Source organism: Chitinophaga flava (assembly GCF_003308995.1).
GTDB classification, from domain to species: domain Bacteria; phylum Bacteroidota; class Bacteroidia; order Chitinophagales; family Chitinophagaceae; genus Chitinophaga; species Chitinophaga flava.
On the sequence record NZ_QFFJ01000002.1, the window covers coordinates 3,920,508 to 3,962,705 of the forward strand.

General features: G+C 46.9%; 35 protein-coding genes and 3 tRNA genes (1 of these 38 cut by a window edge). 14 read left to right on the forward strand and 24 right to left on the reverse strand.

The window, feature by feature from the left end:
- Positions 1-40, reverse strand: the start of a protein-coding gene (locus DF182_RS32745; protein ID WP_245957620.1) for a DUF6496 domain-containing protein. Its footprint begins 458 nt before the window's first position; the window shows 40 of its 498 coding nt (coding positions 1-40); its start codon is at positions 38-40; its stop codon lies off the left edge, out of view.
- 267 nt (positions 41-307) lie between these two features.
- Here DF182_RS32745 and DF182_RS30775 point away from each other — a divergent pair, with 267 nt between their 5' ends.
- The 3 genes from DF182_RS30775 (at position 308) to DF182_RS30785 (ending at position 1,525) form a co-directional block, all read left to right on the forward strand.
- Positions 308-631, forward strand: a complete 324-nt coding sequence (locus DF182_RS30775) for a KGG domain-containing protein (RefSeq protein WP_113619581.1) — start codon at positions 308-310, stop codon at positions 629-631.
- Between the two features lie 112 nt (positions 632-743).
- Complete coding sequence (locus tag DF182_RS30780; protein WP_113619582.1) at positions 744-1,106, forward strand: DUF1304 domain-containing protein; 363 nt, start codon at positions 744-746, stop codon at positions 1,104-1,106.
- Between the two features lie 11 nt (positions 1,107-1,117).
- Entirely contained in the window at positions 1,118-1,525 is a 408-nt protein-coding gene (locus tag DF182_RS30785; protein ID WP_113619583.1) for a hypothetical protein, read from the forward strand.
- Here the strand turns inward: DF182_RS30785 and DF182_RS30790 are convergent.
- A complete protein-coding gene (locus DF182_RS30790) occupies positions 1,515-2,417 on the reverse strand; it encodes a diacylglycerol/lipid kinase family protein (protein ID WP_113619584.1) in 903 nt (300 codons plus the stop codon). The genes DF182_RS30785 and DF182_RS30790 overlap by 11 nt on opposite strands.
- Before the next feature lie 25 nt (positions 2,418-2,442).
- Here DF182_RS30790 and DF182_RS30795 point away from each other — a divergent pair, with 25 nt between their 5' ends.
- On the forward strand, positions 2,443-3,507 hold the full coding sequence (locus DF182_RS30795) for an App1 family protein (RefSeq protein WP_113619585.1): 1,065 nt from the start codon (positions 2,443-2,445) through the stop codon (positions 3,505-3,507).
- Here DF182_RS30795 and DF182_RS30800 read toward each other — a convergent pair.
- From DF182_RS30800 to DF182_RS30865, 14 genes are all read right to left on the reverse strand, one after another.
- Positions 3,479-4,408 carry a class I SAM-dependent methyltransferase gene (locus tag DF182_RS30800; protein ID WP_113619586.1) on the reverse strand — a complete coding sequence of 310 codons (930 nt, stop codon included), beginning with the start codon at positions 4,406-4,408 and terminating at the stop codon, positions 3,479-3,481. The two genes, DF182_RS30795 and DF182_RS30800, sit on opposite strands and share 29 nt — an antisense overlap.
- 151 nt (positions 4,409-4,559) lie before the next feature.
- Positions 4,560-6,311 carry an ABC transporter ATP-binding protein gene (locus tag DF182_RS30805; protein WP_113619587.1) on the reverse strand — a complete coding sequence of 584 codons (1,752 nt, stop codon included), beginning with the start codon at positions 6,309-6,311 and terminating at the stop codon, positions 4,560-4,562.
- On the reverse strand, positions 6,295-8,037 hold the full coding sequence (locus tag DF182_RS30810; RefSeq protein WP_113619588.1) for an ABC transporter ATP-binding protein: 1,743 nt from the start codon (positions 8,035-8,037) through the stop codon (positions 6,295-6,297). Before DF182_RS30810 ends, DF182_RS30805 begins: the two co-directional genes overlap by 17 nt.
- A gap of 121 nt (positions 8,038-8,158) precedes the next feature.
- Positions 8,159-10,852 (reverse strand): malto-oligosyltrehalose synthase, encoded by a 2,694-nt coding sequence (treY, locus tag DF182_RS30815; protein WP_161964327.1) that lies wholly within the window; start codon positions 10,850-10,852, stop codon positions 8,159-8,161.
- Entirely contained in the window at positions 10,842-12,689 is a 1,848-nt protein-coding gene (gene treZ, locus DF182_RS30820) for a malto-oligosyltrehalose trehalohydrolase (protein WP_113619590.1), read from the reverse strand. The genes treY and treZ overlap by 11 nt, the downstream gene beginning before the upstream one ends.
- A 68-nt stretch (positions 12,690-12,757) precedes the next feature.
- Positions 12,758-13,207, reverse strand: a complete 450-nt coding sequence (locus DF182_RS30825) for a response regulator (protein WP_113619591.1) — start codon at positions 13,205-13,207, stop codon at positions 12,758-12,760.
- 257 nt (positions 13,208-13,464) lie between these two features.
- Entirely contained in the window at positions 13,465-13,668 is a 204-nt protein-coding gene (locus DF182_RS30830; RefSeq protein WP_113619592.1) for a hypothetical protein, read from the reverse strand.
- 147 nt (positions 13,669-13,815) lie between these two features.
- Complete coding sequence (locus tag DF182_RS30835; protein WP_113619593.1) at positions 13,816-14,346, reverse strand: GNAT family N-acetyltransferase; 531 nt, start codon at positions 14,344-14,346, stop codon at positions 13,816-13,818.
- 101 nt (positions 14,347-14,447) lie between these two features.
- Positions 14,448-14,521: transfer RNA gene (locus DF182_RS30840), tRNA-Arg, on the reverse strand.
- A 143-nt stretch (positions 14,522-14,664) separates the two neighbouring features.
- Positions 14,665-14,738 (reverse strand) — tRNA-Arg (locus DF182_RS30845).
- Between the two features lie 253 nt (positions 14,739-14,991).
- Complete coding sequence (locus DF182_RS30850; protein WP_113619594.1) at positions 14,992-15,609, reverse strand: alpha-ketoglutarate-dependent dioxygenase AlkB family protein; 618 nt, start codon at positions 15,607-15,609, stop codon at positions 14,992-14,994.
- Between the two features lie 5 nt (positions 15,610-15,614).
- Positions 15,615-18,839 carry an error-prone DNA polymerase gene (locus DF182_RS30855; protein ID WP_113619789.1) on the reverse strand — a complete coding sequence of 1,075 codons (3,225 nt, stop codon included), beginning with the start codon at positions 18,837-18,839 and terminating at the stop codon, positions 15,615-15,617.
- Between the two features lie 11 nt (positions 18,840-18,850).
- Positions 18,851-20,344, reverse strand: coding sequence for a Y-family DNA polymerase (locus tag DF182_RS30860; RefSeq protein ID WP_113619790.1), 1,494 nt, complete (start codon positions 20,342-20,344; stop codon positions 18,851-18,853).
- Between the two features lie 4 nt (positions 20,345-20,348).
- Positions 20,349-21,083, reverse strand: coding sequence for an ImuA family protein (locus DF182_RS30865; protein WP_113619595.1), 735 nt, complete (start codon positions 21,081-21,083; stop codon positions 20,349-20,351).
- Between the two features lie 71 nt (positions 21,084-21,154).
- Here DF182_RS30865 and DF182_RS30870 point away from each other — a divergent pair, with 71 nt between their 5' ends.
- Together DF182_RS30870 and DF182_RS30875 are read left to right on the forward strand one after the other, a co-directional pair.
- Positions 21,155-21,979, forward strand: coding sequence for an XRE family transcriptional regulator (locus DF182_RS30870; RefSeq protein ID WP_113619596.1), 825 nt, complete (start codon positions 21,155-21,157; stop codon positions 21,977-21,979).
- Positions 21,980-22,259: 280 nt separating this feature from the next.
- Positions 22,260-23,477: a porin gene (locus tag DF182_RS30875; RefSeq protein WP_161964328.1), complete on the forward strand. Its 1,218-nt coding sequence runs from the start codon at positions 22,260-22,262 to the stop codon at positions 23,475-23,477.
- 17 nt (positions 23,478-23,494) lie between these two features.
- On the opposite strand, the gene DF182_RS30880 is transcribed toward DF182_RS30875, so the two are convergent.
- Positions 23,495-24,478, reverse strand: coding sequence for an NAD-dependent epimerase/dehydratase family protein (locus DF182_RS30880; protein WP_113619598.1), 984 nt, complete (start codon positions 24,476-24,478; stop codon positions 23,495-23,497).
- 90 nt (positions 24,479-24,568) lie between these two features.
- Between DF182_RS30880 and DF182_RS30885 the strand changes: the two genes are divergently transcribed.
- On the forward strand, positions 24,569-25,525 hold the full coding sequence (locus tag DF182_RS30885) for a helix-turn-helix transcriptional regulator (protein ID WP_113619599.1): 957 nt from the start codon (positions 24,569-24,571) through the stop codon (positions 25,523-25,525).
- Here the strand turns inward: DF182_RS30885 and galB are convergent, their stop codons facing one another.
- The 3 genes from galB to DF182_RS30900 all read right to left on the reverse strand — a co-directional run bounded on the left by galB (position 25,526) and on the right by DF182_RS30900 (position 30,998).
- Positions 25,526-28,057, reverse strand: a complete 2,532-nt coding sequence (gene galB / locus DF182_RS30890; protein WP_113619600.1) for a beta-galactosidase GalB — start codon at positions 28,055-28,057, stop codon at positions 25,526-25,528. It lies immediately after the preceding gene.
- A 24-nt stretch (positions 28,058-28,081) separates the two neighbouring features.
- Complete coding sequence (locus DF182_RS30895) at positions 28,082-30,574, reverse strand: glycoside hydrolase family 2 protein (protein WP_113619601.1); 2,493 nt, start codon at positions 30,572-30,574, stop codon at positions 28,082-28,084.
- A 350-nt stretch (positions 30,575-30,924) separates the two neighbouring features.
- Positions 30,925-30,998: transfer RNA gene (locus tag DF182_RS30900), tRNA-Arg, on the reverse strand.
- A 123-nt stretch (positions 30,999-31,121) separates the two neighbouring features.
- Between DF182_RS30900 and DF182_RS30905 the strand changes: the two genes are divergently transcribed.
- Together DF182_RS30905 and DF182_RS30910 are read left to right on the forward strand one after the other, a co-directional pair.
- Positions 31,122-31,595: a 23S rRNA (pseudouridine(1915)-N(3))-methyltransferase RlmH gene (locus DF182_RS30905; protein WP_113619602.1), complete on the forward strand. Its 474-nt coding sequence runs from the start codon at positions 31,122-31,124 to the stop codon at positions 31,593-31,595.
- Between the two features lie 29 nt (positions 31,596-31,624).
- Positions 31,625-32,230: a rhomboid family intramembrane serine protease gene (locus tag DF182_RS30910; protein ID WP_113619603.1), complete on the forward strand. Its 606-nt coding sequence runs from the start codon at positions 31,625-31,627 to the stop codon at positions 32,228-32,230.
- Positions 32,231-32,286: 56 nt separating this feature from the next.
- On the opposite strand, the gene tilS is transcribed toward DF182_RS30910, so the two are convergent.
- Positions 32,287-33,621 carry a tRNA lysidine(34) synthetase TilS gene (gene tilS / locus DF182_RS30915; protein ID WP_113619604.1) on the reverse strand — a complete coding sequence of 445 codons (1,335 nt, stop codon included), beginning with the start codon at positions 33,619-33,621 and terminating at the stop codon, positions 32,287-32,289.
- An 18-nt stretch (positions 33,622-33,639) separates the two neighbouring features.
- Positions 33,640-33,951, reverse strand: coding sequence for a tetratricopeptide repeat protein (locus DF182_RS30920; protein WP_113619605.1), 312 nt, complete (start codon positions 33,949-33,951; stop codon positions 33,640-33,642).
- A 155-nt stretch (positions 33,952-34,106) separates the two neighbouring features.
- On the opposite strand from DF182_RS30920, the gene DF182_RS30925 reads away from it, so the two are divergent.
- From DF182_RS30925 to ispE, 4 genes are all read left to right on the forward strand, one after another.
- Positions 34,107-34,847 carry an electron transfer flavoprotein subunit beta/FixA family protein gene (locus DF182_RS30925; protein ID WP_113619606.1) on the forward strand — a complete coding sequence of 247 codons (741 nt, stop codon included), beginning with the start codon at positions 34,107-34,109 and terminating at the stop codon, positions 34,845-34,847.
- Positions 34,848-34,892: 45 nt separating this feature from the next.
- A complete protein-coding gene (locus DF182_RS30930; RefSeq protein ID WP_113619607.1) occupies positions 34,893-35,867 on the forward strand; it encodes an electron transfer flavoprotein subunit alpha/FixB family protein in 975 nt (324 codons plus the stop codon).
- Positions 35,868-36,082: 215 nt separating this feature from the next.
- On the forward strand, positions 36,083-36,682 hold the full coding sequence (locus DF182_RS30935) for a bifunctional nuclease family protein (RefSeq protein ID WP_113619608.1): 600 nt from the start codon (positions 36,083-36,085) through the stop codon (positions 36,680-36,682).
- A 72-nt stretch (positions 36,683-36,754) separates the two neighbouring features.
- Complete coding sequence (ispE, locus tag DF182_RS30940) at positions 36,755-37,564, forward strand: 4-(cytidine 5'-diphospho)-2-C-methyl-D-erythritol kinase (RefSeq protein ID WP_113619609.1); 810 nt, start codon at positions 36,755-36,757, stop codon at positions 37,562-37,564.
- A gap of 3 nt (positions 37,565-37,567) precedes the next feature.
- On the opposite strand, the gene rplT is transcribed toward ispE, so the two are convergent.
- Both rplT and rpmI read right to left on the reverse strand, forming a co-directional pair.
- Positions 37,568-37,912: a 50S ribosomal protein L20 gene (gene rplT, locus DF182_RS30945; protein ID WP_078673350.1), complete on the reverse strand. Its 345-nt coding sequence runs from the start codon at positions 37,910-37,912 to the stop codon at positions 37,568-37,570.
- A 49-nt stretch (positions 37,913-37,961) separates the two neighbouring features.
- Complete coding sequence (gene rpmI / locus DF182_RS30950) at positions 37,962-38,159, reverse strand: 50S ribosomal protein L35 (RefSeq protein ID WP_113619610.1); 198 nt, start codon at positions 38,157-38,159, stop codon at positions 37,962-37,964.
- Between the two features lie 431 nt (positions 38,160-38,590).
- On the opposite strand from rpmI, the gene DF182_RS30955 reads away from it, so the two are divergent.
- A partial coding sequence (locus DF182_RS30955) for a hypothetical protein (protein ID WP_147243603.1) occupies positions 38,591-42,198 on the forward strand: 3,608 nt, incomplete at its 3' end.

Consider the following 42,198-nt stretch of genomic DNA (forward strand, 5'->3'; position numbering starts at 1 on the left):
TTTCCACTTTCTCCTGAGACTTACTGGAATACTTTGCCATGATCTGAAGATTTAAATGGGTTAAAAAAAGAAGTAACAGGTGTAAACGAAACAAATTACAAGCCAGCTGCCAACTGGCAAAAGAGGGTCCATATCTGGGGAAACGAGGCTGAAACTGTGTTAAAAATTCTATGTATTGTGGAATGAATTGCCCCATCAGACGAATACAATGAAACTCAATACCCTTTATACAAAGCGATTCGACCGGTGGCATGTATATTGATCATTTTTCTGGCAACATTGTTCACTACACTATAAAACCAGGATTATGGAACACATAAGGTATCAACAATTCGCGCCAGGCGCCGAAAACCAGGAGAAGACCCAAGGGGACAAACCTAAACATAGTAAAAGAGGTTTTGCATCCATGGACCCTGAACAACAACGGGCCATTTCAAGAGAAGGCGGAAGAGCCGCGCATCAACAAGGCGTAGCACACAAGTTCACATCTGAAGAAGCCCGCGCTGCAGGCAAAAAAGGCGGTGAAGCTGTAAGCCGCAACCGCGAACACATGGCGGCCATCGGAAGAAAGGGTGGTACTAACCGTGGTAAAAAGAAGAATAATGCTACCCCTGAAGAAAATAACCTGTAGAATTTGATGGATGACGAAAGGTGAATTGATATCTCAGCTAAAATTCGCAGTTCGTCATCCGCAATTCGTCATAATTCTTCTTATATTTAGCATAACGATCAAATTCAAGGTTATGCTAGTACTGGCCAAGTTCCTGATAGCTTTTGTAATGCTGGAACATCTCTACATAATGTGGTTCGAAATGTTTGCCTGGACCACAAAAGGGCCTAAAGTATTCAAAAAATTTCCCAAAGCATTATTCCCGGCCACAAAACCACTTGCTGCCAACCAGGGGCTTTATAATGGCTTTCTGGCTGCCGGCCTATGTTGGTCCTTGCTCATCACCGACCCGGAATGGGCCCGGCATACTGCTGTCTTTTTCCTGGGCTGCATCATTGTAGCCGGGATCTATGGAACCCTGACAGCAGACAAAAAAATCTTCTTTGTACAGGCTCTGCCTGCCCTGATAACCCTGATATTACTTCACCTTTCATAAAATCACCTCCCATGATCGATGAAGCAGATATCAGGATAGGCAACTATGTGTCTTACTTCGACTATAATATGGAGGAATCCGTATTTGTGGTGGAAGGGATACTCAACGGGTATATCTATAACTCCGGCCTCCCCCGCAGCAAGATCGCCTGCGAAAAGGCCAACCCCGTCATGCTGGACCTGTACCAGCTCATTAAATTCGACTTTATCCGTGGCGCACCCGAAGAAGGAGAAGATGAAAACATCTACTCCCTTAAATACAACCGGCTTCACAGCCTGCATATACGTCACGAAAACGGCTGCTTCCAGCCGGTAACAGAAGCTCCTGGCGGATTCGTTCCCTACGGGCGTCCCCTCGTGCATGTACATCAGCTGCAAAACCTGTTTCATGCCCTCAGCAGAGATGAACTTACCCTTTAGTTTCCGGCACAAAAACAGCCAGAGAACGGGGAATAATTTCTGCCGTCACTTCATGCACCTTGCCAATATACTCTCCATCAATCTGGAGCTCCGCCCGCTTGCGGGTATAGATGTACACCTTCCTCGCCCGGATAATCTCTGTCTTATGCGGGTTAAAAGGACGACGAATAAATAACATCTTCAGTCCTTCCAGCAATGACAACCGCTTTATCAGCACCACTTCAAAAATACCATCCCCCAGATCACTATATGGATTGATACAAGCCCCTGTACCATATTTTCCGGCATTGGCCAGCACGATCATAAAAGCGTCCCTCGCCACACGGTCTTTCCCGTTATCTATCTGTACCGCAAACCGCTGCCGGTACCACAATGCCTTAAACGCCACCCGTGCATATCCCAGTTTACCCCGCACACCAGACTTCTCGAAATACTTCACCAGCAAGGCATTTAAACCAATATCACTCAGATGGATGGAAATTTCCGCACCATTGATATTCACCACATCGATCAACTGCACCTTTGCGTTCAACACCAGTTCCAGCGCAGCTACCCACGATTCGGGAATACAAAGGTCTTTCGCCATTCCATTAGCCGATCCTGCCGGCAGAATACCCAATGGAATACCGGTATGCAACAGGCAGGAAGCCACCATCTTCACCGTACCATCTCCGCCTACAGCTACAACCCCTGTCCAACCACCTGCTCCCACCAGTTCTCTCAACCTTTTACCATCAGCCATCGGACGCCCTGTCAACAACAGCATCTCCGCCTCTGCTTCAGGCCTGCGCTCAAAAAAACGTTGGACTACTTCTTGCGGAGCTACCTTTTTGGCTACTCCTGAAGCAGGATTGATCACAAATAATAATCTTAACTTCTTTTGTATTTCCATACAGGCCCATTAAGTTGTAGCTGATATGTACTCATCCGGGAAACACAAATATAACGCCGCAAAAAAAAGCCTTTCTCAAAGGCTGTGGAACAGTATCGGCATCAGCACGACTACGGTAGTAAAGGTTTACAGGGGTTACGGATACGATGGACAATTACAGCTCTTCGGGCATGTACTGACCCGCAGTCCTGCACCGGAAGCCCGTTCCCGTGGCAATGTATGGCTGCATATCTGGTCGTTGCTGCGGTTGTTTATGGTACACCCCCAACCTAATGCTGCTGTACAACTGGAATGGCAGGGCAAAACCATCTCTGCCCGTACCGCAGATGATGGCTTCTTTCATTTTCAGTGGCAGCCCGAATATCCTACCACTGCCGGCTGGCATCCGGTAACGGTCACCCACATCCAACAAAATGCTGTTATCGCAACCGGGTACGGGGAACTGTATATTCCACATCGTACACAGTACGGCTGCATATCCGACATAGACGATACCTTTCTTATCTCCCATTCCAGTCATCTCTATAAAAAACTCTATGTACTACTCACCCATAATGCCAGCAGCAGAAAACCTTTTGAAGGAGTAGTACACCATTATCAGCTCCTGAGCCACGGACACACTACCCCGGCCTTCCCCAATCCCTTCTTTTATGTGAGCAGCAGTGAATGGAACCTGTATGGTTATATCCGCGAATTTGCTGATGCATGGCAATTACCACAAGGTGTGTATCTGCTCAACCAGCTGAAACGTTTCACCCAACTGGTCAATACCGGACGGGGAAAACACAATACCAAATTCACCCGTATTGCGCGTATACTGGAGAGTTACCCCCACATACCCTTTGTGCTGCTGGGCGATGATACCCAGCAGGATCCCTATATCTACGAAGCAATAGCCCGCCATTTTCCGCAGCGGATACTCTGTGTATATCTCCGGCATGTCAGCCATAAAAACAAAGCAGCTGTACAAGTGGTAGTCAGTAACCTGCAAACACTAGGTATCGCCTGCTGTTACTTTCAGCACAGCGCAGAAGCCATCGCACATTCCCGACAGGCAGGTCTTATTCCTCCGCTGTTGCCTTCTTCGTAACAACGGTTGCTGAAAAATGCGCTGTCACCGGAATGTTACGGATAGTGTATTGCGAGGCTGGTAAATACTCCTCCACCATCGGCAAAGAAGGTGCATAATGATAACTTCCGCCCGGACGCAAGGCCTGAAGGATTTCCATGTATTTATGGGCATAACGCGCGCAATCAGGACTGTTGCGGTGATGATGATGCAGGAAATGATTTGAGAAAGATAAATTGGAAACAATGGTATCCCAGTAACCGGGCGACAGAGAAAAATCCAGCCAGTCGCCTACTTGCAGGAATGCTGCCGGAGTAGCAATAAAACGATCTACTCCGTAAGCCTCAATACCCTGGCTACGCAGGTATTTTACCAGATATGCCTGTGGACCACAACCGATGTCCAGCAAAGGCCCTTTAATACCACTGGTGTTTAGTTGCAATACCTCCAGTTGCAGCACAGCTTCATATTCCGCACATACTACAGGCTCCAGCTGTCTTCCTGCAACAGCAAAGGTCTTTTCAGTAAAAGGATTCGAAGTTCTCAGCCATTCGCGCAACCGTGCACTATGTCTGGCTGACAGTATAGTTTCATCTACCCTGCGGTCTTTTACAGCGCCAATGATATCCTCCACCAGCCTGGCATACACCTGTTGTAATGAATCGGTATGTGTTGTTGAAATATCTAGATATTGGTTAGTATGACAGAAGGCCTTCCTCGCCTGCATGGTGAGGTAGCTGACTATCTCCCGGCTTTTGTGCGTATCCTCCAGGGCCAGTATTTCCTCCGGGCAGTCTGTCAGCAGCTCGCGGGTAAAGCGAGTCCAGGGCAATACAGCAGCAGATCCCTGGTAATAAAGATTACGATGGGCATGTTGATGATACTGGGAGTCGATGCTTTGCAATATTCGTGGAGAGATCATCTTACAAAGATAAGCGGAAAAACAGGCATTTCGACTGGCTTTAAATGTTATAGCGGGATGACAGCCAACAGGCCGCGCATCCCGCTATAATGATGTAAGAGTAAGTATACATTTGCTGGGTTTATATAACCCTCATGCATACACGATTTTATCAATGTCTGCTGTGCAACAATTTGTCTACTACCTGATGGAAAGAGCCGGCATTAGTCACTTCTCCGTCGTTCACAAAAAAGATCTCGTCTGCATTTTCGATCGTATTAAGGCGATGCGCGATGATCACACGGGTAGTGCTGACAGGCAGTTTTTCCAGGATCTCTCCCAGTAGCTTTTCTGTCACCGTATCGATGTTGGCAGTGGCTTCATCGAGTATCAGCAGGTCTGGCTTACGCAGCACAGCCCTCATAAAAGCAATCAGCTGTTTTTGTCCCAGACTCACACCTTCTCCTGTTGATTGCACGGGAGTTTCCAGACCCTGCTCAAATATCGCGAGCAACTTCTCCAGATTGGCTGCCCTGATCACTTCTTCCAGCTGAGCGTTGGAATAATTTTCATATTCCTGGTTGCCATACAGGATATTGTCCCGTACGGTACCGGTGAACAGGAACGGGTCCTGTAAAATAAACCCGATTCTGCGCGTACGTTCTTCGGGGCTATAGGCCCTGATATCCTTCCCATCCAGCAGCACCTTGCCTTTTACAGGATCATACAAACGCGCGATCAATGATGCTGTGGTTGTTTTACCACCGCCAGTGGGGCCTACCAGCGCATATGTTTTACCTTTCTCCAGGCTGAAGTTGATATTATGCAGTATTTCACGGCCTTCCGGATAACCGAAGTGTACCTGTTTCAGTTCCAGTAAAGGCGCACCTGACTGCCGGGTATGGTCTTCAATGGTGATCATATTGTTTTCCAGGTCCAGTATTTCCGAGATACGCTCCCATCCTGCCATAGCCGTCTGGAAGTTGGCCCACAGGGCCGCCAGTTGGCGCAATGGGCTATAGAAATAGTTGGCATACGCCAGATAACTCACCAGTAGCCCGATGGTGAATTGGCCGGCAGCGATCAGATAAATGCCATATGCCAGCACCATAAGCTGCGCTATACTCGACAACAAGGTGTAGAAGGGCAGGAAAATATTGTTGGCAATACCTACCGCAGCAGCTGTTTTGAAATTCTTTTTGTTGGCCTCGTTAAAGCGGTCCATAAAATAATCCCGGCGCCCGAAAGCCACGATTACTTTAAAGTTACTCAGGCTTTCCTGTATCTCAGCGCTCAGTCCGCCCACTGTTTTCAGGTTCTGCGCATTTTTCTTTTTCACCCAGGGAGATAGTAAGCGTGTAAAGACGAGGATGATCAGCGCTGGTAACAAGGACACCAGTCCCAGTTTTATATTCAATATCAACAGGAATATACCGGCTCCGGTCATGGTGATGATACTTCCTACAAACTGCATCAGAGACTGGGAAAAGAACTGATTGAGTTTATCGGTATCGTTGTTGACGCGTGAGATCAGATCACCTGCTTTGTTCTGGTTAAAGAAAGCTACAGGCAGATGCTGCAATTTATGAAAGATGGTATTACGCAGGGAATACAGGGTGCGCTGCCCTACAGTGCCCATCAGTTTTGTTTGCAGGAAACTGATACCAAAAGCAGCGAGGTATATAGCTAAGAGGATACCAGAATATACCAGTACACCATGATATTGTTTGTGCATTACATAAGTATCAATGGCGTAGGCTGTCAGCAATGGGCCCAGCAAGCTAAGGCCGGAGTTGCCGATAGTAGCCAGCAATGCCAGCGCCAGTCTCTTTTTTTCATGAGAGATCAGCTTCAGCAGGCTTTTAAAGGCGGCATAGTTAGACAGTCCTTTTCCCTGAACGGGTTTGCTAAGATTGTAATTCATAGTTGCTGGTGCTTTGCTGAGAGTTAAAAATTTGTACGTAATCAGGACTGCTTTCCATCAGTTCTTCGTGGGTGCCGGCAGCGATCATTTCGCCCTGCATCAGCAGAATAATTTTATCGTAATGGGTTACTGCACCTATCTTCTGGGTTACAGACACCAGTGTCAGGTCAGGATAATTACGGTGTACGTTGGCCAGTATTTTCCGTTCGGTATGTGTGTCTACCCTTGCGGTGAAGTCATCCAGCAATAGTATTTTAGGATTGAGAGCCAGTGCACGGGCCAGCATGAGACGTTGTTTCTGTCCGCCGGAAAGACTGACACCTCTTTCAGATACAATAGTACTGAGTTTTTCAGGCAGCATATCCGTAAACTCCTTTACTTCAGCTGTGGTGATAGCCTTCTCCAGGGAGGCGTCTGTTACCACATCACTGAAAGCTATGTTTTCCCGCACGCTCATATTGAAGATCACACTATCCTGAAATACAAAGCCGACCTGCTGGTGAAATGATTCACTTTCGTAGGCGGCAATGTCTTCTCCGTCTATCAGTATTTTGCCTTCTCCCGGCTTCGTCAGCCGCATCAGCAGGTAAAGCAGCTGCGTTTTACCGGCGGCAGTAGGCCCTATGATAGCGATTTTGGAACCGGCTTTTACTTCAAAGGAGATATCTTTCAGCACCGGCTTTTCTCCATAAGACAAAGAGACATGCTCACAAACAATATTACCTTCGAGCTTTTTCTCCATTGTACCTGTTTCCAGCATATCCGGAGAAGCCAGCACCCCTCCTATGCGCTGGTAGGAAGCGGAGGCCTGGGCAATTACATTACTCATAAAGCCGATCACCAGGATGGGAAATATCAGGATAGTCAGGTAGCTGCCAAATGCGGCAAAGTCTCCCATGCTCATACTTCCGTTGATTACAAAATGTCCTCCCAGTGCCAGGATGGCGAGACTGGTAAGATTGGCCGTCAGGTTGATCACCGGTACGAGCCCGGCAAACAGCCGAAGGATGGAGAGTCCAAATCCCAGTGCTTTACCGTTGGCGTCGAGGAATTTTTCGTACTCCCGCTGCTGTGAGTTGACCACCTGCACCAACGCTGCGCCCAGGATACTTTCGTTGAGCACTTTGTTCAGCCGGTCCATGACTTCGCGGCTTTGGAGAAACAGGGTGCGTACCTTTTTCAGTACGGCATAAAATGTAAAGCCCATAACCGGGATGGCAGCAATTACTACCAGTGCCAGTTTCCAGTTGATCGTAAGCAGGAGGATGCTGGCACCGATGATAATAAATACAGACGATACCAGTGACACGATTGCCTGAGACACAAACAGTTTAATGGAGTCTACATCGGCGGTAAGGTTTGTCAGTAACCGGGATGGATTGGCTTGTTCCATCCAGGCATAACTCTGACGGGAGATCTTTTCGGCTATCTGGGTACGCAGATTTTTAGCGACCAGTTCGGAAGCATAAGTCTGGATAATATTCTGCAGATAGGTAAAGATAAAGATGAACAAAGCAGCCAGGCTGAATTTCAGTATCAGCGGCTGATATTCAAAGGAGCCATGGGAAAAGTCATCGATGGCATGCCCGATGATTTTGGGCAGCCATAAATTAAGGCTGTTGCCGATGAGGGCAAATAAAATCAGCAAGGCTATCATTCCTTTGTAAGGGCGCAACAAACCAAAAATACCTGATGGTTTCTTTCCACTTCCGGAGGGTTGTTTCATTTTGCAGTGGTTAATGTACGATAAGCAAGATCATACAAACTTAAAAATTTAAAATTAAAGCTGTAAACACCAGGTAGACGATTTCCACTTTAAAATATTGTAACGGTATAAAATAAATTTTTCACCGGTGGAATTTATGATCCGGCACAGGGCTAAAAAGCGCTACCGGAAACGCTTCTGTACCTGACAGTACCAGCCGGCCGTTTTGCTGGGTGAGTATTTCGCCGGTAAATACATTTTTCCATTTCAGCGGGGAATTGGCTGGCATGGGCAAAGGGGCCAGGTCATGTTTGCTACCGGCATGTGCGGCGGGCAACAGCGGGGCCACCACTATGCACCAATCCTGCCGGTATTTGCGTGCATAGGCGATCTGGCTGTTTCTGTCCCCGCTGCTAAGGGGTATATATTCCCCATGGATAAACATAGCGGGATGTGCATTTCTGAACTGTAAAGCTTTCCAGATCAGGTATAATTTCTCTCTTCCTACAGCGGCTTTGGTACCGGTATGTTCCCGGGGCCAGTTATGGCCATGTGTATCTCCCTCCTGCCAGGCGGCCAGCAGCTTACGGCGCAGGGTATAGTTCACACTATGACGGCCGTCGCCGTTCCCTGCACTGAAGTCCCACAGTTCACACCCCTGATAAATATCTGGCACACCAGGCGCTGTAATTTTAATCAGTGTCTGGGCCAGTGAAAACACATGTGCATGTATTTCCAGTTTTTCGGTGAGTGTGCGCATACTGTCCATGAAAGCGCTGTTTGGGTCCAGTATCTGTTCGATAAACTGCAGGCCGGCCAGTTCATAGGCCGTGTCCGGCATTAGCCAGCTGCTGTGGACTTTAGCCTCCCTCACCGCTTTCAGGAAAGCAGCAGCGATATGTGCAGTAAATCCGTGACCTGTTTCACCCGAAACAGGCAAACCAGCGAGGACAGCCTGATAGATAAAATACTCATCGTTGAGATCGGGTGCAGGTTTTTCATCTATCAGGGTTACCAGATCATGATTCATGGTATGCCATGACTGCACCTGCTGAATCCACAGGTCCGGGAAAATGGTGAGGGCATTGAGCCGGATGCGGGCATCTTCTCCCCAGCGGGTGTCGTGGGTGGCGGTGGTATTCAGGGAGAAAGGAGCAAGATATTGTCTAACGGCCATCCTTTCATGAAAGCCATCGAGGGTGCATTTGTTCTGTACCGGAGAGTCACCAGCCTCGTTGTGGGACAGCAGTGCATTGTATACGTAGTAGGCTGTTTCCTGCAGTCCTTCACGGCTAAGCTGGCCGGCAAACTGTGTGATTTTCTTCAGCAATGTTAATGCGGCTGTGGCCTGTTGCTGTTTTTTATCGGAATCCCACCAGGCGCGGATCAGCTCCAGTGCGGTGCCGGTGGCGGGGTTGCGCAGGATCGCATCTTCCACGGCGAGGTCGAGCACCAGTGCGTCGGCGGGAGCCAGGGGCCAGCCTTCCGGGTAAACACGGTTTGCCGGGAGACATACCATAAAATCGCCTAAAGCGGTTTTCAGTTTTGCCTTGTCTGTTTCAGGTAGCACCAGTTTCAGGCGGAACGCTTCCCTAACCAGGTTGTCCCACTCACCGTTCAATTGTTTTTCCAGTACCAGTTGTTTTTTACTGCGGGCCAGTTTGGGATATTGCGATAACTCCGGAAAATGCGCACGGTAGAAGCGTCCCAGCTTTTCCATTCCTTCTTCATCGGTAAGCAGCTGGCTGACACCTGCCAGGAAATCATAGCCGGTGCTGCCCTGTAATGCCCAACGTTCGGGCAGTGTTTCATGTCCTGCCAGTATTTTTTCTGCGATGATATAACAGTTATTGCCAAACAATTCCCTTAGACGATAGATATACTCGGCAGGATCCTGTAATCCGTCAATATGATCGATACGCAGCCCCTGGATAATACCCTCCTGATAGAGCCGGTGCAGGAAACCATGGTACTCCTCAAATACAGTTTTGTCTTCCATCCGCAGGGCAATGTGTTTATTAACACCCAGAAAACGGCGGTAGTTGATACGAAAATCCGCTTCACTACTGGCTGTAAAAGTATAGTGTTGCTGGTCGAGCAGCTCATACAGCAGATTTTCATCATTGTTTACCAGGTTTAACAATGGCATAAAAGCCTGTTTACGGGGAGGTTTGATCAGGTTCTTCATGGCCTCCCATTCCTGTAGTGGCCTTCGTTGCAACAAATTACTTTTCATTTCTGTCAGCCATTCTCTGACCGGATCAAGCCCTGGCGGTAGTATGTTGAGCAACCAGCGGTAGGTACGGGCAGACAAAGGATACAGCTGTCCGCCGGTGGTAATGCCCAGTCCCTGCCGTTCATAACTAAGCCGGATACCGCCATCGGTGATGGTTTCACGTAGTGTCTTTCTGAGAAAGGGCACCATCAGTTTTCCCTTGAGGTCAGCATCCGGATGATGCCAGTCGATATCGAAATAGTTGTAGTAAGGTGAAATAGTACCCCGTTCCAGGGCATCCATCAACCGGGTGTTGTTGCAATGGAAAGCCATATAATTGGGTATAATATCCTGAATCCAGCTCATGCCGAGGGAGCGGAGTTTTACATGCAGCTGGCGCATATGAGCCAGGGAACCGATATGATTATTGATTTCGCGGGGGTTGGTGATATCATAGCCGTACAGGCTTCCCGGTGTTGTTTCGAATACGGGAGAGGCATAAATAGTAGTGATACCCAGCTGGTGAAGATAGTCCAGTTGTTTTTCCAGATCAGTAAAGGTAAAATCCTTGCTAAACTGTATGCGGTAGGTAGCTACCGGGGTAAAGAACTCATTCCTCATGATGCGCCATTTCATATACAACAGCAGACAGGGGCTGCAGTAAAATCGTGTCATTTACAGAAACTTCATCTGCGGCCTTTATACCGGGGCCGTTCCACTCTTCATGGGCAGAGTCAAATATTTTTTTTAATGTCGCCTGGGCCGTATGATAATAAGTTTGCGTTGCCGTGTTAAAGTTCAGTAGTATCAACACCTTATCCTGCCCGCTGGTTCGTTCTATAGCCAGTAATGTCTGATCCTTGCCGGCAGGACGTACGCTAACCGATTCCTTGCTGACTGTGCGCATAGCGGGCCGGTGTTTCCGGAATGCTATCAGAAAGCGGTAACAAGCCAGTAGTGCCGCATTGCTGCGGGTACTTGTGTCCCATCCCAGTCTGCTTCGGGTAAAAGACTCTTCCAGTTGCGGATCAGGGATGGATTTATTGGTATTAAAAAAAGCGGAAAACCAGCGGCTACGGGCTTTTTTAACCTCTTCCACCAGTGCCGGATCGCTATAAGCCGTAAAAAACAAAAAAGGATTTTTCTCCCCATATTCTTCTCCCATAAACAACAGCGGGACAAAAGGAGAAAGCAGTACGGCAGAAGCAACCAGTTTAAGCGCTTCAAAAGAAACCAGGCTACCCAACCGTTCGCCCAGCATTCGGTTACCCACCTGCTCATGGTTCTGGGAAAAAACAATCATCCGCTGACAATCACCATCATCCGAAAGGAGCCCGAATTTGCGTTTGCGAAAAGATGAATACTGTCCGGTATATACAAACGCGTCCCTGAAAGCTTTTTCAAGGTGCTGGAACTGGCCGAAGTCTTCATAGTACCCTTGTTGTTCTCCCGTCAGCCAGGCATGCAGGGCATGATGAAAATCATCCGCCCACTGGGAGGTTAATCCATACCCTCCTATCTTCACCGGATTGGTATAACGGGGATCGTTCAGGTCGGTGGAGGCAATCAGCAGCTTTCGGCGGCCTGACTGCTGCTCCAGTTCGGCCGCTGCTTCAGACAACTCCCACGCAAAATGGACGGCGCTGCTATCCTGGCATTCATGCAGTGAATCGAGCCGGAGGCCGTCAATATGAAACTCATCGAGCCACATCAGTGCATTCTGTATATAATAATCACGCACAGCATCACACCAGTTGTCATCCAGATTGACAGCGGGTCCCCAGAGGGTTTTGTACTTATCTGTAAAATAAGGTCCATAATCGGGCTGGTAATTGCCTTCACCGCCGGCGTGGTTGTAAACGACGTCGAGGATGACCGCCATACCCAGATGGTGGGCGGTATTGATCAGCGCTTTAAATTCAGCGGTAGTACCGTATTTGTTGTGTAACGCGAAGGGATATACGCAATCATATCCCCAGTTGCGGTCGCCTGGGAACTGGCATACCGGCATCAGTGCTATGGCAGTGATGCCCAGTGCTTCCAGCGCAGGTAGTTTTTCCCGGGCAGCCTGAAAAGTGCCTTCCTTCGTAAAAGTACCAATATGTAGTTCGTAAATGATCAGGTCACGGGGTTCAAGGCCTTTCCAGTTGTCATCGGTAAAGGTAAACGCAGCGGGGTCTACAACGCAGGAGCCCCGGTGTACGGTACTCTCCTGATGCCGGGATGCGGGGTCCGGGCGCTGCAGATGTTCATCGAGCAGATAATAATAGTGCATACCATCGGCCACCTCCTGTACTGTAGTGCTCCAGTACCCTCCTTCTTCGGAGGTCATCGGATAAGAAACCTCTTTACTGCCCAACAGTAAAAGCGTTACACTCTTGCGGAACGGCGCCCATACCCGAAAAAAACAGTCTCCGTTTTCTTTGAGAAAAGCGCCTTGCTGTTGATAACGTGTCATCTTCTCCCGGGGTTGGTTTACGAATACTGATTCCAGCTATCCGGTCGGCAAACGTAGCCGGTACCGGACTACACCAATACAGCAGAATCTTCCGCTGTCACCAGTTTACCATGTGCAGGCTGTTTCATCTTCACCGTTTCAAATATCAGCTTTAACCCATCGCGCAGGGCGTGCAGATTGGATAGTTTAATCAGCCAATCCGCTGCACCGAGGTACTTCATTCTGGTCATATCATCCGGACAAAACTCCTTTGCATAAAATATAACCGGAACATCGGCGAGCAAGGGCAACCGCTGTAGCTGGCCGAGGTTGGTTTTTCCATCCAGAGCAGGCCGGTTGGTATGCAGGAAAATATAGTCAGGTTTCCATTGATGCATTGCTGCATAGGATAAAGCCTCCTCAGGATTATCAAAACAAATGCAGGCTTTACTTATCTGTAACAAATCGAGCGCAAGGAAAAACTGGTTACGGCTATCTTTCTGTTCATCTATCAACAAGCAAGTGATCTTTTTTCTCATTTTATCGGATAGTTTATTATTCACATGGTAAACAAAAAACGGTCTACTCCAGCAGGTCTTCAAAAGAGATGCCGGTGCAAAACTACTACTATATTCCAACGCCCCACACAGTTATTTTTTTCTGCTGTAGATAAAGTTCCCGTTTCGTAGAATAGTCACAACAGCGGCAGAGCCGGAGATCGCAGGAAAAATGGAAAAATAAAAAACCGGCCGTCATTTTTTGGTGACGCCGGTCATTGGTGGCATTAATTTTTTTGTCAGCCCATTGCACTGCTATAGATATCTTCCTGTTGGAGCGGATGATGATTATGGCCGAATATTTTCTGTTTGGTATGAACATCGTCTTCCATAACACCGGCAGATTTATCTATTAACCGTGCCCTGCTTTTTTTAACCAGATAAATGATGATCCCTGCAGCAGCTGTACCTACAATGGTGGATGCAATCAATATTTTTTTCATGGTGATGGAGTTTTAACCCTTGTAACGCGCCAAGACTTATGCCATGAAAAAGGAGGAGGCTGATTTTTATCCCAGGACTGAAGTCCTGGGCTATGATTGGGGCTTGATGTGCTGGGCTATGATTGGAACTGATGTGCTGGGTTATGATCAGAATGATATTCGATATAACACATGCGGATACAAAGGATGATCTACGGGTACCAGTGGATGACCGAATTCCTTTACTCTTTCCATGCCTATTTTTTTCATGACGTTTTCAGAACGTATATTCGTCAGCGTTGTAAATGAAAATACCTCTTTGAGATGCATTTGCTCATTGGCATAATCCAGGCAGGCCTTCGCACCTTCAGTAGCATATCCTTGCCCCCAGGCTTCTGCAATGAGCCTCCACCCTATTTCCACGCCGGGTCCAAAGTCAACTTCATAGGTAAGATGATGTAAACCGATAAAGCCGATGAAGTCACCCTCTTCTTTACGTTCCACTGCAAAAAGGCCGAAGTTGTATTTCTCCAGCTCTTCGCAGATTTCCTGGTAGAAAGCTGTTGTGTTTTCTGGTGTACGTCTGGTCATAAAAAATTCCATGACACGTTCATCCTGGTTCATCGCAATAAAAATCGGGAGGTCTGTTTCTTTCCAGCTTCGCAGCAACAGGCGCAGTGTTTCAATATAAACTTTCATACAGGAGATTTTGGGGTATATAAAGCTAATGATTACTCCTGAGTGAAGTAAATAAAAAAAGAGGTTGTTTCAGCGATGCCAAAACAACCTCTTTTGTGATGTGACCCTGTCAGGATTCAAACCTGAAACCTTCTGATCCGTAGTCAGATGCTCTATTCAATTGAGCTACAAGGCCGTTCCCGTTTGGGATTGCAAAGATAATGATTTTTATTATCCTAACAAATTATTTTTCAGCTTTTTACATCTGCTACTTTTTAACAGTATGTTTCTATTGAGTTAAAAAAAACTGCATTTTAAGATGCAGTGATTTTTAAGTAGTGACCCTGTCAGGATTCAAACCTGAAACCTTCTGATCCGTAGTCAGATGCTCTATTCAATTGAGCTACAAGGCCATTCCCGTTTTGGGATTGCAAATGTAGGATTAGTTTTTATTTAAACAAATTTTTTTTGAAATTTTTTTTTGAGACACTACCGTCAACCCCTACACGAAACTGTGATGAACATGACTATTGCTGATTTACCTGATGCATTTATCCTGATGGCATAGGCCGTCCAATTCAGCGCCAGAAGGGCTATCACATAGAAAGCTAGTATCCCTCCTCCGCTATAAAAGCGCCATCGATGGCAAACTGTCCATTACCCTGTTCAGGTGTAAGAAACTATTTTATCTGCGCCCACTTTCCTGAAAGTAAGGTTAATCCGGGCTTTCATGGGCAGAGTGGATTTAGCGATACGATGCTCCCAATACTGCTGCAGATCTCCTTTCATCAGCAGGAGCGAGCCATGCTCCAGCCGGATGGCATAACGATGGCGGTGGTTATCTTTACGACGAAAATCAAAATTCCGCTCCTCTCCTATACTGATGGATGCGATCTCTGTTTTTAAACCAGGTACTGTGTCCTTGTCTGAATGCCAGGCTACGGAATCGTTGTTATCCCTGTAATAATTGAGTAATACACCATCGAACGACATGCCGGTGTGCACCTCCACTTTTGTTTTCAGTGTCTGTAATACTTCCGGCCAAGGCAAAACAGGGCGCTGGTCTCCGCTGCGTATCGGCTCACTACCAAACCAGGCGGACAAACGCGGCGTCAGCACTTCTTTTTCGTACATCATGATTTTACTTTGCTGCCAGGGAACCGTATTTAACAGCTGTTGTAATAACTGATCACTTTCTGTCCGGTTCAGAAAAGATGGATAGTATTCCATTAAATCCTGCGGGAGCATCAGTTGTCTGTCATCATCAAATAATTTCAATTGCATGATTTCTATTTAAAATTTCTGCCTGCCGGGAAAAGCTCTGCCTGTATCATTTTCGGAGCAGGCTTCTTACCAGCAGGTGGTACTGTTTTATGGGTATTTTCTTCATTGTAAGGTGCATTCATCAGGTGTTCTTCATCTGAAGGCAGGGAAAGCTGGTTTAACAGCGCATTGCAGTTATAGCACTTTTTAATGATGACATGGGTCACATTTCCTTCCCGCTGTAACTTTCCTTCTACCATCAGTAAACGGGATGTCACAATCTCCTTACGGAAACGCTCAAAAATTTTCGCAAAAGCTACCAGATTGGCACTACCAGTTTCGTCTTCAATTGTGATAAAACAGACACCACTGGCCGTGCCGGGTCGTTGGCGTACCAGTACCAGGCCCGCTACCCGCAGTGGCGTGCCATCAGGCCACTGATCCAGCTCCCGGATGGACAGCACATTGTGTTCAAAGAGCTGCCGTCTTGCAAAACTTACCGGATGGGCTTTGAGCGACAAGGCCATGGTGGCATAGTCCTGTACCACATGTTCCGAAGGAGTCATAAGTGGTAGCTCTACCGTCGTTTCGCTGACACTCTCTGATGGCTGTCCTTCAAAAAGGGCCTGTGGCCGGTCGGCTAATGCCGATACCTCCCATAAAGCGTTGCGGCGGTCCATCGCCATAGACCGGAAAGCATCCGCATCGGCCAGTCGCTCCAACGTATTTAAAGCTACGCCTGCATCCATGATTCCATGGATATTCACGTAAGCGGTGGTACGACCAGCTATCAATCGTTCCATTTCATCCTGCGCCAGTCCTTTTACCTGCCGGAATCCCAACCTCAGCGCCCGGTACTTGCCGGCGTGTTCTTCCAGCGTATTGTCCCAATACGAATGATTCACATCTACGGGTCGTACAATGACACCATGCCGGTGTGCATCGCTCACGATCTGCGAAGGCGCATAAAACCCCATCGGCTGACTGTTTAGCAGTGCACAGGCAAAAACATCCGGGTAATAACATTTGATATAGGAAGAAACATATACCAGCAAAGCAAAGCTGGCCGCATGGCTTTCCGGGAAACCGTAAGAACCGAATCCTTCCAGCTGTTTGAAGATACGTTCCGCAAATTCCGGCTGATAACCTTTATTCACCATTCCTGTGATTAGTTTCTCACGCCATTTCGTAACCTGTCCCGGTGCCTTGAAAGTGGCCATGCTGCGACGAAGGCCGTCTGCTTCAGCAGCTGTGAATCCTGCTGCCACCATGGCGATTTCCATGGCTTGTTCCTGGAACAATGGGACACCCTTTGTACGCTCAAGAATAGCTTTTAACTCCTCAGAGGGATATTCTTCCGGCTCTTCACCGTTACGTCGACGCAAGTAGGGATGCACCATGTCTCCCTGAATGGGCCCGGGCCTTACGATGGCAACTTCAATCACCAGATCATAAAAATCACGCGGCTTTAATCTCGGCAGCATCGACATCTGCGCCCTGCTTTCAATCTGAAACACGCCAATTGTATCGGCTTCACAAATCATATCATAAACGGCAACATCATCTTCCGGAATATTCGCTAAAGTATAATGGCGGTCATAATACTGCCGGAGCAGGTCAAATGCTTTACGGACACAGGTAAGCATACCCAGCGCCAGCACATCCACCTTCAGGAATCCCAGCGCTTCTATATCATCCTTATTCCATTCAATATTGGTACGGCCTTCCATCCTGGCATTAAGAATCGGGCAAAGATCGGACAGCTGATGTTGTGTGATAACAAATCCGCCGGTATGCTGGCCCAGCTGCCGCGGAAAACCGATGAACTGTTCCGTCAGCTCCAGGGTTTTCATCAATACCGGATCTTTGGCATTAAAACCTTCACTGGACACTGTTTTCCCCTCTTCCCATTCCTGAGTAAATTCATACCCTGATTTAGCCAAATGGTCTACTGCATCCATAGACAAGCCCATGGCCTTTCCAACGTCGCGTACGGCGCCTTTCCAGTGTAGCTGGGTAACTGTAGCCACAATGCCGGCCCGGTCACGTCCATACTTTGTATAGATATACTGTATCACTTCTTCCCTGCGCTCATGTTCAAAATCGACATCTATATCGGGTGCTTCATCCCGTGCATCAGACATAAAACGGGCGAACAACAGGTTTACCTTTTCAGGATTGATGGAAGTAATACCCAGGCAGTAACATACTACGGAATTCGCCGCAGAACCACGTCCCTGGCACAAAATATCCTGACTCCTGGCAAAGCGCACCAGATCGTATACCGTTAGAAAATAAGCCGCATAATTTTTTCGGGCAATAAAGGTGAGCTCTTCCTGAATGGTTTGTTCTATTTTATCCGGAATCCCTTCCGGGAAACGTCCCCCGGCCCCTTGCCAGGTAAGGACTTCCAGTTCCTCCTGGGGTGTGCGGCCAGCGGTAGTGATTTCTTCCGGATATACATATTCCAGGCTGTCCAACGAAAACTGGCAGGCATCGGCTATTTCCTGTGCCCGTTCCAATGCCTCCGGATAACGCCTGAACAAACGCTGTATCTCCACAATCGGCTTCAGATACCGTTCCGCATTCTGATACAAGCGATAGCCGGCATTATGTATCGTACACTTCTCCCGCACGCAGGTCACTATATCCTGAAGCTCCCGTCGCTCCGGGCTATGGTAGTATACATCATTGGTAGCTACCATGCCGATACGCAATTCTTCACACAGCTGCGCAATGCGGTACAGTTTCTTTCCATCGTTTCCCCGGTATGACCAGGAAGCCGCCATATATAAGTCCGACCTGAAATAGTGCCGGTATTCCTGCGCCGCCTTCTTAAATTCTGCATCCAGTTCAAATGCTCCATCCAGTCCTGCCGGTGGTATCATTACAAATCTGATCCCTGTTGCGTACTTATATACATCTCTTTTATACAGTTCACATTTGCCTTTTTCCGTACGGAGATTACCGTTAGAAAGCAATGCTGACAAACGGCCATAAGCTGCTCTGTCTGTCGGATAAGCGAGTAATGGCGGCCCATCCTGCAAGTCGAGGCGACAGGCCGGAATGATCCGGATGCCTTTCTCTTTAGCCGCTACGTGTGCCCGTACAATACCGGCCAGTGTATTATGGTCTGTTATCGCGATTGCGCTATATCCCAGACTGGCGGCTTGCTCCACCAGTTCTTCCGGATGTGATGCTCCCCGGAGGAAACTAAAATTCGTTGTGACTTGTAATTCCGTGTAGCCCATACCGTTAGTATTTAAGCGAAGTATCCATGTATATACCATTCCGGTTTATGTTCCCCATAATGCCCGGAACGGAATAACCAGTACCTGCCCCCTTCTTCATCTTCCACCTGGTAATAATCCCGTTGCAGTCCTTTTTCAATCCACCATTCCCGTTCAATTCTTTCCGGTCCGTCAGCCTTTACTACCTTATGGATTTTGCTTTTATGAATAAACAGCATAGGAGGATAATCCGGGATAGGTACCGATACTTCAATACGAACCGGTGCCCCCAGTAAGCTGACAGGCCGCATCTGATGCTCCGGCCAGGCTACGGTAGTGGTTTCATGTACATCGGTAGCACTACGGATAGATCGTTCCGGCCAGTGGTGTTCTTCCGGCAGATATCTATGGATAGCTGATGAGCCGATACGGCTCTCCAGACGGTCCAGTAGTTTCATCACCGCATCTTTTTTGTCACCGGTATCCAGGTCCCAAAGGCGTTCCTGTTGTGTAGTAAGACCTTCTACTACCGGTGCTTCCAGCACAAACAGTTCGATGCCCAGGTCCGGTTCAATGCTTTCGATCTTCAGTTCAAAGAGCCTGAACAGGTGGGTGAGATTACGCACCGGAGTGTTGGTACCGATCTCCACACATTGTTGTTGTCCATCTGTCCGGTAGCAGGTAAGACGTGCTTTCCGGAGTCCTTTCTCTTCCTGTTGTAACCGCAGACAAATTATCTCCAGCAGCTTTTGAATAGCCACTTCAATACCATGTGCCGTTTTTATCGGCTCCATGCAGGGAAGTCGCTCCAGATAAGGCTCCGGAGGTGCTACTGGCACCAGTGTTTCTGGTATTCGCCCCAGCGCTTTACCAAGGCGGTCCAGCAGCGATTGACCGAAACGACGCCGCAACACCGATGGTGGCATGTCCATAAACAGTCCCACCTGCGTGAGACCTAATTTCCGCAAACGGTCCACCACAGGCAGTTCCAGCCGGAGTGCCTCCGGTGGTAAGGGACGTAATACTTCTGCCTGGCTACCGGATGAAAGAACGGGGTGCGTGGTTCCGTATCGGGCCACGGCCCAGGCTGCCGCCATGGTATCAGCAATAGCAGCACGCACATGGTAGCCACCGGCCTGCAGTCTGCTGACAATCTGTTCGAAATAGGCTTCTTCCCCTCCCCATAGGTGTGCACAACCGCTGATATCCAGTATCAGACCATCTGCACCGTCAATGCCTGTTATCGGCGTAAAACGATAACACCATATAGCGAGGGATCTTAATAATTTATCCTGTGAAGTGTCATCATCATAAAACAACAAGTCCGGATATACTGCTCTGGCATCTGCCAGTACTGTTCCCGGAAGCATCCCCAGTTGTCCGGCTGCTTTGCTTACAGAGCGGATGATCATTCGTCCGCGTTCCGGCGCCACCAGTACAAAAACCTGTTGCCCTAGCCCCGGATAACGCAGCGCCAGCCGGTCTGCCGCCAGATGGCGAAACCAAACAGACATGTAACGTTTCATATGATCAACCTGCTTTGATATGAACATGCTGCTCCTCCATCCTTTCTGTACTGCTATGCTGAAACTGTTGTCCATCCCAGGATAGCTGCCAGTTGCCCGGTCTGCCGTTGCGCACTTTCAGCAACGCCACCTGCCACTGCGGATACCCTACGCCAGGCAAACCATCATCCGTAATACTGGCTACCGGCGTGATCATCCAGCGGGTAGTACAGACCGTATTCTCCACGTTTCGCGGGCGATGCCGGTGAAGCAGGCAGGGCACTCCGCTTTTTTCCACTGCCAGTTGCAGGCGTCGGAATGCAATCGGGTGTACATCCGGGATTTCTCCTACCACCGCAGCCAGTGCATTACATTTCAGACACTCCTCCACTACCCAGAGCATGTCTTTCTCTGATACCAGATCTACAAAAATGATCCTGTCCGGTACCAGACAAAATGCTTTTAGTCCAGGCGGGAAAAGCGTCCTGTGCACCCCCACCCATATGGCCATTTCAGGACCTTTCATCAAACGGCTCAGCATCGCCGCCATAAACCCCAAGGTGGCAGCTGCCGTTTCACTATTATGACTGATAAATTCATGTGTACCCCGGAAAGGAAAATAATCCTCCGGAAAGGCCCTGTTCAATGGCCCCAGATCAGGATATTCGTGGGAATGGGATGAAAACACCGGCCCCCTGGTAGAAAGAATCTCTCCTCTCAGCCTGGCTATCACCTCATTTCTTTCAGCTGGCTGTTTCATATTTCAAAAAAGTTGACTTATATTTGGCACTAATAATGCCAATTTACCGGCAGTAATAATGCCAAAAAAATATGAAAGAACAAAATAATTTTTGGGCCCATAACCTGAAATTTCTTCGTAACCGGAAAAAAATGACGCAGGACGATCTGGCAACAGCCCTGCAATGCACCCGTACTAAACTGAAAGCACTGGAAACCGGCGCTACCAGAAATCCGCCACTGGAAGACCAGATTCTGATCTCCGATTTTTTTAAGATTGACATCGATACATTTGTTCGACTTGACCTGTCCCAACTGGGGGAACTACGGCTACGGGAACTGGAAGCCGGTGATATGAGCTACATAACGGGAAAAAAAATGCGCGTACTGGCTACCACCATCACACCAGACAATAAGGAGCAGGTGGAGATGGTGTCTCATAAGGCACAGGCCGGATATACCGCCGGTTATACCGATCCTGACTATATCTCCAGCCTGCCGGTATTCCATATGCCACAACTTCCTGCCGACCGGAAGTTTCGGATGTTTCCTGTTAAAGGGGAATCGATGCTGCCTGTGCCGGAAGGGGCATTTGTCATCGTGGAGTATATCCAGGACTGGTCTCATCTCAAAGATGGCACCCCCTGCGTGGTGATCACCAAAAATGAAGGCATTGTATTCAAGATGGTTTACAACCGCATTCAGCAAAGCGGCCAGTTACACCTCGTTTCACTGAATCCTTTGTTCAAACCCTATGATCTTCCTGTCAGCGAAGTATTGGAAATGTGGAAATACAACAGCTACTGGACGAATACAGACTTAACCCCGCAACCGGATATGGATGCGATTTTGCAGGCATTGGGGAAACTGGATGCGAAAGTAGAAAGATTAGTATCTAATACGAATGCAACAAATTAAGGGTTCAATAAGCACTCTATGTAACCAGTCAGGAATTGTACACCATTGTTCCCCCTACAGCTGAGGGAAGAGCTTCTTGCGAATCCCTTCCCTCAGCTCTCCTTAGCCTACCTACTCAGTAAGATACCCAGGAATATACGTAGTAATAATTGACAACAGTAACCTCCTGTGACCCCTTGAGGAATTGCCCTTGTGCAACACAACCTGTTGTCTTAAACAATGCGTGGATGATCATTGTTGAAGAAACGTTGGCTAATCAGTCAATCGGAAACATATGAATATGAAACTACTACTAACCATCACTCTTATCTGTTCATCTGGTTATTTGTTTGCCCAGCCATCTCCGCTATCGGCTCCTGCCAATGATACCAGTACTAGTCGTGTGAAAGATGAATCATCTTTTTTAATAAAAAGGAAACCGGATATACTGGAAAATATCCACATGAATTTCCTGCTGCGAAGCTCACTGGAAATCCCGGATGGAGGAAGACAATCGTCTATCCGCCTGAATGAAGCCCGGTTTGAAGTATTAGGCACCATTGTGCCGGACCTTGACTTCAGAGTCCGGTACCACCTTAACAGCTCGCAGATGCCCAAAGATCTGGACAATGCCCCGGGATCACTGGATTATGCCGCCGTAAATTACAGGTTCGGGAGGAAGAAAAAATGGTCTGTAAACGTCGGAAAACAAGCTGCGTTTGTGGGAAGCTGGGAGTTTGAAAATGATCCCACTTACGAGTATCAATACTCTGAGTTTGTCAACTTCCAGACCAATTTATTCATGATGGCCATACGCTTTGGATACCAGGTGAACCAAAATCATAGCTTCTTCCTCCAGCTACACAATACAGACAACTCATCCTTCAACACCACACAAGCCAATGCAGGATACCCCGCTGATGGCCTGAAGGGCGCCAAAAACCCGATGGGTGTCTACGCCACCTGGCAGGGCAAAATGTTCAATCAAAAATTCCTTACTTTCTGGAGTTATGATATTTCACAATATGCGTCGGGTAAAACCAATCACTCTGTGGCATTGGGTAATAAAGTCATACTGAACAAATTCCAAGCTTATCTCGACCTGCAGTGGGCTGCACTGGCAGTAGATTACATAAATCTTGCTACTCCATCGATCAATAAGTACCAGCAAATGGTCAATCCTGCTTTTACCCCGGTGTTTGCAAGGGATATCCATTATAAAGGCGCCGTGTTAAGAATGGACTATGAATTTATTCCAGGATGGTTCATTACTGCCAAGGGGATTTTAGAATCAGACAGTCAGACAAAGAATAACAGTACTATCGGAAAAAATTTCCGGGAAAACATTGGCATCGTTGCAGGCCTGGAATACCAGCCTATCCCCAGCCAGCATATGAAGTTGTTCGGGTATTACTATTACAACCAGGTAAAATTCAGGCATGTGGTAGCCGATGCGAATGACAACCAGCATTTAAACCTGTTTGCCGTTGGAGTGCTGTATTCTGTCAATGCATTTTAGGTTGACCCCTTTTTTATTTAGCTAACCGGATAAGGGCCTTCTTCAAACACCCGGTCGTGGTAGCCTTTTAAACCAACCTGCTGAGCCAGCGGACTGCGAAAATCCATTCCGCTTTTCAACAACATCAGGATATGGCCAAAATCATAGACCGGTTTCCAACCCAGCTCCATACGGGCTTTGGCATTGTCATATACCCGCTCAATAGAAGGCTGCATCTTCCAGTTTAAACGTGTATACAACTGCTGATAATCCGGGAAATATTTCTGTACTACAGCCGGTGCATCTATCTGCAATGCATGTGCATCTTCCGGAGAGAAAGGTGTGGTAGCACTAATTACATACTTTGCAAAACCTCTCTCCTCCGCTCTTTCCGCTGCGGCCAGATGCGCGCTTACCACATCTTCAATATCTATTCTCCTGAAAAGATATTCATTGACTTTGAGATTGGCATCTTCATAGAGCTCTCTCTTCGATTTACTATCATCAGCTTCCGGAAAAAAACGGGATGTGCGTAACACCATACAGGGCAGTTTATTTTTTTTGTAAAAGAGCCTGCACAGGTCTTCCGCAGCTATTTTGGTGATACCGTAGATATTTTTGGGAACAGGCATCACTTCCGGTGTGATCCAGATAGCAGGTTGGTCCTGTGGTGGCACCAGTATCTCACCAAAAACACTCGTTGTGCTGGTAAACACAAAACGCTTTACACCTGCTGCAACAGAGGCCTGTAGCAAATTCAACGTACCGGAAACATTGGCATCAATAAACTGCTGAATGGAATGTGTTTCTACATGAGGTTTGTGCAATGTTGCTGCGTGAAAAACAGTCTCCACGTCCTTCATACACCGCTGTACAAACCCGGGTTCGGTCAAACATCCAACATCAGTCGTAAACGGACCAGCTATCCTGTCTATTCCCCTCACATTATAATGCATTGCTGTCAAGCTGCGTACCAGGGCCTCACCCAGATGCCCTGAACTGCCGGTAACTAAAATTCGCATATTCTATCATTCATTGTGATGACACAAAGGTAGACATCTCCTATTGTAACGAATAGTGATTTGAGGCACAAAAATGGTGATCTTTGAAGTATGCCATACACTATCAGCGGAGACGCGTATAAAGAAATTGCAGCCAGGAGGTTTTCAGCCGGCCGTTCATTTGGCCGCTTCGAAAACGGTGCCTTTGACATTCCGTTTGTCCGGCACCAGGTACAGCATCAGTTTAACCAGGACTTTGATATCATACAGTTCAGGGCGGATTTTCTCCGGGACATCACCGTACATCATGTACAGGATGTCCCGCATATAAGTCTTCACTTCCAGCTGAAAGGCAGCTCCTGCGCAGATTTCCAGGGATTATCCGGGAGCCAGCCACTCACAGCCGGACAGTATAATCTGTATGGTTCCACAGACTTTCATTCCAATCTGCATTTCAAAGCTCAACAGGATTTTGAATACCTGGCCATTACTTTCCGCTCCTCCTTTCTTCAGGCCATACTGGAGGAACTTCAGCATCCGCCCAGGGATATTGCAGCACATCTGACAAGCGGAGCTACATTTACGGTATCTGAAAAAGCATTACCGCTGACTCCGGAAATCCAGCAGGCACTGCGTTCGCTGTTACATAGTCCGATGGCCGACAACCTGCTGCCTGCCTATCGGCGCAACAAAGTAGCTGAAATCATACTGCTGACCTTTGCATCCCTTGATACAAACCGATCGGTCAAAATGGCCTACCAGCAAGAGATGAAAGCGGTATATCATTTCATTCTGGAGCATTTTATGGATATCCAAAGTCTGGCCGATGTAGCCCGTCATTCCACCCTGACTGAACATCAGATCAAACAGCAACTTCGGTTGCAATATGGCACCAGTCTGTATGAGCTGATACAGGAACGGAAGATGAGCCATGCCCTGCACCTCCTACAGGAAACAGATATGCATGTAAACGAGATAGCATGGCTAATGGGATATGCCAACGCCAGCAATTTTATTCATGCTTTCAAACGACAGTACCAGCAAACACCCGGACAGATAAAGCGGTAATTATTTTATGTTGATAATAGTTTCTGCTTTTTTTAACCCTGTATCCGTTTGTGCCAGCACTTTAATTTTACCGCCTGCACCTTTTTTAGCTTTTATAATAACCTGGGCCATTCCGTTGTAGGCAGGGCGAACCAGGCTACTGAATGATATAAGACAAGTAGCATCCCCATTGTCTGTTGCCACAATTTCACCAGGTCCTTCTATCGAAAAATTCAGATTATCTGATGCATCAGGTACCATCCTATTGTTTTCATCACAAACAAGTAATTTGATATAACACAGATCCACTCCATCGGCTTTTACCGTATTGGTTTCAGGCAACAGCAACAGTTTTTGCCTGGGGCCAACTGTACGCATGGTGTCCGTAGCCCACACTTTCCCGTTTTTATAGGCTACCACCCTTAATTCACCTGGTTGATAGACAACACTATCCCAAACCAGCCGGAAATCTTCACCGGGTCGCTTATACTTCTTTCCTTTACTTTCCCCGTTCAGAAAAAGTTCTGCCATATCACCAGAGGTATAAACATGCACAGGTGTGATACTATCCTTTCTTCCAGGCCATGTCCAGTGAGGCATGATGTGTGCCATCGGGTAATCCGGCCTCCAGTGCGCCTGATAGCTATAAAATCTGTCTTTAGGGAAGCCACATAAATCAACAATTCCAAAATAGCTGCTCCTGGAAGGAGGATTCTTTTTTCTGATTTCCTCCAATGCTTTTTCCAGTTCCTTTCGTTTGGTGGAGTCAGTACGGAAATTCAACAAATTGGTTTCATCAGAATTGAAAGGCGTTGGTTCTCCCAGGTAATCAAACCCCGTCCAAACGAATTCGCCCAATAAATGCGGGTATCTGGCATTTATCCTGAACTGCTCATCCGGAGAGCATCCCCAACCCGGCCAGGCAACGTCATAAGAGGTGACCTGATAGTTTTCATAGTTGGTCCCAAAAAAATACGTTCCTCTGGAGCTTACACATGATGATGTTTCACTTCCCATCGTTGGTTTATTCTTAAAGCGCTCATCATTATCCCACTGTGGCTGTTTTGAAAAGAAATAATTGACACCCATTAAATCCAGGCAGGCAGCAGCTCCGCTGGCTCTTCCGCCATCCGGGTCATTATATGCATTTGAAACCGGGCGTGTGGGATCTTCTCTATGTACGATATCCGTAAGCTCCCGGGTAATCGCCACATCCTGCTGGTCCATCACTTCATTTCCTATAGACCATATTATCACAGCAGGATGGTTTCTATCTCTGTGTACCATCGCTACCAGGTCTTTTTCATGCCATTCAGGAAAGAGTTTGTTGTAATCGTTTTTACGTTTGCCTCTCTTCCAGGCGTCAAATGATTCATCCCATACCAAAAGGCCCATCTGATCAGCAAGTTCGAGCAATTCCGGCGCAGGAGGGTTATGCGAAGTACGGATAGCATTACAACCCATGTTTTTCATAATGGTAAGCTGACGTCGCAGCGCAGCAGTATTAATAGCTGCACCCAATGAACCCAGATCATGATGCAGACATACACCCTTGATCTCAGTTCTTTTACCATTCAGTAAAAATCCTTTCCCATGTGTAAATTCCAGCTTTCGAATACCAAAAACTGTATTATAAATATCCGGTTTCATACCCGGTGTATTTACAGTAGTTCTGGCAATATATACAGCCGGAGTTTCTAATGTCCATAACCTGGGAGCAGACAGTGTCAGGTGCGCAGAAAGCTCCCTGGTACTATCAGGAGAGATTTGCACAGACTGAGGTTTAAAATAAGCGACCTTTCTGCCCATATTTTTTCCATCCGGAGACTCAAACAATTCTGTCGTTACCTGGCTGGTCATGTGTTTCCTGCCCTGGTTTTGTATATTTACTTTTAAACAAACATCAGCCTGTCTTTCAGAAATATTATCCGTAGTGATATAGGTACCCCAATGAGCAGTATGAACGGGTTGCGTTTTTACCAACCAGACATGCCGGTATAATCCTGCACCAGGATACCACCTGGAATCCCAGGATTCTGTGTCCAGTCTTACAGCCACCGTGTTATCCTTTCCGAAATTAAGAAATGGGGTGATGTCCATTCTGAAAGAGCTGTAACCATAGGGCCAGGTCCCTACATACTTACCGTTGACCCATATTTTGGCGTAGGCCATTGCACCATCAAAATCAAGAAAAATTCTTCTGCCTGCATCTTTGGTATCTACTACAAATTTCTTGCGGTACCATCCGATTCCTTTCCAGGGCAGCTTTCCTGTATTTCCGGAAAGTTCTATTCTAAAAGGGCCTGCAATTGCCCAGTCATGTGGCAGATCCAATTGTGTCCATTGATGATCATCAAGACCGGACTGTTCAAGTCCGGCAGGTTCGGGCATTTGAGAGCCATCTGCCTGTAATCCAAACCGACGGAATCTCCATTCACTGTCAAATGACTGTACATCAGCATTTCCTTCTCTATGCATCTGAGACTGTGAAAACACATCACCTGAGGGCATCCATGTCAATAGTAGTACTAGCAGCGCGGTAATCCTGTTCATTTCAAATTTTGCTTCTTATGATGATTATTTAACGGTCATTCTGATTTCTGCTACCGGCAGGTTTGCTGCAGTAGCCTCTAGTGTGACAATACTTTTTTTTGAACCGGACCGTATCAGGAAAGTGGCGATACCAGCTTCAGCATTCACAGTGGCCGGACTTACCAGTTCTGCATCACCTTTAACCGTCATTGTTACAGACATATCTGAAGTGATGGCGAGGTTATGCGCGTCATCCGTCAGTTTTGCATAAACAAAAACCACATCCCCATTCACATGAAACGGCATCCCCATAACAGCGGGTTCCAAAGCGAGTCTGCTGACTGGTCCCGGAGTAGTAATGCTGTAGACTGCCACTTCTTTACCCTTCCTAAAACCTATTGCTTTCAGTGTTCCCGGCGCAAAATGAATATTCGTAAATGTAAAAGGCGGATGATCCAGATGGTTGGCATTACCTCCATTAAAATTATGCAGGTCTTTGCCATAAGGTGTTTCTTCTCCCTTATCCGGAGTATTTGTGGCCAGTGCTTTATCATTCAGCAATAATCTGACTGAATCACAGTTACTATAGACGATCACTTTTTCAGCATCAACCGGCTGGTTCCAATAGCTGGCAATATACACAAGCGGCCCACTGGAAAACGGCATTGCAGGGTTATAGGTAGCTGGCTGCTGGCTTTTAAAAAAGTAATAACTGAACTTCGGTATCCTGAAAATATCCGCCATACCCCATCCTTCAATACCTACTGTACAACCAGCCAGACCATCAAAGAAAGCCCATGTCAGATCACCTAACGCCCTGGGATAAATTTTCCTGTTCTTATTATGTTCCCATTGAAGATTCCAGGCCTGTTGCAACAAATTCTTCTCTCCTGCCGTACGCAACTGTCGGGAAGTACTGTTTCCGCCACCAAATTCATAATCTCCGTATTCCCTTATCAGGAAAGCATTTTCAGGGTATGTTGTATTATCACGTTTACCCGGATCACCATTCCAGTCATCATAAGGTACATCCCAACAAGCTTTGGTATAGTAAGAATCTCCGCTTGTAAAAAAACTCTTCCGGCCTTTCCATTCTTCCCGGGCCACCTCTGCCTGCCTGCATCTGAAGGCAGAATCAGGATAGGTTTCGTTAAGGCTAACCTCCCAGAGCAATATGCAGGGATGATTCCTGTCTCTGCGGACCATCTGCCGGATATCTCTCATTACGTTTTCTCCGAAAGCCGGATTACGGTTAAAATACTGCCATCCGGGAATGGGGTTCAGTACCAGCAGCCCCAGTTCATCAGCTGCATCCAGAAAAGAAGGATCAGAAGGATAATGCCCGGCTCTTATCGTATTCATACCGGCAGATTTTATCATCCATACATCACGATAGGAAGCTTCATCAGACAAAGCGTTTCCGATGTAGGGATAGTTCTGATGCCGGTTGGTACCTGTTAACCGGTAAGGGGCTCCGTTGATCAGCAATCCTTTCTCCTTTGTTATTTCGAAAGAGCGGATACCGATGCGCGTTTTATGTTTGTCTACCGGAACATTTGCTGCATATACAGTGGTGAGAAGCGTATAAAGATAAGGATGGTCGGGATGCCACAGATGAGGTGCCCGGACCGTCATTACCTGGTTAAGTACTTTGCTCTTTCCCCGTTCAGCTATCACTTTACCACTTGTTACAGTTGCAACCACATGGCCCTGGACATCGATAATTTCCTGCCTGATGCTGACAGGGGTATTTTGGTTAGATGAGTTAATCACATCTGTTTGTACTTCAATTACAGCCCGCTCCTTGCTGACCTGCGGATAGGATACGAATATTCCGCCGCCAGCAGGTTTATCAGCTGTAATGGCATTCGTTATATGAACAGGCTGTTTTATGTGCAACCATACATCCCTGTAGATGCCCGAATAATAAACGAAATCAAGTTTTCCGACAGGCTTTCCGGGAGGAACCACAGGGTTTGCCTTGTTATTTACACATAATACGATTTCATTTTTTTTGCCGTAAAGCGCTTTATCAGAAAGATCAATAATAAACGGTAAATAGCCTCCCTGATAACGTCCGATATACTTTCCGTTAAGCCATACATCGCTCACCTGCATGGCGCCTTCAAATTCGAGAGAGATGTTTTTTCCCTTTAGTGAATCCGCCAGCACAAACTCTTTCCGGTAGTAGGCAAGCCCCTCGCGAGGCTTAACAATCACCAGCGGTTCGGGGAATGCAATATGTGGCAACATAACAGTCTTCCAACTTGTCTGCTGTACGGGCCGTAGCACTTCTGCCAGCACCGTATCTGCTGCAGACAATACATTGCCCGCTTTATCTTCCTTCTCAATTAAAAACTGGTCGCTCCAGTTCCCTCCAAGACGCCTGAAGGAGTCAATACCTGCCTTATCGATAAACTCCACTGCCTTGAATTGCCATCCATCATTAAAACGTATTGATTGTGCCTTCGCCGGAACTGAAAATATTCCGGTAACAACCATCACCAGCAACCATCTTATGTCCTTTCCTGTAATCATCTTTTTATGCTTTTACCTGTGAGGGTTCGTGCGCTATCAAGCGAGCCATCTGCATATGGCAATTCAATACGAATATTTTTTTCCATTGAACACGGTTGATAATTCACCTTTATACCAATTCTGTAAAACTCAGGAAATACCCGATGATCATAGATATGCTGGTATAAGTCAGGTTTATTTCATGGGGCAAAATACACCAGGGGTACTTTTTAAAGATGCAATTATTTATCAATTAATTAGTAAAAATTGATCGTTAACACAATGAAGCCGACAATGATTCTGATAATATGTAAGAGTAGAGTTAACTAAAAAAAAGAAGCGGGTTATATCTGAGATATAACCCGCTTTTGTGACTCCGTCAGGATTCAAACCTGAAACCTTCTGATCCGTAGTCAGATGCTCTATTCAGTTGAGCTACGGAGCCGTTTGTTTGTGATTGGATTGCAAAGGTAAGCGTTTTTTCGAAACCACCAAATAATTTATTTATTTTTTCTGCAATTTCCTGGTTTACACTTACTTTTACAACGTTGCTTAATGATTATTACAAGTGAAAATTCAACTCTGGAGCATAGGAAAAGAACATGATCCCTACATCAGGGAGGGGATGGCAGTATTTCAAAAAAGGCTGCAACATTACGTGGATTTCGACGTAAAACTGATCCCTACAGTAAAGCAAGCCGCCAGCTTATCAGTAGCAGAACTGAAGAAGCAGGAGGCTAAAATCATCCTGGATCTCTTGCAACCTACCGATTACCTGGTAGCGCTGGATGAAAAAGGTAAGATGATGACCACCGTTCAGTTTGCCGACTTTCTGCAACAACGGACCAACGCCAGTACCCGACAGCTGATCATCCTCATAGGTGGTGCTTTTGGCATCGATCAGTCTTTACTGGAACGGGCGCAGTTAAAGATGTCCTTGTCTCCCCTCACCTTCCCGCATCAACTGGTAAGGCTTATTTTCACCGAACAGTTGTACCGGGCCTATACGGTAATAAACCGGGAAAAATATCATCATCAATAGTTACATTTATAGTCTAACAACCTGAGCTTATGTCCGTCAGCATCATTATTATTATCGTTACGTGCCTTATCTCCTATACAGCGCTGAACAACTATGACCAGCTGGATAAGCTGAGTATGCAGCCTTACATGGTAAAGCATAACAAGGAATATTACCGGTTTATCACCTCCGGATTTGTACATGCCGACCTGCAACATCTTATTTTCAACATGCTGACCCTGTTTTTCTTCGGGCCTTATGTAGAAGATGTTTTCCTTCAGCTTTTTAATATGAAGCTGATGTATCCGGTTTATTATCTGTTGGGGATTATTATATCCGATATTCCTTCTTTCCTCAAACATCACAACCACCAGCACTATTCAACCCTTGGGGCGTCCGGCGCTATTTCCGCCGTGCTTTTCACCTTTATTATGGTAGACCCCTGGGTGCAGATACGGGTATTCTTCTTCCTGCCTATACCGGCAGTATTATACGGTGTGCTCTTCCTGGGTATTTCTGCTTACATGTCCAGAAAAGGCGGTGGCAACATCAACCATGATGCGCATCTGTGGGGAGCCTTATTCGGAATCGTTTTTCCGCTGGTGTTTTATCCGGAGCTGGGTACCAGATTCCTTGAACTGCTGACACGCAGATAATAAAATCTAATGATAATCTAAAAGGCCGACCAGTATACTGGTCGGCCTTTTTATGTTTATTTTGTTTCGATGCAAAGCACCTGTTGTGTAGCAGTAGTAATTTTGAAGCGGTCATCTATCCGCATGCCCACTACCCAGATGATTCTCTTGCCCGACTCCAGCACCCAGACGTTTTCTTTTTGAGGCAGAGACAATTTCTGATCTATTAGAAAACGGCTCACCTTTTTCTTCTTCGGCATACCGAGTGGATAAAAATAATCCCCTTGTTTCCATCTGCGTAATATCAGAGGGAAACTCACTTTGGCTGCGTCCAGCCAGGCAACAGCCGGAGCAGTGGGAATAGTAGCCAGGCCCCGCTCCTGCAGACGCAGCTGCAGATGGGCATTGCCATAGGCCACATGAGCAGGCGACTGATCAATCACATACAGCGGTGCATCCTGACGGGCCTCCGGTGTGATCAGCAACCAGTTGCGGTTGCGAATGATACGGTGTGTAGCTGTTTCCACATACCGTCCGGATTCGCTATCCAGCAGTTGCAGCACCTGTTGGGTTTGAGCCACGGAGCAACCAAAGTCTTTCAACAGTTCCCAGGCAATGGTTTGCAGCGGAACGGTCAGCTTCAGTTTCAGTACCGGTATCATCCAGGAATTATCTTTCTTTACCAGCAACCTTTTACGATGGCGGGCTACTGATTCCTGATACAACATTTCCGCTTCCCTCATCCGGAAGATGGTACCATCCATATTGCGGACTGCTGCAGGGAACATCTCCTGCATCTGCGGAATAATGTTGTGACGAAAAAAATTACGTGTATACTTGTCCGTTATATTTGAACTATCCTCCACAAAAGCAATCTGATGCAGGGCTGCATAAGCAACGAGGATATCCTTTTCAGCAAACAGCAGCGGGCGTATTATCCTGTCCTGTTTAGGCAGGATACCATGCAATCCGGCAATGCCGGTACCTTTGCAAAAGTTCATCAGGGCTGTTTCTACGCTGTCCTGCATATGATGGGCAGTAGCGATATAGCTGTACCCTTCGCGGCTGCGTACCTCTTCCAGCCACTGATAGCGTAGTTCCCGGGCAGCTACCTGTATGCTGACATTATGCTGTGTGGTGTAGGCTTCCGTATCAAAACGGGTGTTGTATAAAGGCAGGTTCAGCGAGGTGGCCAGCTGTTGTACAAACTGTTCATCCCGCTGCGATTCTTCTCCTCTCAGCTGAAAATTGCAGTGGGCGATACCCACGGCGAAACCAGCCTGTTTGAACAGATGGGCCATCACAACAGAGTCTACGCCACCGCTCACTGCAAGCAGGATGCGCTGGGTACGGTCAAACAGCTGTTGCCCGGTGATATAAGATGTAAAATTAGTCAGTAAGTGATGCGGCATACTTGGAGGGTTAAATGATTAATAGACCAGTTCTTCGTAGGCCGATTGTAATTCGTTATAGGTATGTCTTTCATTGGCAGCCTTGGCCATGGCCATACCTTTTTCGTAAGTGGCGATAGCTGCTTCCCTGTCTCCCACTCTTTCGAGCAGTTTACCCAGATGGTAATAGGAACCGGTATATCCGGGTTCATGGGCTAATAATTCTTCGAACAGCCGGCGGGCTGCAGTGTCGTTGTTTAATTTAATGTATTCCAGTGCCAGGGCGTGTTTCAGAAAACTGTCGTTTGGGCTGGTTTCCAGCATCTGTTTAATCTGTGCTATTCTATCCATGTAGATGATGTGCTTTTACCGGTCGTAATAAATTAAAAATAACAACTATATATCAGTTGTTATACTGATTAAAATCATAATATAGCCATGCGGTTGGCGTACATTAATTAGATATATTTGCTAATACCGCATTTTTAAACCAAACAGTTTACGGCATGAAGATTTTAGTTTGTATCAGTAAAACTCCGGACACGACTGCAAAAATAGCTTTCACGGACAATAACACGAAATTCAATGAAGCTGGTGTTCAGTTTATTATTAACCCATACGATGAATGGTATGCACTGGTGAGAGCTCTGGAGCTGAAGGAAACGGTAGGCGCGGATGTTCATCTGATTACGGTGGGCGGAGCTGATTGTGAGCCTATCATCCGCAAAGCGCTGGCGCTCGGTGGTGATGAGGCATTCAGGATAAATGCTGACAGTGCGGATAGTTATTACATCGCAGCACAGATTGCGGCACATGCAAAAGAAAAACAATACGATATCATATTTACCGGTAAAGAAACTATTGACTACAACGGTTCCGGCATAGGCGGTATGGTGGCCGAACTGCTGGACCTTCCCTATGTATCTATCGCAGCGAAGTTTGACCTCAATGGCACCAAAGCTACGATCAACCGCGAGATTGAGGGAGGTGAAGAGATCTGTGAAGTTTCACTGCCGGTGGTTGTGTCCTGCCAGAAAGGAATGGCTGAAGCCCGTATTCCTAACATGCGCGGTATCATGGCAGCGAGAACCAAACCGCTGGCTGTTGTGGAGCCTGTTGCTGCAGACACCCTGACCAGTGTGGTGAGTTTTGAATTGCCACCAGCCAAGGCAGGTGTGAAAATGATCAGCCCGGACAATGTGGCTGAACTGGTGAAATTGCTGCACGAAGAAGCCAAAGTCATCTAAGCGCAGTCAGGTATCTATTTGTTTCATTTCTAACCAAACGTATTCATGTCTATATTAATATTCGCCGATCAGACACAGGGAAAAATCAAAAAAGCAGCACTGGAAGCAGTACAATACGGTTCCAAAATAGCAGCGCAACTGGGCACTACTGCCACTGCACTCGTACTGGGACCTGCAGACGATACAGAACTGGCTGCACTGGGCAACTATGGCGCTACTAAAGTATTACATGCAGCCGATGCTCGCCTGCACGAAGTAGAGAGCACTGTATATACCAAAATCATTACAGAAGCGGCCGCCAAGGAAAATGCTATCGTGGTTATTTTCCCGCACAACTTTGACGGTAAGGCAATAGCTCCGCGTGTAGCAGCCCGTCTGAAAGCCGGACTGGTAGCTGGTGCTGTTTCCTACCCGGATACCAGCAATGGATTTGTGGTAAAGAAAAGTGTTTTCTCCGGTAAGGCTTTCGCTAATATCAATATCGTATCTGAGAAAAAAGTTATCTCTCTTATTCCTAACACCTACCCTGCAGTAGCTGGTTCCGGAACCGCTACAGTAGAAGCTTTTGCACCGGCCATCAATGATGCCGACTTTAAAGTAAAAGTGGTGAAGGTGGAGACTGTAAGCGGCGATATTCCGTTGACAGAAGCTGAAATCATTGTCAGCGGTGGCCGTGGTATGAAAGGGCCTGAGAACTGGGGTATGCTGGAAGACCTGGCTAAAGCGCTGGGGGCAGCAACTGCCAGCTCCCGTCCGGTAGCTGATTCCGGCTGGCGTCCTCACCACGAGCATGTTGGACAGACTGGTCTTACCGTAAGGCCCAATCTGTATATCGCGATAGGCATTTCCGGCGCTATCCAGCACCTGGCTGGTGTAAACGGAAGCAAGGTGATCGTGGTAGTCAACAAGGACCCGGAAGCGCCTTTCTTCAAAGCTGCAGATTATGGCATAGTTGGTGATGCATTTGAGGTGGTACCGAAACTGACCGAAGCGGTAAAGGCGTTTAAAGGAAAAGGCTGATATCCATAAAAATTATAACAGACAAACGACGTGTGAGTAGGGAGAAAAGGTGATGGACAACTACTGATAATCTCCCTTCTCATGCGTCGTTTGTAATTTATAATTTGTAATTCTCAGCTATATTGGCCATTAATCATGACAGATTTTTTTTAGATAAGGAATATTTTTCTAACTTCACGGTCTTACAAAATATTCAGCGACAACGCAAGACAGATATGAGAAAAATAGAACTGGAAATAGTTGCTTTATCGCACAGCATTACGCAGACTCATTCATATGCCGTGGTATTGGGAGAAGTAAATGGTTTGCGCCGTTTACCCATCGTGATCGGAGGCTTTGAAGCGCAGGCGATAGCCGTGGCTTTAGAAAAGATGCAACCCAGCCGCCCTCTTACACATGACCTGATGAAGAACTTCATGAATGCTTTTAATATAGAGCTACATGAGGTCGTGATCAGTAATCTGCAGGAAGGAATTTTTTACTCCAAGCTTATCTGCTCAAGTAATGATGAGACGATCGAAATAGATTCCCGTACATCCGATGCCCTGGCGCTGGCCGTACGTTTTGGTTGTCCGATCTACACGTTTGAAAATATCCTCAACAGTGCTGGCATCCTGCTGGACGATCCTGCCGGCAAAAAAAGCACGAAGCCGGTTACCCCTACTATTTCTGAGCATGAGAGAGGAGCCGAAGATGATCTGAAAGCCATGAACCTGGAAGAGCTGACACAGCTTCTGCAGGAAGTATTGGAGCAGGAAGATTATATCCGCGCTATCGCCATCCGCGACGAAATCAACAGCCGTAAAAGCAAATAATTCATTTTTCTGACAGCGGTAAAAGCAGCAGAGATATGCACTGCTGGAGGATTGCCGTGCAATGTTACGTACATGATCGTTTTTCCCAACTGCAAGATCAATCTGGGTCTGTATATCACTGGTAAACGTGCCGATGGTTTTCACGACCTGGAAACCGTATTCTATCCCCTGCCGGTAACTGATGCACTTGAAGTTATCGCGCCGGGTTCCCTGCAGTTCACCAGTAGCGGGATTCCTGTGCCAGGCGATGCCGCTGACAATCTGTGCCTCAAAGCGTTTCATTTAGTGCAGCAGGATTATCCGCAGCTGCAGCCTGTCAATATCCATCTTCATAAAAATATTCCTATCGGGGCCGGCCTGGGCGGAGGTTCCGCAGATGCGGCTTTTATGCTGCAACTGCTGAATAGTAAGTTTCAACTGGGACTCCAGCAGGAGCAGCTGATCAACTATGCTGCACAGCTGGGAAGTGACTGTCCGTTTTTTATCGCCAACAGCCCTTGTTATGCCACGGGCCGTGGCGAGGCGCTAGAGCCACTGTCGCTTGATTTGTCGGGGTACTCTTTTCTGCTGGTACATCCCGGCATACATGTTAATACCGGCTGGGCTTTCCGTCAGATAACCCCGCAGGCGCCGGCTCATTCTCTGAAAGAGATGATACAGTTGCCGGTAACGGAATGGCATCGTGTGATTGGTAATGATTTTGAGGCGCCGGTGTTTGCGGCGCATCCTGTGCTGGCAGAGATAAAGGCAACGATGTACAGTCAGGGGGCAGTGTATGCCAGCATGAGTGGTAGTGGTTCGGCGGTGGTGGGCATCTTCCCTAAAAACAAAATAGCTGACATCTTGTGGGATGCCAGCTATCGGGTATTTAAAGTTAATTAGTGCTTACTTTACGGAAGCTACCAGAGCTTTGAAAGTTTCTGGTTCATTCATAGCCAGATCTGCGAGCACTTTTCTGTTCAGATCGATGTTCTTACCAGCTAATTTATTCATGAACACAGAGTAGGTCAGACCTTCTGCTCTAACGGCAGCGTTGATACGAGCGATCCACAGCTGACGATAGTTTCTTTTCTTTAATTTACGACCAACATAGCTGTAGGTGAGTCCTTTCTCGAGGACGTTCTTCGCTACGGTGTAAACATTTTTCCTTTTACCGTAGAAGCCTTTGGCTTGCTTTAAGATCCTTTTTCTCCGGGCTCTTGAAGCTACGGCGTTAACTGAACGAGGCATTTTCTTTTGTTTTTTCTCAGGTTATAAAATTCGATTTGTTGGACGGATCTTAGCGGAGACCGAGCATTCTCTTAACCAGGTTAAGGTTTGCTTCGTGAACCAGCGTACTTCCTCTCAGGCTACGTTTTCTCTTCGTAGATTTTTTAGTCAGTAAGTGGCTTTTGAAGGCCATAAACCGCTTAATCTGTCCGTTCCCGCCAACCTTGAAGGTTTTCTTGGCGCGGGAATGTGTTCTTACTTTGGGCATCTTACATCAAATTTGGTCTGCAAAGGTAGGGAATTAATCTAATAAAACACAGTGTCAGACAAATAAATCCGGGCATCTGCAGAATGTGGATAACTTTTTTAATAGTTTTTTAACCTCCGTTAACCAATTGACAATCAATTTTTGCTTCCCCCATTACCCTACCTATCTAGTGTGCATTTCATATTATAATTATTATCACTTTTTTTATTTCTCTATATTATTTTTAATTTTAATTTTAAAATAGTCACATATTTTAGCCATATAAAGTATAAACACCTGACGCCTATGAAAACATTCTACACATTCCCTCACCGAGACTGGAACGGAGTTCCCGACTATCCAGACCTATGTAAGCGGTTGAAAAACAGCAGTTACTGAACTGGTGCAAGCCTTCAGAACTGATACTTTTTTCACTTAACTGTTTTACACCTATGAAACGACTATTAACCTTTTTATTCCTGCTAGTGGGCTTTGTGCTAACGTCGGTGACGACAATGGCGCAAACGGCGTTTATAAACGCGCCCGACAGTATTTGCGCAGGAAGCTATGCCACCATGAACGGCCTCATATGGGGTAATGACATGACAGTGGACTACATGGACTGGAGCGTATCACCGGCATTGGCTGCCAGTGACTACGAAATACTGTACTCCAATCCCACCAACAATGCCGATCCCCTGCTTGGCCAGACACCAGATGCCACCTATCCAGGTGTGACAGCTATGACGATCCGGCTCAATAAAGTGGGAACCTACACCTTTACAGTCAAAATCTATAGCCCCACCGGCAAGATGAGACAAATCTCCAGATCTATTAAGGTGAAGGATTGCAGTATTACTTCCTGTGTGGGTACAATTAGTACTATGGCCGGGTTCAAGGAAGACTTCGGAACCTTCAATGCCGGAGACCTTCCCCGCGAAAACGCTATTATTAAAGGATTGGGACCAACCGTATCTTACAGTTTTCCCTCTCAAATAAATCCACCCAATATTGGTGATGACTACTATGTTGAATGGTATCACACCCAGGCTAAACCGGAATGGGTGAAAGCCTATGATCATACCGGTAACGGTAACCCACCTAAAACGTACGGTGGCATGCTCGTTGCCAACTCTTCCATCACTAAAAAAGCATTTTATCAAAGAACAATTAATAACCTTTGCCCAGGCTCCGTATATAATTTCTCGGCCTGGTTTATGAACGTTAATGGAATACAGGTTTTTAACCAAACCTGTGCAAGAGCTTCCGATACCAAACCTAATGGTTACCACTACGCCGGTGTAACATTCATCCTTCAGGATCCCACTACCAACAAGGAACTGGCCCGCTTCAACACCAACGATGTGTCCATGAACCTGGCTAACCCTGAGTGGCAACAATATGGCGGTAGTTTTAAAATTCCCCCTAATCAGACTTCTGTAAAACTTACCATTTTAAATAACAACTTTGGTGGTTGTGGTAACGATATCGCGATTGATGATATCGAATTTACTTATTGCAGCCCCGACCTTTTTGCTTATGTAGATGGCCTGAAAGATGAAAAGAGAATCGAAGACCAGATCTGTGGTGGTGCACCCTTAAACCTCACCGCCTACCTGGAACCTGATACTTATTTTACCAACCCCGTTTACCAGTGGCAGATAAGTACCGATAATGTTACCTGGACCGATATGGTGGATGGCACCAAAAATGGCGGTACAGTAAGCGGTACACAAACCAAAATATTACAATTTGGCGCTGGCTATCTTCGGGGAGACCCGGTGATGCCTATAACCTATTATTTCAGAGTAGGTATTACTGAAAAAGACAACGTAAAACTGGGGAACTGCGCCGCACCTTCCCGACCGGTGAAAATCACCATTCTACCGCAACCACAAATTACGGTTACCGGTAATGAAATATGTAATGGTCAGAATGCCCACCTGGAAGTACAGGGGGGCTATACGTCATATCTGTGGAAAGTAGTTCCTCCAGTATCAGGTACCATACTGGATGTCAGCCCAACAGTCACCACCACCTATGAAGTAGTAGGTACAAAAACCTACGGTAATAATAAGGTCTGTCGTGACAGTAACCACGCTGTGATTACGGTATACCAGAAACCCATAGTGAATGTTAAACTGCTGACACCTCCAAGCATTTGTGAAGGCGAAATTGCCAAACTGGAGATTCAGCCGGAGAACAGCGTATACGACATCACATGGAATTACAACGGAACCATCGTTCCAGGTGAAAAAGGTACTTCCATCACGCATATCCCTACTAAGGTAACCAACCTCAGTGCTGTACCTCCCGTAAGGAATATTTATACGGTAACGGTCACGAATGGAAAGTGCGTCCTATCTGATCAGGCGGAGGTGATTGTCAACTCCATGCCTAAACCGAATGCTAATGGGAATATCAAGCAGTGCGAAACTTCTACGTTCCAGCTCAATGGCAGCCAGCCACTGGCTGACCAGACTGGTGTATGGAGCTTCGCAAACAATGATAACCAGGGCGCAACACTTAATAATCCTACCGCTTACAATGCTACTGTTACCAATCTGGCTATTGGTAAATCTGTAGCGATGGTGTGGACTATCACCAATAAGAATCTGTCTAAATGCTCCGCCAGTGATACAGCAATACTGATCAACCTGCCGAAGCCGGTATCTGTTGCCACTGTTGATATTACGCAGTGTGCCAACAAAACGTTCCCGATCAGTGGCCCTCAGCCTGGTCAATACGAAACAGGTAAATGGACAGGACCTGCTGGTGTTACATTCACAGATCCGACAGCTTATAATACAACTGCCACCCTGACTGGTGCTGCTACTACCCAGGACATCACAGTTACCTGGACACTCAGCAATGGCAAATGTGCGGATGCCCTCTCCAAAGTAAACCTGCACCTGCGCCCTGCGCCGAAGGTAACCGCAACTGCCGCCGCTGTCTGCCAGACCGCTAGTCAGTTTACGATTACCTTCAGTGGTTTAACTGGTACCGTTACCAAATACACGGTAAAACCCGGAGTGACAGGTGCACTTCCTGGCTTTACTAATGTTACCGGTAACTGGCCTTCTACCGGCACGACTATCAATGTACCTCTGCCTGCTGGCAGCGCTTCCGGTACTTATAATTTTATCCTGACAGTACAAAATGACGACAACCTGGGATGTACCTATGATGCGCCATTCACACTGAAACTGGATCAAAGCCCGGATGCTACCATCAGCGGCCCTGCAGATATCTGTCTGGGTACTACCATCACCCTGAGCGTTGATGCATCCAACACTGGTTATACCAAAAAATGGACGATCAACGGAGCAGTGCAGACAGGTAGCACACAAACACTTACACACAAACCAACTGCAGCCGGCACTTATACCTATGGCGTTACCATTACTAATGGTACTTGTGTTGTTACCGCCACTAAAGATGTAGTAGTAAGAGCAGTGCCTGTTGCTAATCCAGGTACAGCTACTCCTCAATGTGATAATGGTAACTTCACCCTGAATGCACCCACATTACCTGTTGATCAGGAAGGTGAATGGACTATTTCCGGTGCTGCCAATGGCGCACAGATTACAGATTCACACAATCCGCAAACAACTGTAACAGGTTTAAATGCCGGAACATCCGTTACACTTATCTGGACTGTACGTAATAAATATAATAACACATGTCAGGCAAGTGCCAACATCACCTTAACCAATACCAAACCACTCTCCGATAGCAAAGCAGGTAATCCGATCGTACAATGTGGTAATAAAGTGTTCCAGCTCAATGCCAACGCTCCTGCCGCCGGTGAAACCGGTAAATGGACTGGCCCAGCTGGCGTTACATTCGACAACGCTTCCTTACCAAATGCCAAAGCAACCTTAAGTGGTACTGCCCCTCAGACTGTAACACTTACCTGGACCATCAGCAACGGCGTATGTACTGATAAAGTATCAACTGTAAACTTAACACTCAATAACGCTCCTACTGTAACAGTAGCTGCTGTGAACCCGGTATGTAACAGCAACGGTTCTTTCAACCTCGTGCTGTCTAACCCTAC

Excerpts from the sequence above, each read along its gene's own strand:
- tilS (WP_113619604.1), bottom strand. The coding sequence starts at position 33,621 with ATGCCGCATCACTTACTGACTAATTTTACATCTTATATCACCGGGCAA.
- DF182_RS30785 (WP_113619583.1), top strand. The coding sequence starts at position 1,118 with ATGATCGATGAAGCAGATATCAGGATAGGCAACTATGTGTCTTACTTC.
- DF182_RS30850 (WP_113619594.1), bottom strand. The coding sequence starts at position 15,609 with ATGCAATTGAAATTATTTGATGATGACAGACAACTGATGCTCCCGCAG.
- DF182_RS30835 (WP_113619593.1), bottom strand. The coding sequence starts at position 14,346 with ATGAAAGTTTATATTGAAACACTGCGCCTGTTGCTGCGAAGCTGGAAA.
- DF182_RS30875 (WP_161964328.1), top strand. The coding sequence starts at position 22,260 with ATGAAACTACTACTAACCATCACTCTTATCTGTTCATCTGGTTATTTG.
- DF182_RS30885 (WP_113619599.1), top strand. The coding sequence starts at position 24,569 with ATGCCATACACTATCAGCGGAGACGCGTATAAAGAAATTGCAGCCAGG.
- rplT (WP_078673350.1), bottom strand. The coding sequence starts at position 37,912 with ATGCCTCGTTCAGTTAACGCCGTAGCTTCAAGAGCCCGGAGAAAAAGG.
- DF182_RS30920 (WP_113619605.1), bottom strand. The coding sequence starts at position 33,951 with ATGGATAGAATAGCACAGATTAAACAGATGCTGGAAACCAGCCCAAAC.
- galB (WP_113619600.1), bottom strand. The coding sequence starts at position 28,057 with ATGAACAGGATTACCGCGCTGCTAGTACTACTATTGACATGGATGCCC.
- DF182_RS30865 (WP_113619595.1), bottom strand. The coding sequence starts at position 21,083 with ATGAAACAGCCAGCTGAAAGAAATGAGGTGATAGCCAGGCTGAGAGGA.
- DF182_RS30930 (WP_113619607.1), top strand. The coding sequence starts at position 34,893 with ATGTCTATATTAATATTCGCCGATCAGACACAGGGAAAAATCAAAAAA.
- DF182_RS30795 (WP_113619585.1), top strand. The coding sequence starts at position 2,443 with ATGTACTCATCCGGGAAACACAAATATAACGCCGCAAAAAAAAGCCTT.
- treY (WP_161964327.1), bottom strand. The coding sequence starts at position 10,852 with ATGAGGAATGAGTTCTTTACCCCGGTAGCTACCTACCGCATACAGTTT.
- DF182_RS30925 (WP_113619606.1), top strand. The coding sequence starts at position 34,107 with ATGAAGATTTTAGTTTGTATCAGTAAAACTCCGGACACGACTGCAAAA.
- DF182_RS30800 (WP_113619586.1), bottom strand. The coding sequence starts at position 4,408 with ATGATCTCTCCACGAATATTGCAAAGCATCGACTCCCAGTATCATCAA.
- DF182_RS30880 (WP_113619598.1), bottom strand. The coding sequence starts at position 24,478 with ATGCGAATTTTAGTTACCGGCAGTTCAGGGCATCTGGGTGAGGCCCTG.
- DF182_RS30860 (WP_113619790.1), bottom strand. The coding sequence starts at position 20,344 with ATGAAACGTTACATGTCTGTTTGGTTTCGCCATCTGGCGGCAGACCGG.
- DF182_RS30870 (WP_113619596.1), top strand. The coding sequence starts at position 21,155 with ATGAAAGAACAAAATAATTTTTGGGCCCATAACCTGAAATTTCTTCGT.
- DF182_RS30910 (WP_113619603.1), top strand. The coding sequence starts at position 31,625 with ATGTCCGTCAGCATCATTATTATTATCGTTACGTGCCTTATCTCCTAT.
- DF182_RS30775 (WP_113619581.1), top strand. The coding sequence starts at position 308 with ATGGAACACATAAGGTATCAACAATTCGCGCCAGGCGCCGAAAACCAG.
- DF182_RS30810 (WP_113619588.1), bottom strand. The coding sequence starts at position 8,037 with ATGAAACAACCCTCCGGAAGTGGAAAGAAACCATCAGGTATTTTTGGT.
- DF182_RS30830 (WP_113619592.1), bottom strand. The coding sequence starts at position 13,668 with ATGAAAAAAATATTGATTGCATCCACCATTGTAGGTACAGCTGCTGCA.
- DF182_RS30895 (WP_113619601.1), bottom strand. The coding sequence starts at position 30,574 with ATGATTACAGGAAAGGACATAAGATGGTTGCTGGTGATGGTTGTTACC.
- rpmI (WP_113619610.1), bottom strand. The coding sequence starts at position 38,159 with ATGCCCAAAGTAAGAACACATTCCCGCGCCAAGAAAACCTTCAAGGTT.
- DF182_RS30855 (WP_113619789.1), bottom strand. The coding sequence starts at position 18,839 with ATGGGCTACACGGAATTACAAGTCACAACGAATTTTAGTTTCCTCCGG.
- treZ (WP_113619590.1), bottom strand. The coding sequence starts at position 12,689 with ATGACACGTTATCAACAGCAAGGCGCTTTTCTCAAAGAAAACGGAGAC.
- ispE (WP_113619609.1), top strand. The coding sequence starts at position 36,755 with ATGATCGTTTTTCCCAACTGCAAGATCAATCTGGGTCTGTATATCACT.
- DF182_RS30935 (WP_113619608.1), top strand. The coding sequence starts at position 36,083 with ATGAGAAAAATAGAACTGGAAATAGTTGCTTTATCGCACAGCATTACG.
- DF182_RS30780 (WP_113619582.1), top strand. The coding sequence starts at position 744 with ATGCTAGTACTGGCCAAGTTCCTGATAGCTTTTGTAATGCTGGAACAT.
- DF182_RS30805 (WP_113619587.1), bottom strand. The coding sequence starts at position 6,311 with ATGAATTACAATCTTAGCAAACCCGTTCAGGGAAAAGGACTGTCTAAC.
- DF182_RS30790 (WP_113619584.1), bottom strand. The coding sequence starts at position 2,417 with ATGGAAATACAAAAGAAGTTAAGATTATTATTTGTGATCAATCCTGCT.
- DF182_RS30825 (WP_113619591.1), bottom strand. The coding sequence starts at position 13,207 with ATGAGAAAAAAGATCACTTGCTTGTTGATAGATGAACAGAAAGATAGC.